The sequence below is a fragment of the Lysobacter sp. 2RAF19 genome (assembly GCF_052115395.1).
Classification (GTDB): Bacteria; Pseudomonadota; Gammaproteobacteria; order Xanthomonadales; family Xanthomonadaceae; genus Noviluteimonas.
This window is the reverse complement of record NZ_JBFRGO010000001.1, coordinates 902072-959180: the sequence shown is the minus strand read 5'-3', so window position 1 is coordinate 959180 and position 57109 is coordinate 902072. Positions and strand designations below refer to the sequence as shown.

Genomic DNA, 57109 nt, shown 5'->3' with positions numbered 1-57109 from the left:
GTTCACCGCGCGCGGCCGCAACGGTGGCCCGAGCTATCCGGTGCTGCTGAAGAAGCGCGTCATCGTTTCGGGCGAACAGCTCGTCGGCGCGCAAGCTACGCGTTCGCCCGACGACGGCTCCCCGGCGGTGTCGATCACGCTCAACGGCCCGGGTGGCCAGCGCATGTTCGACTACTCCAGCGAGAACGTCGGCAAGGGCCTGGCGGTCGTCTACATCGAACGCATCCCGGAAGTGAAGCTCGTCGACGGCAAGGAAGTGCGCAGCACCAAGGTCAAGGAAGAGGTGATCTCGGTCGCCAACATCCGCGAACCGCTGGGCAAGAACTTCCAGACCTCCGGCCTGGACAGCCCGAAGGACGCCTCGGACCTGGCGCTGCTGCTGCGCGCCGGCGCGCTCGCCGCGCCCATGGAATTCGTCGACGAACGCACCGTGGGCCCGAGCCTGGGCGCGGAGAACGTCGAGCGCGGCATGACTGCGGTGCTGTACTCGTTCGGCTTCGCGCTGGCCTTCTTCCTCGTCTACTACCGCATGTTCGGCATCATCACGTCGGTGGCGCTGCTCATCAACCTGCTGATGGTGATCGCGGTGATGTCGATCCTCGGCGCCACGCTGACCCTGCCGGGCCTGGCGGGCATCGCGCTGACGGTGGGCATGTCGGTGGACGCCAACGTGCTGATCAACGAACGCATCCGCGAAGAACTACGACTCGGCATGCCACCACTGGGTGCGATCAAGGAAGGCTACGAGCGCGCGGCGGGCACCATCGCCGACGCCAACATCACGGCCATCCTCGCGGGCGTGGCGCTGTTCGCCTTCGGCACCGGCGCGGTGAAGGGCTTCGCCGTCTCGCTGATCGTCGGCATCCTGACGTCCATGTACACCGCCGTGTCGGTCTCGCGCGGCGTCGCCACGCTGATCTACGGCCACCGCCGCAAGCTCAAGTCCATCGCGGTCTGATCGGGAAGCCAAGCAAATGAAACCGTTCAACGTCTTCCCGTACGACAGCAACATCAACTTCATGCGCATGCGCTGGGTGTCGCTGACGATCGCGGCGCTCATCATGTTCGTCGGCATCTTCGCGATGTTCGACAAGGGCTTCAATTTCGCCCTGGACTTCACCGGCGGCGTGGGCGTGGAATTGCGCTTCCAGAAGCCCGCGGACGTCGACGGCATCCGCTCGCGCCTGGAAAAGGCCGGCTACGCCAATGCGGTGGTGCAGACCTTCGGCACCGGCAGCGACGTGCTGGTGCGCCTGCAGGATCGTCCGCACGCCGCCTCGCAGGCCGGCGGCACCTCGTCCAGCATCGCGCAGGAAGTCCGCACGCTGGCGTCCTCGCCCGACAACCAGGCCGAGGTGCGCAGCAGCGCGCAGATCTCGCCGCAGGTGGGCAAGGAGCTGGCGCAGAACGGCCTGTACGCGCTGTTGTTCGTGTTGTTCGGCTTCGGCGTCTACATCTCGGCCCGCTTCGAATGGAAGTTCGCCGCCGCGGCGATCGTGACCACGCTGCACGACGTCATCGTCGTGGCCGGCTGGTTCGCGATCAGCGGACACGAGTTCGACCTGACGGTGCTCGCCGGCGTGCTGTCGGTGATGGGCTATTCGATCAACGACACGATCGTGGTGTTCGACCGCGTGCGCGAAAACTTCCGCGGCATGCGCGCGCCGCCGTACGAGGTGTTGAACAAGTCGGTCAACCAGACGCTCTCGCGTACGGTGATCACCTCGTTCGTGGCCTTCCTGACGGTGTTGGCGCTGTACGTGTACGGCGGCGGTTCGCTGCGCGGCATGGCCGAGTCGCAGATGATCGGCATCGTGATCGGTACCCTGTCGTCGATCTTCGTGGCCTGCCCGCTGCTGATGTGGTTCGGCGCGAGCAAGCAGGACCTGATGCCCAAGGCGCGCGACGAAGCGGCGCTGGCGCGTCGTCCCTGACCAAACGCGACGCCTGTTGGCGTCCGGCTAGAAACAGAAAAGGCCGCGCTTGGTGCGCGGCCTTTTTCTTTGGTGCGGGGTGGCGGCTTGAAGAGCGCCTCTTCGGTTGGACGGCGCGCCACGTGACGTGGTGTGGTTCCCCTGCCGCTCCCGACACGCCATCCATGGCCATCGAGTCGCGGGCGCAAGGCCATCCTTGGCCTTGCTCTGGTGAACCACGCCACGCCACGCGTCACGCCTAACCGCAACTCAAATTGCTGCCGCTTCGGCTGCAGCTTGGGGCACCGAAGAGGTAGAGAACGCAGTTGAGGTGAGACTCGACGTGCGGAGCGATGTGCTGCCCCAGAGCAAGGCCATGGATGGCCTTGCGCTCGCGACTTGGTGGCCATGGATGGCGTTCCAGGAGCGACAGGGGCAGCACATCGATTCGCGCGGCGAGTCGTCAGCCCGAAGGGTCGCTCTTCAAAAACTCAAAACGCCGCAGCGTACCCGGACCCCACGATCGCCTTCTGCAACTGCTCGCTGAGCTTGAGATTGCCCGCGACCAACTGGCGGCCAAGGATCCCGCGCTGGTCCATCGGCCCCGTCGCGGCGCCGCGGAAATCGGTGACGCGGCCGCCGGCTTCGCGCACGAGCAGCACGCCCGCGGCGATGTCCCACGGCTTCACGCCCGCTTCGAAATAACCGTCGACGCGCCCGCAGGCCACGTACGCAAGATCGAGCGCGGCCGAACCGGTGCGACGGATGTCTTCGGCATCGCGCAGCAACTCGCCGACGCAGGCCAGGTGCGGCCCGAGGCGTTCGCGCTCGCGCGGCGGGAAACCGGTGATGAGCATCGCGCCGGTCAGGTCCTTGCGCTCGGTCACGCGCAGCTTGCGGTCGTTGAGCACCGCGCCGCCGCCCTTGCTGGCGGTGAACAACTCGTTGCGCAGCGGATCGAAGATCACCGCGTGCTGCGGCTCGCCGCCTTCGACCAGCGCGATCGACACGCACCAGTGCGGGATGCCGTGCAGGTAATTGCTGGTGCCGTCGAGCGGATCGATGACGAAGGTCGAACGCCCGCGGCCGCTGGCGCCGGTTTCCTCGCCGAGGATCGAGCAGTCCGGCATCGCGCGCTTGAGTTCCTTCACGATCTCGGCTTCGGCCAGGCCGTCGACTTCGCTCGCATAGTCCATGCGCTCTTTTTCGACGACGTTGAGCGCGTCGAGGCGGTTCATGTGGCGCAAGAGCACGTTGCCCGCGGCGCGGGCGGCCTTGACCATGACGGTGACGGCGGGTTTCTGCATGGACGGGGCCGATCGCGAGGGGCGCGGAGTTTAACATTCGCGCCATGAGCGAACCGATTCCTTCCGCTGCCTCTACAGGCAAGCCCCCCCTCGAGACCCTCGCGCGCGATCAGGTCCGCATCGTGCTTGTCGGCACCCAGCACCCCGGCAACATCGGGGCCGCGGCCCGCGCGATGAAGACGATGGGCCTGGCCCGTCTGGTGCTGGTCGCGCCCGAGAAGGCGCCCGACCGCGATACCGTCGCGATGGCCGCCGGCGCCGAGGACCTCGTGGACCAGGCGCCGGTCTTCGCGTCGCTGGCCGATGCCGTCGCCGATTGCGCCCTCGTGCTCGGCTGCACCGCGCGCAGCCGGCGCGTGCAGCTGGAACAGCTCGCTCCCGACGAAGGTGCGGCCCGCGCGCTGTCCTTCGCCGCGCAGGGCCCGGTGGCGCTGGTCTTCGGCCGCGAACGCACGGGCCTGGACAACAACGAGCTCCAGCTCTGCCATGCGGCGATCCACATCCCGTCCGATCCGGCCTTCAGTTCGCTCAACCTCGCCGCGGCGGTCCAGGTGCTGAGCTACGAGGTCCGTCGCGCGGCGCTGGGCGGGCAGGGCGCCGCGCGGCCCGTCGCAGCACCCGCGGTCCTCGCATCGGAAGAAGGCCCCGCGCCCCATGCCGAACTCGAGGGCCTGTTCGCCCAGTTGGCCGAAACGCTGGACGCCATCGACTTCCACAAGGGCCGGACACCGGATTCGGCGATGCGCAAACTGCGCCGCCTGTACCTGCGCGCGGGCCTGGGGAGCGCCGAGGTCCGCCTGCTGCGCGGGGTGCTGGCCGATACCCAGCGGATGGCGATGCTCGCAGGGCGCACGAATCCGCCGGCCGACGACTGATGAAACTGCTTTGTAACGGCGAACAATCGCTGTCTCGGGCCAGATAAATGGGCTAGGCTTCACGCACTTGGGGGAGTCAGCAGGGCTTTCGCTTTGGTTGCGTTCCGTCGCATTGCCGCGGGGCTGTTGTGCATCGCCGCGGCGCTCACATCCCCCCTGATCCATCGTGATGCCCGTGCAGCGGACGCAACGGGCGTCGACGACGCGCACGTGCTCGTCCTGGGCCGCATCAGCGACGACCCCAAGGAACACTACGAACAACTCAAGCCGCTGCTCGACTATGTCGTGCCGCGCATGGCCGACGTCGGCATCCGCGAAGGCCGCATCCTGATGGCCCACGACGTGCAGCAGATGAACAGCTATCTGCGCCGCGGGCGGGTCGACTGGGTCACCGAAACCGCCGGCACCGGCATGCTGCTGAAGCAGGGCTCGGGCGCGCAGCCGCTGCTGCTCACCGAGCGCGACGGCGTCAGCGAATACACGACCGTGTTTTTCGTGCGCAAGGACAGCGGCATCCGCAGCCTGGCCGACATGCGCGGGCGCCGCGTCGCCTTCCAGAACCCGAATTCGACCAGCGCCTACTACGCGCCGGCCTCCGAGCTGCTCGACCAGGGCCTCAAGCTCGAGATCCTGCTCTCGCCGATGGACCGCGCCGAACCCGACAGCGTCGGTTACCTGTTCGCGCGCACCGAGTTGAACATCTCCACGTGGGTGCACAAGCGCATGGTCGATGTCGGCGTGATGAGCAACCTGGACTGGCAGAACCCGCAACGCGTGCCCGCGGCCTTCCGCGCCGATCTGACGATCGTGCACGAAACCCCGCCGTACCCGCGCGCGCTGGAAATGGTGCGCGGCACGATGGATCCGAAGGTCGCCGCGCGCCTGCGCGAAGTGCTGATCGAAGCCTCCCGCGATCCCGACGCGCGCGAAGCGCTGCTGCGCTTCTTCAAGACCACGCGCTTCATGCCCATCGACCCGGGCGCGCAGCAGGCGCTGCAGCGCATCGGCGGCGGCGTGCAGCGCATCCGCGCGGAGGTCGAATGACCTTGCGCTTCGGGTTGCAGGCGAAGTTCCTCGCCGGCATGGCCCTGGTCCTGCTCGGCGTGCTCGCGCTGATGGTGGTGATGTGGCAGCGCCAGGAAGCGATGCAGGCGCAGGTGTTCGACGTCGGCCGCCAGACCATGCGCGAGCTGGTGGGCGAGCGCCTCAAGCGCCGCGGCGAGGCCGGCGTGCAGCAACTCGCCGAATCGCTCACCAACCCGATGTACTACTCCGACCTGGACGCCATCGGCACGCTCGCGCGCGCGGCGATGCGCCAGCCCGATGTCGCCTACGTACTCGTCTTCGATCCGCAGGGCCGCATCGTGCACGACGGCTCGGGCGACATCCCGGCCTTCGGCCAGCCGATGAACGATCCCTTCGCCTTCGAGGTCGTCACCGCGCGCACGACGCACGTGCAAAGTTCCGACCGCATCGTCGACATCTCCGCGCCGATCATGATCGGCGACCAGCGGCTGGGCGGCGTGCGCCTGGGTTACTCGCTTTCGGCGATCAAGCGCGACGAGGACAGCGCGAGCAGCGCGATGCGCGCGCGCCTGGAAGCCATCGGCCGCAAGCACGTGGCGTGGATCGCGATGATCGGCGTAGGCCTGCTCGCGCTTGGTGCGCTCGTGGTCGCGCTCGTGCAGAAGACGCTCGTCCGCCCGATCCGGCAACTGGCCGATGTCGCGCAGGAAATCGAAGCCGGCAATTTCGAAACCGACGCGCCGGTGACCAGCCGCGGCGACGAAGTCGGCGACCTGGTGCGCGCGTTCGGCCGCATGAGCAGTTCGGTGGCGCGCCACGATCGCGACATCCGCCGCATGGCCTACAGCGATGCGCTGACGGGCCTGGCCAATCGCCTGGCCTTCCGTGAATCGCTCGACCGCCGCCTGCTGCAATTGCGCGGCGCGGGCCGACAGCTGGCCTTGCTGTTCGCCGACATCGACGACTTCAAGCGCGTCAACGACACGCTCGGCCACGATGCCGGCGACGAAGTGCTCGTCCAGTTCGCCAACCGCATCCGCGAGACCGTCGAACGCATGGGCGGCGAGGGCGCGATGCTCGCGCGCTTCGGCGGCGACGAGTTCGTCATCCTCATCGAAAGCGTGCTTTCGCCCACGGGCAACCACGGCGACGTACGCACTGCCGCGAGCCGGCTGGCCGAAGCGCTGGTCGCCGAACTCAGTCGTCCGATCGTCGTGCAGGAACGCCAGGTGTTCCTCGGCACGTCCATCGGCATCACGCTGTTCCCGGAAGACGCATCGGGTTCGACGATGCTGATGAAGAACGGCGACATCGCGATGTACCAGGCGAAGGTCGCCGGCAAGAATTGCCATCGGTTCTATTCGCGCGCGATGGACCAGGCGGTCGAACGTCGCGTGCGCATGGAACAGGATCTGCGCGGTGCATGGGATCGCGGCGAACTGAGCCTGGCCTACCAGCCCGTCTACAGCCTGTCGGACAATGTCTTGCGCGGCGCGGAAGCCTTGCTGCGCTGGCAACATCCGGAACACGGTGCGATCGCCCCGTCGGTGTTCATCGATGTCGCCGAGCAGAGCGGCCTGATCGAAACCATCGGCCCGCAGGTGTTGCGCGCGGCGTGCGAAGACACGGTGCGCTGGCAGCAGGCGCATCCGAAGGCCGACAAGTTGTTCGTCTCGGTCAACGTGTCCCCGCGCCAGTTGCGCAGCGGCGATCTGCCGCGCGTGGTCGCGGCCACGTTGAAGGACACGGGCCTGGAAGCCGAACGCCTGCACCTGGAACTCACCGAGACCGCGGTCATCGGCGACGAAATCCACGCCAGCGGTTTGCTGTCGCGCCTGCGCGCGTCGGGCGTGAAAATCTGGCTCGACGATTTCGGCACGGGCTTCTCCGGCCTGAGCCACCTGCGCCGCGTGCCGGTCGACGGCGTGAAGATCGACCGCAGCTTCATCGCCGACGTGTTGCGCGATCCCGACGACCTCGCACTCACCACCGCGATCATCGCGATGGCGCATTCGCTGGGCATCACGGTGGTCGCCGAAGGCGTGGAGAAGGAAGGCCAGTTCGACATCCTGCGCGAACGCGGCTGCGACCTCGCGCAAGGCTACTGGCTCGGTTATCCGATGAATGCCCACGACTTCGGGCAGTTGCTGGCCTGAGCGAGCGATCGGCTCGGGCTCAGATCAGAAGATCGATCCCGTGCGCAGCCTGCAGCGTCAGGTTCCAGCTCAGCGCGGTCGCGATTAGTCCCACGGCCCACGCGACGAGCATCAACACGCCATCGCGTTCCAGCAGGGCCAGCGCGAAGGCGAGCAGGGTGCCGCCGAACAGATAGTTGGTCAGCGGAATCGGCAGCGATAGCAGGAAGCCGAGCAACAACAGCAGCAACCCCGTCACGATGCCCGCCAGCCGGCTGTCGAGCATCCACGGCAAGCGCGGGCGCACGAGTTTTTCCAGGCGCGAAAGCACGGGCGACAGGCGTCGGTCGAAGGTTGCGATCGCATTGCGATGCACGCCGCGCTTGCCGATGAAATCGGGCAGCCACGGTTTGCGCAGGCCGATGCACAGTTGCACGCCGATGAACATCAGCAGCGGCCCGCTGATCGCGCCGCCGATCGGGATCGGGATGAAGGCCGGCAGCACGGACACGAAGGCGAGCATGCCGAATGCGCGGCGACCCAGGCCCGAGAGCAGGTCGCGCAAGGTCAACAGATCGTCGGGATTGCCTTCGGCGAGCGCGTCGAGGATGGCGCGCGTCCCATGCTCGGCGTGCGGCGCTGCGTCCTCGCCCTCATGCATCGCTGGTTTCCCGATCCAGGCGCTGCAGCAGCAACTTGTCCACGCGCGGGCCATCGAGGTCGACCACTTCGATGCGCCAGCCCTCCCAATCGAAATATTCGCCGACGTTGGGAATGCGCCCGAAGTGCGCGATCGCCATGCCCGCGGCGGTGTGATAGTCGAACTCTTCGATGTCCGGCAGCGCGATGCCGCCGAGCAATTCGCGCACGTCCTCGATCGGCAGCGCGCCATCGACGAGCAGCGAGCCATCCTCGCGGCGCGCGACCATCGCATCGGTTTCGTCGGTCTGCATCGACTGCAGGCGGCCGAGGATCGCGCCCATCACGTCGGTGACGGTGACCATGCCCTGGATCTCGCCGTATTCGTCGACGACCAGCGCGATGGATTGCTGTTCCTCGCGGAAGATTTCCAGCAGCTTCAGCGCGTGCGTGGATTCGGAGACGAACACGGCGGGGCGGATGTCGCGGAACAACTCCGGCTCGGTCTTGGCCAGTTCGTCGAGCAGCGTCTTCACTTCGAGCACGCCGATCACGTCGGCGTCGGTGCCGCGATACACCGGATAGCGCGAATAGGGCGTCTCGCGCATGGTTTCCAGGTTGTCTTCGCGATCGGCCGCCGCATCGAGCCACGCGATGCGCATGCGCGGGGTCATCAGGCTTTCGGCCGTGCGATCGCCCAGGCGCAGCACGCGCGTCATCATGTTGCGTTCGTCGGCGTCGATCACGCCCTGCTCGTGGCCTTCGCTCACCAGCAGCTGGATTTCTTCTTCGGTGATCGCACCGCGCGCGTCGTCCTTGATGCCCAGGATGCGCAGCACGAGGCGGTTGATCGCGGCCAGCGTGGCCACCAGCGGGCGTGCGCCGCGCTGCACCCAGTCGATCGGGATGGCGACCGCGCTGGCGATGCGTTCGGGATTGGTCAGCGCCAGGCGCTTGGGGATCAACTCGCCGAAGATCACCGAGGCGGCTGTGATGACGACCACCGCGACGACCGTTGCGATCTTCCCCGCGTAGGCATCGAGCCAGGGCAGGGGCGGCATGTTCGCGGTGATGACGGCGCCGAGCGATTCGCCGCCGTAGAAGCCGGTGAGCACCGTGATGGCGGTGATGCCCACCTGCACGGTCGAGAGCAGGTTGTCCGGATGCTCGGCCAGGGCCAGGGCCGTGCGCGCGCCGCGGCTGTCCTCGCCCATCTGCTTGAGCTTGAACTTGCGCGAAGTCATCAGCGCCATCTCCGACATCGCGAAGAAGGCGTTGAGGACGATCAGGAAGGCGACGATCAGCAGCTCGAGCACGCGGGCGGGTCCATCCAGGGGAAGGCCTTGGGGTGTTCGGCGGGGGCGGTCGGGGCGTCGTCCATGGGCGTGCGCGGGGGCGCGGCGGCATCATAGCAGCCGTCCCGGAAGGGCACTGTCATACGCTTGTCATATGACGGCCTGTCATAATTGCGCCTTCATCCCGTCAACACCGTGAAACGGAGCCGCCCCGCATGTTCTCCCTGCAGACGATCTTCGGACAGGGCAAGCAGTTCTACAGCCTGCTCAACGACGCCGCGGTCGCCGCCCACGACAGCACGGTGGCCCTCCACGAAATGCTGAAGTCGCCCGAGCGCACCCCCGCGCTGGAAGCCTTCAAGCTCGCCCGCCAGCGCGAGCGCGTGGCCTCCGACAAGATCAGCCAGGCGCTGGTCGACAGCTTCATCACGCCGATCGAACGCGAAGACATCGAGTCGCTCGCCTCGGCGCTGTACAAGATCCCCAAGCAGGTCGAACGCTTCGCCGACCGTTACGCGCTCGCGCGCCATCGCCTGGACGGCATCGATTTCGCGCCGCGCGCGGCGATGCTCGAGCAGGCCGCGCAGGTCGTGGTGAAGATGGTCGCCGAGCTGCACGAGCTGCGCCTGGAGCCGATGAAGCAGCTCAACGATCGCCTGCGCGTGATCGAGGCCGAGGCCGACCGCCTGATCCTGGAGTTGCACCGCGACATCTATTCCGGTCGCCTGGACGCCGCGGAGATGTTCCTGCTCAAGGAATTCTTCGAGATCCTGGAGAAGGCGATCGACCGCTGCCGCGAGGCAGGCGTCGTCGCCTATTCGATCGCGCTCAAGAACAGCTGACGCAAGGGCGCCTGCATGCTCACCCTCGTGCTGCTCGTGGTGGCCTTCGCGCTGATCTTCGAGTTCATCAACGGTTTCCACGACACCGCCAATTCGATCGCGACGGTCGTCGCGACGAAGGTGTTGTCGCCCGGCCAGGCGGTGATCCTCGCCGCCGGCATGAACCTGATCGGTGCCTTCTACGGCACCGCGGTGGCCAAGACCATCGCCTCGGGCATCGTCGACACCGACGTCGTCGCCGTCTCCTCGCAGGTGCTGATCTGCGCGCTGCTCGGCGCGATCGCCTGGAACCTCATCACCTGGTGGCGCGGCCTGCCGTCCTCGTCTTCGCACGCGCTGATCGGCGGGCTGTGCGGCGCTGCGTTGTCGGCCGCGCACAACAACTGGCATGCGCTGATCTGGTCCAAGCTCGGCGACGCCGGCTGGGCGACCAACAAGGGCCTGCTCTGGAAAGTGTTCCTGCCGATGATCAGCTCGCCGTTCTTCGGCTTCCTGCTCGGCGTGCTGATCCTGGGTTTGCTGTACGCGATCATCGCCGGGCTGTATCGCCTGGGCGGGCCGTTCCGCCGCGCATCGCGCCCGCGCTGGGTGAATGCATTTTTCGGCAAGGCGCAGTTGGGATCGGCGGCCTACATGGGCTTCGCGCACGGCAGCAACGACGCGCAGAAGACGATGGGCATCATCGCGCTGGCGATCTTCGCCGCGCAGACCGAAGGCGCGTTGAACGGGTTGCCGGACTGGCTGTCGTTCCTGCATCCGGATGGCGGCAAGGACGCGATCGACAGCTGGATCGTCGCGACCTGCGCGCTGGTCATGGCGGCGGGCACCGCGGCCGGCGGCTGGCGCATCATCAAGACGCTCGGCCACAAGATGGTGAAGCTGCATCCGATCGATGGTTTCGCCGCGGAAACCGCGAGCGCGACGATCCTGGTCACCGCCGCGCATTTCGGCATGCCGGTGTCGACGACGCATTCGATTTCCACCGCGATCATGGGCGTGGGCTTCGCGAAGAACCCGCGCGCGCTGAAGATCACCGTGATCGAGCGCATCGTGTGGGCGTGGATCCTGACGATCCCCGCGGCCGGCGGTATTTCCTACGCGTTGTTCCGCGTGGTCGAGGCGATGGGCTGGAACTGACGCCCTAGAGCAGGTCGCCGCCGGCGGAGAGCGCGCGTTCCATGCGGTCGCCCATGCCGCCGATCTCCAGGATCAGGCGGTCGACTTCCGACGGCGAAACGCAATCGTAGGGACGGTTTTCGCACAGCGTGAGGTAAGGCACGCCGTCGAGCTCGCCGATGGCGAGATAGCCCACGCGGCTTTCCCAATTGAACGCGAGCGCGCGGCGCGCGTCCAGGCCCGTCGTCGGCGCGACCGCCGTGCTCACGCGCAGGTAATTGCGGCCGTCGTCGTCGACCATTTCCGACAGGAAGATGGCCTGGTGCCGCGTCCCCTGTTCGAGCGAGAGTTCGACGCACATGACGTAAGGCTCCTGCATCGTGATGCGGAAGCCGCCCTGGCCAAGGTGCGTACGGATCTGCTCGAAGTTCTGCATTGCGGGGTCCGGGGGGAACGGAATCGCTATGCTAGTCCCTCATGGCCGACCTGTCTCCCGCCGAGCGGATCCTTGCCGCCATCCGTGCCATTCCCCCGGGCCAGGTCGCCGGTTACGGCCACGTGGCGCGCCGCGCGGGGCTGCCGGGGCGCGCACGCATGGTGGCGCGCGTGCTGCGCGAACACAGCGCGCCGGACCTGCCCTGGCATCGCGTGCTGCGCAGCGACGGCAAGATCGCTTTCCCGCCCAACTCCAGGGGCTATCGCGAACAGACGCAACGCTTGCGTGCCGAAGGCGTCGACGTGCGCGCCGGCCGCGTGCGCATCGCAGAGTCGGTGAAAGACCTCGACGGCAACCTCGACGCCGCACTCTGGCGCCCGCGCTGACTCAACGTGGACGGCGGCGCATCCACGCCGCGATGCTGCAGCGCTCGCGCGCGGCGGGCAGCACTTCGTGTTCGAGTTCGCTGAGGAAGCACAGGCTGCCGGTGCGCGGCACGATGTCGTTGTCGCCATCGGGCAGCGACAGCCGCAACGCGCCGCCGTCTTCGTCGCGCCAATCCGGATTGAGATAGGTCACAAAGGAAATCACGCGCGCATCGTCGTCCCGGAATCGATCGCGATGCCGCGCATAACGCGCGCCGGCCGGGTAGGCGGCGTAATGCGCTTCGACCTGGTCGGCGCCGAGGAACAGGCGGCGGTTGAGTTCGACGCGCAATGCGTCGAGCGACGCGAGGAACGCAGCGGCCGCCGGGCCTGCGCGCGCGTCGTCGAGCCAGAGCGTCGCATCGCCGCGAATCTGCGCGTGCTGGCCGAGCGAGGCGCCATGGCCGACGGCCGCCGCGGACAGGGCGCCGGCGGCCTGCAGGCGGCGCAGGTCTTCACGCAAGGCCAGGGAGGTGGCCGCGTCGGGAAAGTCGGGGAGCCGGCACGCGCCATGGGTGCGCAGGGCGTCGGCGATGTCCGCGACGTCGTGCACGGCGGCAAGCGCGATCATGCCGTTATGATAGCCGCGCTCCCCCCGAATCCCCCGTCGAAGAGAGCCTTTCCCGCATGTTCCCCCGCCTGCCGCCCGTCACCAAGGCGTTGCTGATCGCCAACGGTGTCGTCTTCCTGTTGCAGTTGCTCGTCCTGCGCACGCCGCAGCCGGTTGCGCTCGACATTTTCCAGCTTTGGCCGGTCGGGCTGGATCAGCTGGACGTGACAGCGGCGCCGTTCATGCCGTGGCAGTTGGTCACCTACGGGTTCATGCACGATCCGGACAATCTGTTCCATCTGCTCTTCAACATGCTGGCGCTGGCGATGTTCGGCGCGCCGCTGGAATACACCTGGCGCGGCAAGCGTTTCGCGACGTATTACTTCACCTGCCTGGTCGGCGCTGCGTTGTGCCAGTTGGTGGTTGCGTGGTGGTCGATGCAGTCGGGCCATGCGGTGGGGCCGACGCTCGGTGCATCGGGCGGTGTCTTTGGTTTGTTGCTCGCCTATGGGATGTTGTTCCCGAACCAGCGCGTGATGTTGCTGTTCCCGCCGATTCCGATGAAGGCGCGGACGCTCGTCATCGGTTACGGCGTCATCGAGTTGCTGCTCGGGATTTCCGGTGCGCAGCCTGGGGTTGCGCATTTTGCGCATCTGGGCGGGATGTTGTTTGGCTGGTTGTTGATTCGTTACTGGCGCGGGCAGCCGCCGTTTGGGCGGAAGCCACCGCCGAGGCCGCGGATCGTTCGCTGACGCGCTGGGTTCTGCGACTCCAGATTTGCGCGGCGTGTCGCCGCATTGGAGGGCCTCATTGCTCCGCAAGAGCTCACGCTCCGCAATGAGGCCCTCCAACGCGACGACCACCGCGCACCACGCTTGTGGATGCGCGACACAACGCGTTGAGTGTGTTCGTCGCTGCTGACGGAGACGCGCCTACAGCCAGCACACCAGATGGGCGGCGCCTTGCCCGTCGAGGACATCGCGGCATACGTGTATGCACGCGACTAGCGCGATGTCCTCTCTCGGGCATCGGCACCTTCGCGGCGACCTGATTAGGGGTTTTTCGCGTTCTTGCGCGCGCTCACGAACATGCTCTGCAATCAGATCGCCGCGAGGAACGGCGCCTGCCACACGGCGACGCAGCACGCCGATGCGCGCGCCGGGGTGGGTGACGTTCCGTCCGTCTGGTGTGCTGGCAGTCGGCGCGCATCCCCCAACCGCCCACGCACCCATTCACCGCATTGTGTCGCGCAAGAATCAGATGGAGTGCGAAGTGGTCGTCGCGTTGGAGGCCACATTGCGGAGCGTGAGCTCTTGCGGAGCAATGTGGCCTCCAATGCGGCGCACCGCTGCGCCGCACTGGTGGGGTCGAACCGTGCCGCCGAGCGTTGTTCCCTGCGAAACCGCTCTTACGGCCAAACGCGAATCGGATCCTTCGACACCATCGCGCTCCCAGCCTTGCACGTGTAAGCCTCGCCGAACGCAGGCAGGTTCATCAGCGGCCCGTTGACGCGCCACTTGCCCGGCGCGTGCACGCTGGTCGCTGCACGCGCGGTCGCTTCCTGTGCGCTCGTCTGCTGCGCCCACAGATTCGCCCAGCCCTGGAAGAAGGCCTTCTGCGCCGTTGCATCGGCCGTTGCGTTGCCGTTGCGCCACGCATCCCACGCCAACTCGACGCCCGACTGATCGGCGACATTCGCATTGAGCGACTGCGCTGCGTTGAGCTTGATGCCCGGCAATGCCGGATCCTCGAACTGCCCGTACTGCGCGGTCACCTTCTGGCCGATCGCGTTCCACGCATCGTTTTCCGCCGGCGTCCACCAATCGCGCACGGTGTCCTTGGCGTCGACGAAGCGGCCCTTGTTGTCGACCGCGTGCCCGAGCTCCAGGCCCACCAGCCCGCCGAAGGCGCCGTACTGCGCGGCCGGATCGGCGCTCATGTCGAGCACCGGCGCCTGCAGCATCGCGGCGGTGACGATCAGGCGGTTCTGCGCGATGTCGTATGCGAGCGTCGGCTGCTGCGGCAGCACGTCCCAACGGCGATCGGCGTTGCCGCGGCCGATGCGCTTCATCTCTTCGCGATGGCGCCAGGTGGACGCGATCAGCATGTTGCCGCCGAAGCTGCCGCGGCCCATCGGCTGCACGCTGTAATCCAGGTCGCGGCGCGGCGTGCCGATTTCGATCTTGAGGGCGTCGAGCTTCGCCTTGGCTTCGGTCTTCGCCGTGGCACCCATCCACGGGGAACGATCCACTGCGCGGCCCAGTGCGGCGCGCACGTCGGTCGCGATTTGTTCTGCGCGCGCCTTCGTCGCCGCCGGCACGTAACGTGCGGCGTATTCGTGGCCGAGCATCGGGCCGGCCGCGGTGTTGATCGCGTCGAGCACCACGCGCCAGCGTTCCGGCGGCGTCGACTGGCTGCGCAGCACGCGGCCGCGGAATTCGAATTCGGCGTCGCGCCAGGCCTTGGCGAGGTAGGGCGCCATCGCGTTGCCGACCTGGAAGCGCAGGTAGGCCTGCCACTGCGACGGCGGCAAGCCGCCGACCAGGGTGTCGAGTTGCGCGAACAACTGCGGATTGGCGATCGACACCGTGTCGTCGGTGACGCCCTGCGCCTTGAGGAATTCGGCGAGTTGCAGGCGCTTGTAGGTCTTGGCGATGTCCTTCACCGCCACCGGCGCGTAGTTGCCCTGCACGTCGCGGAGCGAAACGATCGGCTTGCTCGCCTGCGCGATGCGCGTTTCCAGGTCGATCACGGCCTTCGCATCGGCGGCGAGGCGATCGGCGGGCGTGCCCGACAAGGTCAGGATCTTCTTGACGTAATCCTCGTAGCGCGACATCACCGCCTTGGTGTCGGCATCCCCGCGCGTGTAGAACGCCGGGTCCGGCAAGCCCAGGCCGCCCTGGCTGAAGTAACCGATGTGGCGCGAGAGATCGTGCAGGTCGATGTCGGCGCCGAAGTTGAAGACCACCGGGATGCCGACCTGGTGCAGCGCGGCGATGGCCGGCGCGACGTCCTTGGCCTTGCGGATGCCGTCGATGCGCGAGAGCAGCGGCGCGACGGGATTGGCGCCGTCGCGTTCGACCGCGGCTTCGTCCAGGCCGCTCGCCCAGAAATCGCCCAGCAGTTTCTGCACGTTGCCTTGCGGGCTTTGCATCGCCGCATCGAGCAGGTCGCGCTGCTGTTGCAGCGAACGCTCGGCGAGTTCGCCCATGGCCGACACGCTGCCCGTCGCCGGCACCGGATGGGCCTTGGCCCAGTCGGCTGATGCGACGCTGTAGAAGTCCGTGCATGCCGTCGGTGCAGCCGGTTCCTTGGGCTTGGCCGATTTCTTTTTCTTGGCCGCGATCGCGTCGGAGGATGCCATGCCTGCGATCAGCACGAAGCTGAGGGCAAGGGCGAGGGGGGCGCGGCTGTGAAAAAGCACGTTCGGCGTCATTGCGTGCAACCCGATGAAAGACCGGTCGAGTGTAGCAAGCACCTCGCCGCCCGCAGGATGAACGGAAGCGGCAGCGGATCACAAAAGGAAAAGGCCCGGTTTCCCGGGCCTTTCCCTGCGTGCCTGGAAGCTTGACGCCGTTACCAGATCAGGATGCGCTTGCCTTCGCCGCGCACCATCGGGTCGGTGGCCTTGCACGAGAACGCGGTGGCGAACTCGGGCATGTTCGACGGCGCACCGATCGCGCGGAAGCTGGCGAGCGCGTGCTCGTCGGTCGCGATGCGGCGGTCGATTTCCTTCTCGGTCATGCTGCGGCGCCACACGGTGCCGAAGTTGAGGAAGAAGCGCTGGTCGTTGGTGAAGCCGTCGGTCTTGGGATCCGGCGCGCCGTTGGTGGCCTTCTTCATCGCCTGGTAGGCGACGTTGAGGCCGCCGAGGTCGGCGATGTTCTCGCCCAGCGTCAGGTTGCCGTTGAGCTTCTTGCCCGGTGCGGCTTCGTAGCCGTCGAACTGGTTGACCAGCATCGTGGTGAGGCTCTTGAAGCCCTTGGCGTCGGCCGGCGTCCACCAGTTTTCGAAGTTGCCGGTCGGCCCGAAGCGGCTGCCCTGGTCGTCGTAGCCGTGGATCATTTCATGGCCGATGACCGCACCGATGCCGCCGTAGTTGGTCGCATCGTCGGCCTTCGGGTCGAAGAACGGCGGCTGCAGGATCGCGGCGGGGAAGGTGATCTCGTTGGCGAGCGGGTTGTAGGAGGCGTTGATCGTCTGCGGCGTCATGCCCCATTCGGTCTTGTCCACCGGCTTGCCGATCTTCGACATCTCGTACTTGTAGTTGAACGCGTTGGCCGCGAGCACGTTGCCGATGTAGCTGTCGCGCGAGGTTTCCAGGCCATCCCACGGACGCCACTTGTCGGGGTAACCGATCTTGGGCTTGAACGCGGCCCACTTCTCCATCGCCTTCTTCTTGGTCTCCGGGCTCATCCACGCCAGGTTTTCCAGGCGCACCTTGAGCGCGTCGCGCAGGTTCTGCACGAGCATTTCCATGCGCGCCTTCGACTCGGCGGGGAAGGCCACCTGCACGTACATCTGGCCCAGCGCTTCGCCGGCCTGGTTGTTGGTGGTGGACAGCACGCGCTTCCAGCGCGGCTTGATTTCCTTCTGCCCGCGCATCGCCGCGCCGTAGAAGTTGAAGTTTTCCTGCACGAAGGCGTTGCCCAGGTACGGCGAGGCCTCGTCGATCACGTGGAAGCGGAAGTAGTGCTTCCACTGGTCGACCGGCGTGTCGCTGCGCATCTTGTTCCACTCTGCGTGGAAGGCCGGCATCGCGAAGGAAAACAGCTTCGGCGTTTCGACACCCTGCGACTTGAAGAATTCTTCCCACGAGAAGCCGGGCGTCAGCTTGTCGGCGTCGGCGGGCGAGATGGGGTTGTAGTACAGCGAGATGTCGCGCTGCATTTCTTCGCTCGACTTCGACGCCTTGGCCAAGCGCGTTTCGAACGCGAGGATGTCCTTGGCCTGCGTCGCCGCATCGGCGGCCGGCGTGCCGCCCAGTTCGAGCACCTTGGCGATGTGCTTGACGTAGTCGTCGCGGTTGGACTGCTTGTCGGCGTCGAAGTAGTAGTTGCGATCCGGCAGGCCCAGGCCGCTCTGCGTGGCGTAGGCGGTGTTCATCGACGAGTTCTTGAAGTCGGCTTCCGGGCCGAAGCCGAAGATCGCCGCTTCGCCCGTCGCCGCGGTGTCGCGCATGTAGGCGGAGATCGAATCGGCGTCGGTCAGCTTGTCGATCGCGGCCAGGCGCGATTCGAGCGGCTTGATGCCCTGCGCTTCGATCTTCGCCTCGTCCATGCCGGTGGCCCACAGGTCGCCGACGATCTTTTCCACGCCCTTGGCGTTCGCATCGGCGGCCGCCTGTTCGGCGAGCTGGCGCTGCACGGCGGTGGAGCGTTCGTCGAGCATTTCGAACGCGCCCCACGAGGTGCGGTCGCCCGGGATCGGATTGGCGGCGAGCCACTTGCTGTTGACGTAACCGTTGAAGTCGGTGCACGCGTTCTTCGAGGTGTCCAGGTCGGTCGCCATGAAGCGGTTCACGCCCGGCAGCTTGCTCTCGTCGAGGGTCAGCTTCGGCGCGGCGCCTTCGCCGGGGGCGGCGACGTTGCCGGCGGGCTTCTCGGCGGGCTTGCACGCCGCCAGGGCGGCGACGATGGACAGGGACAACAGCAATACCTGCGGTTTACGGCTCACGGGACACTCCGGGATGGTCAAGGCGGGGCGCCCACGCGAGGGGCGACAGGCGACTCTACCGGGTGCCGGGGGGCGGGCAGGGGTGTCGAAGGTCACGGGCCGGGTCAGGCCGCGGCGGCTTCCCGCAATTCATGTGCCCGCGATTCACCCAGGTAGGACGTGATGGCCTGCCGGAGCACGTAGATCAAGGGAATCAACACGATGGCCGCCAGCATCTTGTAGGCGTAGTTGACGGTGCTCACCGCCAGGAACAGCGACATCGACCAGTGCTGCGGCCCGATCACGAAGGCGATGTAGAGCACCACGAAACTGTCGACGAGCTGGGACACGGCGGTCGATGCGGTGGCGCGGAACCAGATGTGCTTTTCGCCCGTGCGCAGGCGGATGCGATGGAAGATCGAGACGTCGATCAACTGGCCGATCAGGAAGGCGATCACCGAACCGCCGATCGTCCACAGGCCTTGCCCGAACACCGCGGCGAAGGCCTTCTGGTAATCCGGCACGCCTTGCGACTGCGCCGCGGACACCCACCAACTCGCCGGCGCGAGCGAGATCGCGGCGAAGGCGAAGGCGAAGCCATAGATGATCAACACCACCGCGATCCACGAAATCATGCGCACGCCGCGCTTGCCGAAGAACTCGTTGATCACATCGGTGAAGATGAAGACCATCGGCCACAGCAACGTGCCCGCGGTGAAACTCAATGAGCCGGTCTGCCCGAACAGGTTCCACTGGAACGGCGTGATGCCCAGCGTGTCTTCGAGCGCGAAGATCTTGACGCCGATGAATTCGGCGAGCACCGCGTTGACGCAGAAGAACGCGGACAGCGCGATGAAAAGGCGCGTGGCCCGGTCGGCAAGGGGATTGGGATGCATCAGGCGTCGGCAGGGGCGCGCGGCGGTGGCGCGAAGGGAATCGAATCCGGCGACACCGCACCACCGGAGATGATGAAACTCATGGCCTGGTCGACGGTCCAGTCGGTCGGCGTCATCTTTTCCACCGGCACGATTTCAAGATAGCCGCCCGTGGGGTTGGGCGTGGTGGGCACGTACACCGCCGCCAGTTCGCGCCCGGTGCCTTCCTCGCGCATCACGCGCGTGACGAAGCCGATGCTCTTCATCTCGTTGTGCGGGAAGTCGATCAGCACCACGCGCTGCGTGCCGTCGGGTTTGGTCTGCAGGATGTTGAGCAACTGCCGCGCGCTGCCGTAGATCGTGTTCGCCAGCGGAATGCGTTGCACCAGGCGTTCGAACCAACGCAGCAGCGTCTGCCCGACGACCACGCGCGCCATCACGCCGGACATCAGGATCACCGCGAGCGTGGCCAGCAGCGCGAATGCCGTCTGCACCCAGGACGCGGCCAGCCAACCCAGCGACGGATTCCCGCTGGCCATGCCGGCCAGCAGCGGGCCGATGAGGGGCCGGCTGATGTCGGACAACATCACGAAGACGAACTTCACGACGACCCACGTCAGCCAGATCGGCAACAGGGTGAGGACACCGGTGATGAACAACCGGCGGAGGCTGGGACGGGTGGAGGGTTTGCGCATGGCGCCCATTATGGGGCGCGGCGCCGTCAGTCGTGTACCAACTTCACGGCGACATCGTCGTAACCGCGCTCGCGTTCGATCGCACGCGGCTTCGGCCCGCGCCAACCCGTGCCCGCGACCGACCCGTCGCGCAGCCACGTGGCGTAGTTGCGTGCGCCGGTCTGCGAGGGCGAGGCGCCGACTTCGCTGCTGGTCGGCAGGCGCACCTTGGTCCCGTTGCGGCTGGCCCAATGCGCATACGCCTGCGCATCTTCGTAGGAGATGCAGACCACCGGTTGCGTGTCGGACTGCTCGAAGCCCGGTTCGCGCCAAGTGCGCGGCTTGACGATGCGGAACAGCGACATGCGTTCGCGGCACAGCGCCGATTCGCGGCCGGTGGCGGCGACGAAGCGCGCGTATTCGGCGCGCGTCAGCGTGCGCAGCGTCGGTGGCGCGGACGCGCCGCCGGTGCCGGCGATGATCTCCGCTTCCGGCGTGGCGGCGCTGGCGACCGTGATCTTTTCGGCGCGCGCACGCAGCGTATCGCCGAGCGCCTGGTCGCCGGCGAACTCGTTGGCGAGCGCGGCGGTGGCGAGTGCGTCCTTGCGGTTGCGGTCCTTCTCGTCGGCCTCCATGCGCTTGCGCAGCGCGTCGGCGGCTTTCTCGTGGATGCCGTGCAAGGCTTCGGCGCCGAGCGGCGCGGTGCGATCGGCGAATTGCGTCGCGCGCTGCAGGTAGTCGCGCGCACGATCGGCATCGCCGCGGCGCAGGCGCATCGCCATCTCGTCGCCGAGCGAGCCGAGCACACCCACCACCAGCGGCGGCAGACCCGCGTGCGCCGGATCGGCATCCCACGCGGCGAGCACGCTGTCGTAGGCGTTGTCGCCCTGCGGCGCGGTGAGCTTGCGCGCGGCGAGTTGTTGTTCGGCCGAGGTGACCCATTGCTGCGCCGGCGATTCCGGCGGCGGCTGCAGCATGCGTTCGACCACTTCGGGCACGACGGGCTTGCGGATTTCGGGCAGGGTTTCGACGCGGAAGAAGTCGTCGCCGCCGGCATCGTGCTGCGAGGCCACGCCGATCATCGCCGCGCACAGCAGGCCGCCACCGATCAGCAAGGGTTTCGGCATCAGGCGCGTGCGGCGCCACAGTTGCGCGAAGTTGGCGAACACCGCCGCGAAGGAGAAGCCGCCGCGTTCGATGCGATCGAGCGCTTCGAGCATTTGCTGCGCGCTGCGGAATCGGGTCGCCGGCGACTTCGAGAGCGATTTGTCGATGAAGCGCTGCCAATGCATCAATTCGGCGGGCAGGCGCGGGATCGGATCCTTGGCGTGCATCACCGCCATCGACAGCGCGTCGGCGGCGTTGTACGGCAGCATGCCGGTGAGCATTTCCCAGGCGAGCACGCCGATGCTGTACAGGTCGGCGCGGCTGTCGACTTCTTCGCCGCGCGCCTGTTCCGGCGGCATGTAGGCGGTGCTGCCGACGGCCAGGCCGGTCATCGTCAGGCGCGGGTTGATGCCCTTGCGCAGCGCGATGCCGAAGTCGGCGAGCAGCGGGCGCTCGGCGTCGTCGAACAACACGTTCTCGGCCTTGACGTCGCGATGCACCACGCCGCGCACGTGCGCGTAGTCGAGGGCTTCGAGCAGGGAGCGCAGCGTGGCGATGACGCGCGATTGATCCTTCGTGCGGCCGTCCTGCCGCGCGATGCGCTGGCCGAGGTGCCCGCGCGCCAGGTAAGGCATCGCGTAGAAGGGCAGGTCGTCGGCGGTGCGGCCGACTTCGTAGATGCCGACGATGTTGGGATGGTCGAGGCGGGCGATGGTGCGCGCTTCGTTCTCGAAGCGGCGGCGGCTGACTTCATCGGTCAGCGCCTCGGGCAGCATCACTTTGAGCGCGACCTTGCGGCCCAGCGAAATCTGCTCGGCGAGGTACACCGTCGACATGCCGCCCTGGCCGATCTCGCGCAACAGGCGAAAGCCTGCGATGCGCGGCAGCGCACTGGCGGCGTCGGATGGCGACGACGTATCCACGCTCATTGTTGACGGTCCCCTGTTCCGTGGCGGAAGAATACGCTGGCGCAACACGACCAGCCAGCGGCGGGGAGACCGTTGGCGGCCGCATTCCTGATGGGTTCATGCACCGGGGCGCGTGAAGGGGGTCTTCACGCGACGTTGTGCGTCGCAGCGTGACGCGCAGGGTCGTTGGGTGATGCGCGTCACCCGTGCATACGTCACACCAGCAGCAGGGAGGCCATGCGGCGGCGCATGCGGCCGACGAGTTCGGCATCGTCGACGACCTGGAACGCATCGATCAACGCCTTGCGCGGCAGGCCATCGTCGAAGCTGCGATCCAGCCGCAGCATTTCGAGGAATTGTTCGAGCCCGGCTTCGGCATCGCCGGCGACGATGCGATGCACGCCGAGCAGATGGCGCGCGCGCAGGTCCTTCGGATCGCTGGAGATCGCCGCTTCCAGGACTTGCGGCGCGGGCGCGTCCTTCAACAACGCGGCGAAGCCCAGACGCGCGCGTGCACGCACGGCACGATCGTCCTGCGCGAGGTTGGCGGGCAGGCCGTCGAGCAGTTGTTCGGCTTCGTGCGCATTGCCGGTTTGCAGCAGGGCGAGCGCGAGGTCGAGGCGATGTTCGGGCTTGTCGGTTTCGGTTTCGGCCAGCTTGCGCAGGCGCATCACTTCGGCGTGCGGATCGGCCGGCGGCTCGGGCGCGACGTCTTGCGTGACTTCATCCTGCGGCGCGCCGGGCGCGATGCCGTGGTGGGTGAGGAATTCGCGCAACTGGCCTTCGGGCAGGGCGCCCGGGAAACCGTCGACGAGCTGGCCGTCCTTCACCAGATACACGGTAGGGATCGAACGCACCTGGAAAGCGGCGGCGAGCTGCTGTTCCTTGTCGACATCCACCTTCGCCAGGCGGAAGGCGCCGTTGTATTCGGCCGCGAGCTTTTCGAGGATCGGGCCGAGCGATTTGCACGGGCCGCACCACTCGGCCCAGAAATCGACGAGGACGGGCGTTTGCAGCGACGCCTGGAGAACGTCGGTTTCGAAAGTTTCGGCGGTGGCGTCGAAAACGTGCGGGGAAGCGGTGGTGGCCATGGCGATCGTCGAAGAGTGGATGCGCCACAGATGGGGACGCCCCCGCGGCGCGGCAAGCCCGCACGCTAGCATGTGCGGATGCACACCCCATCCACTCCGCCTGCACGCCTGCCCTCCGTCCGCCTGCTCACGGCCCTGTCGCTGCTGGGCTTCATCGCTGCATTGCTGGGGTTCGGCGCGGCGCTGCACGGGTTTTCCCACGCGATCCATCCCGTCGCGCTGCTCGGCGCGCGCGGCGTGCCGCGCTGGTGGGCGTTCGATCTGTTCGGCTTCCTGCTGCCGGGGTTGCTCGCGTGGGCGGCGACGGTGCGCCTGTCGATCGCCGATCGCGCGCGCGATGCGGACAGCCGCGTGCTGGGCGTGGGCTGGACGCTGTGCGCGTTCGCGGCACTCGCCTTCGCCGCGCAGGGCGTGCTGCCAGTCGATGCGACCCGGGGCCTGGAATATGGCGTGGGCAAGCTCAACACGGCCGCGTGGACCGTGTGGTGGATCGCGTTCGTCGCGGGAAGCGTGCTCCTGGCGGTGGCGTGGCGCGGGCAGGTGGCCTTGCGATTCGCGACCGCGTTTGTCGCTGCGCTGGTGTTGGCGTTCGCGATGTTCGTCGCGGTGCCGGGTGCGCCGGCGATGGGGCAGCGCATCGGGATCGTTGCGTGGTTGGGGTGGCTTGCGTGCGTGGCGTGGGGTGTGTTCGACGCAAGGCGCGCATCAGCCCGGTGAGGCCGGACAGGTGGCGACGGGGATGCCGTCGGACGATGCCGGCCCGACGGTGCAGGGCTGTGGGTGGCCCTCGATGAACCAGGCCGATGCCTGCATCGGAACGCGCGCGAGCCCATCGCGGCCCACGAGCGCGTGCGTCGTCCCCGACGCATCGACCACGCGCGCGCCCAGCGGCGGCGCGCGGCCCTCGCCGATGTCGATGCGCACGAAGTGCATCGGGCGAAAGCTGCTGGCGAGCGGGACATCGATGATCGCGCCCGCGCGCGGCACGACGATGCGCTCGGTCCAATCGAACGCCACGTCGGTCGAAATGCCGCCCACTTCGATGCCCACGCGATTGCGCCGATAGGGCGACAACTGCGGCACGAGCGCACGTCCGCGCCGGTCCAGGCGCACGTTGGGCGCCTGCAGCACGTGCGCGCCGGCGCCGTGATCGGCGCGCACGAGGGCGATGGTGTCGCCGAGCGTCGGACCGAAGGTGACGCCGTGCGCATGCGCGAGCACGCCGCCTTCGGCCGTCAGCGTTGCCTGGCGCACCGCGGGCGACAGGCTCAGTCCCGCGTCGATGCGACCCGCGCGCCCGGCGTGCCCGATCGAAGCGCTCGTCGTCGTCGCACCGCCGCGCGCATCCCCGGCCCGCGAGACACCGAGGTTCCAGGCATTGCGATCGCGCAGCACGCCGCCGACCCCCGATTGCACGTCGAGCCGCTCCGGCCCTGCGCGCACGTGCGCATGGGCGAACGCGATGTTCCCCGCATCGCCGAAGCGCAGGGGCAGGGTGAGCGACAACACCGCGTCGTTGGTCGCGCGATGGGCGATCCGTCGTGTGTGCTCGATGGAGGCATTCAGCACCGCGCCGCTGCGCGCAGTGGGAATCGACCAGCCGAAACGCGCGCTGCGTTGCGGGCCGCCGATGGCGTGGAAGCGACGATCCACGATGGATAGGTGCAGCCCATGCCGCCGGTCGCGAAATGATTTCTGGAGCGTGGCGTCGAAGCGCTGGCGTTCGCGGCGTGCGTCGGGCGCGTGGCGCGCTTCGCGCAGCGAGTGGTAGGCGGTCGGGGTCGAGGTCGCGCTGATCTGCAAGGTCGTGCGCGCGGCCGCCATGTCGGTCGTGAAGGCCGCGCGCGTCGCGGCGCCGCGGGCCAGCCCCGTGTCGCGCGCGGTGCGCGCGTGCAGGCGGTCGATCGACAAGGCGCCCGCGAGCGACGCGAACGCGACGCCCGCCAACGCTTGCGCGTGACCCGTCGTGGCCAGCGCCGCCGCACGCAACGTGACGCGATCCTGCACGCCCGATTCGAGCGCCCCCGCCACGACGGGTGCATCCCATCGGTCGATGTCCGACAGCCAACCCGCGGCCAGGCCGAATCGCTTCCGCCCGGCGCGCAGCACTCCCGGCATCGCCGCGTAAGGAACCGCGAAGGTCCGCACGCGACCATCGGCTTCAACGATGCGCACGTCGAGATCGCCGCCGCGCCCGAGTGGTTGGACGTCGGCGAGCGCGAAAGGCCCCGGCGGCACCGCCGTATCGAACAACAAGCGCCCTGACTGTCGCACTTGCACGCGCGCATTGGTATCTGCGACGCCGCGGATGACGGGGGCGGTGCGCAGTTGCGATGCCGGCAACATGCGGTCGTCGGATTGGAAGCGGACGCCGCGCAGCGCGACCGGATCGAACAGCAATCCGTTGGCATGGAAGTCGCCGAGCGTAAGGCGTGCGTCGAAGCGCGGGACATCGCGTTCCAGGTGCGCGGAGAGCGTGTCGCTCTCGCGACCCTGCGCGGGACGCCACAGGTGCGCGCTGCGGTGGCGCAAGCGCCATGGCCCCGCGTTCATGCCGGCGTCGAGGCGCAGGCTCGCGCGGTCGAAGGCTTGCGTGCCTTCCATCTCGGATCGCAGCAGGGTTGCGCCATATCCGAGGCGGAAGGCGGTGATTCCGGCATCGGGCGGGGCGGCGTCGATCGTCGCGTTTCTCTCGGCCAGCAAGGCCTGCGGGATCGACACGTGCAGCGCGAAATCGCCGGGCACGTAGCGTGCGTTCGCAGCGGGATGCAGCGCATCGATCGTCGGGCACGCCGCCTGCGCAGATCTGCCGCGATTGGCGAAGTCGGCAAGGCGCGCGATGTCCACGCCCACCCATTCGACGAAGCCCGCGTCGAAGCAGGGCGCTGCCTCTGCGCCGTCGAAGCGCACGCGGCGCCGCCCCAGCGGTACGCCATTGCGCCAAACTTCGACGTCATGCACGCCCGCTCGCACGGGTTGGCCCGCTTCGAACACAGAGACGTCCACGTCGCGCGCATGGCGCAACATCGTGGCGTCGAACCGCACGTGCGGCGAGGCCGGTTCGCCTGCGTGCACGGCCGCGCAAGCGAACGCGAGCGCGAAGGCCGGCGTGCCGCGCATCACCGGGCCTGCGCTTCCGACAACGCACTCTCGAACCGATCGCGCCCGCCCAGGTCGTTGATCGCTTCGAAGATGATGCGACCGCTGCGACGCGCCGTCTTCGGCCGCACGATGGTGCTGGCGAATGGTGGAACCATTTCGCCGAGCACATCCCAGGACTCACCGTCGGCGATGCGCGCGATGGTGACGTGATAGGGCGTGGGGTTGTCGATCTCCAGGCGCGCATCGTCGAGCACGCGCCACTGCAATGCGGCCGGCGCCCGACCGGGGGAGCCGGGCAGATCGCTCGGCCGATGCAGCAGCTTCACGCGCGTGCGCAGGGCGATCTTCATCGTCGACGCATCGGCTTCCGCCGGCGGATCCGGTGGTACGTCGAGTACGTTGAGCCAGAACAAGGTCTCGCGATCCGGCGCCAGCGCGCCGGGCAAACGATGCAGGCGCAGGGTTTGCCCCTTGCCCGGATCGATGCGGAACAGCGGCGGGTCGGGCGCGAAGGGGATTTGCGCCGCGCTGATCGGCGATTCCACCCATGCTTCGACCAGGACCGGATGCGCATGGCGGTTGCTCAGGCGCACCGTGACATCACGCGCGTCGCCGGGAAAGACGACGCGCGTGTTGTCGAGCACGACGCCCGCGTGCGCGCAGGGCGCGAACGCGAACGCCAGCAGCGCGATCCCGCAGGATGCGATGCGAACCACGATGCTCACGGATAGTGCAGCGAGTACACGACGCTCGTCGTCACCACGCCGGCCATGGCACCGGCCGCGCCGACGTTCTGGTAGGCGACCTGGTAATCCATGGTGTCGAAGGTCTGGTAGAGCGTGTTGTCGTCGCGCTGTGTTTCGCTGCCGACCGCGATCTGCGTGCCGTCGCCGTTGAACAGCGCGAGGTTGACGTCGGGCAGGCTGGTGGTGAGCGTGCCCGAGGCGGGGTCGACCGTCGGGCCGCCTTCGAAGAACACGCGCACGCCGTTGGCGACGAACTGGCAATTGGACAGGGCCATGCGGAAGTTGGTGCGGCCGGCGACGTCGCCGGGCCCCAGCTGGTTGGTGCTGATGATGGGCAACCGGACGGCGAACGACGGCGTGCCCGTGGTGCCGCCGCTGACGTCGCAGGTGGCGTCGGTGATCTGGCCGTCGAAGGAGATCGTGCCGGAGGTGGCGGCGGCCGTGGGCGAAGTCAGGCAACCGGCGACGAGCAGGGCCGGGACGAAAGCGAAGCTGCGGGAATCGGTGTGGCGCATGGAACACTCCTTGTTGGGTGTGTCCACATCCTCCGGTTCGGCCGCTTCCATCGCAGTCGGTGAACTACGCACTGCAGTGTCAGAAAACCCTGAAACCTCATCCCCAGCGCAACTTCATCCCCAAAATCGCCGCCGACAGCCCCAGCGTGATGGTGTTCGACACGATCATCGGCCACGAATGCAGCGCGATCCCGTAGGCCAGCCAGAACCCCACGCCGATGGTGAACACTACGTACATGTGCAGCGAAATGCTGCGGGTATCGCGGGTGCGGAGGATTTTCACCGCCTGCGGCACGAAGCACAGGGTGGTGAGCGTGGCGGCCACATAGCCGGTCCAGGTGAGGTCGAGGTCCATGCCGGCAGTATCGCCGGTCTGATAGGCTCTCCGGCCCACTATTGTCCGTGCAAACGACCGATGTCCGCCGCCCCCGACGCGCCTGCCTACGACCCCCGCACCCTCGAAGCCGCCGCCCAGCGCTTCTGGTCCGACCGCCGCGCGTTCGAAGTGACGGAAAACGACCCCCGGCCGAAGTTCTTCTGCCTGTCGATGCTGCCGTACCCCTCGGGCGCCCTGCACATGGGCCACGTGCGCAATTACACGATCGGCGACGTCATCAGCCGCTTCCAGCGCATGAACGGCCGCAACGTGCTGCAACCGATGGGTTGGGACGCCTTCGGCCTGCCCGCCGAGAACGCGGCGATCAAGAACCGCACCGCGCCGGCGAAGTGGACCTACGCCAACATCGACCACATGCGCGACCAGCTGCGCACGATGGGCTACGCGATCGACTGGTCGCGCGAATTCGCCACCTGCCGCCCCGATTACTACGTGCACGAGCAGCGCATGTTCGTGCGTTTGATGAAGAAGGGGATGGCGTATCGCAAGAATTCGATCGTCAACTGGGATCCGGTGGACCAGACGGTGCTTGCCAACGAGCAGGTGATCGACGGCCGCGGCTGGCGTTCGGGTGCGCTCGTGGAGAAGCGCGAGATCCCGCAGTGGTTCCTGCGCATCACCGATTACGCGCAGCAATTGCTCGACGGTCTCGACGCGCTGCCGGGCTGGCCCGACGCGGTGCGCACGATGCAGCGCAACTGGATCGGCCGCAGCGAAGGCCTGGAATTCGCGTTCAAGGTCGACGGCAGCGACGAACAGCTGCACGTGTTCACCACGCGCCCCGACACGCTGATGGGCGTGACCTTCATCAGCATCGCCGCCGAGCACCCGCTCGCCAAGCAGGCGGCCGCGAGCGATCCTTCGCTGGCCGAGTTCATCGAAGACATCCGCCACGGCGGTGTGTCGGAAGCCGAACTGGAAACGCAAGCCAAGCGCGGCCGCGACATCGGCCTGCGCGCGCTGCATCCGGTCACCGGCGAGCCGCTGCCGATCTACGTCGCCAACTTCGTGCTCATGAATTACGGCACGGGCGCGGTGATGGCCGTGCCGGGCCACGACCAGCGCGACTGGGAAATGGCGCGCCATTACGGCCTGCCGATCCGCATGGTGATCGTGCCGCCGCAGGTGCGCGATGCCGTCGTGGAAATCGCGTCGGGTGCGCCGATGCAGCACGATCCGATGGACGCCGCCTTGCACGGCGGCAGCGCCGACCTGTACGAAACGCGCGCCGCGGTCGAAGTCATCCAGGAATTCGAGCGCAAGATCCAGGAAGAGGGCGCGTACACCGAGCGCGGCCTGCTGGTGAATTCCGGCGAATTCGACGGCATGGATTACGACGAGGCCTTCGAGGCGATCGCCGCGCGTTTCGAGGCCGAAGGCCACGGCACGCGCCGGGTGAACTTCCGCCTCCGCGACTGGGGCGTGAGCCGCCAGCGTTACTGGGGTTGCCCGATTCCGGTGATCTATTGCGCCAAGTGCGGCGCGGTGCCGGTGCCGGAAGACCAGTTGCCGGTCGTGCTGCCGGAAGACGTCGCGTTCTCCGGGGTGCAATCGCCGATCAAGGCCGATCCGGAATGGCGCAAGACCTCGTGCCCGCAGTGCGGCGGCGCGGCCGAACGCGAGACCGACACCTTCGACACCTTCATGGAGTCGAGCTGGTACTACGCGCGCTACACCTCGCCGGGCGCGGCCGACATGGTCGATGCGCGCGCCAACTACTGGACGCCGGTCGACCAGTACATCGGCGGCATCGAACACGCGATCCTGCACCTGCTGTATTTCCGCTTCTATCACAAGCTTTTGCGCGACGCGGGCATGGTGCACAGCGACGAACCGGCGACGAACCTGCTCTGCCAGGGCATGGTGATCGCCGAGACGTATTACCGCGACAACGCCGATGGCTCGAAGGAGTGGATCAATCCGGCCGACGTCGACGCCGAGCGCGACGAACGCGGCCGCATCACCGGCGCGCACTTCAAGGCCGACGGCAAGCCGGTGCACATCGGCGGCGTCGAGAAGATGTCGAAGTCCAAGAACAACGGCGTCGACCCGCAGGCGATGGTCGACCGCTTCGGCGCCGACACCGTGCGCCTGTTCTCGATGTTCGCCGCACCGCCCGAGCAATCGCTGGAATGGAACGAAGCGGGCGTCGAAGGCATGGCGCGTTTCCTGCGCCGCTTCTGGCGCGAAGTGACGACGCATGTCGCGCAACCGGATCATCCGGAAGTCGCACCCGCGTCGCTCGACGCCGCGCAGAAAACCCTGCGTCGCCAGTTGCACGAAACGATCCAGAAAGTCGGCGACGACTACGGCCGCCGCCACAGTTTCAACACCGCGATCGCCGCGTTGATGGAACTGCTCAACCACGTGTCGAAATTCACCGACATGAGCGACCAGGGCCGCGCCGTGCGCCACGAAGCGCTGCAGGCGATGGTGCTGCTGCTCAACCCGGTGACGCCGCACGTGAGCCACGCGCTCTGGCAGGCCCTGGGCCATCCGGAAACCTTGCTGGAAGACATCCCCTTCCCGAAGGCCGACCCCGATGCGCTCAAGCGCGATGCCCTGACGCTCGCCATCCAGGTCAACGGCAAGCTGCGCGGGACCATCGACGTCGCACCCGATGCATCGAAGGACTTCGTCGAGGCCGCGGCACTCGCCGAGCCCGCGGTCGCGCGCTTCCTCGAAGGCCAGACGGTGCGCAAGGTGATCGTGGTGCCCGGGAAGATCGTCAACATCGTGGCTTCGGCCTGACGTTCCCTGCGGTGGCCTTGCCCACCGCAGCCTCCCTCGTCCAGACTGGCCTCCATGCGAATGCCCCCCACGCTTGTCCGAACCACGATGCTGCTGGCGCTCGTCGCCCTGTGCAGCGCCTGCGGATTCCACCTGCGCAATGCACTCACGCTGCCGGTCGAACTCAACCCCGTGCGCGTGGTGTCGCCCGACCCCTACAGCCCCCTGGCCGAATCGCTGGCCGACCAGATGACCCGCGCCGGCGCGATCCCCGCGACCGACCCCGCGCAACCCTCGACCACCCTGCAGATCATCTCCGAGCGCTGGGGCGATACCCCGATCAGCATCGACGAACGCGGCCGCGCCCAGGAATTCAGCCTGCGCTACGCCGTGATCTTCGCGCTGCTGGACCAGGCCGGGAACGTCGTGGTGCCGCAACAGGCCGTCGAACTCTCGCGCGACTACGTCGCACCGCCGGCCGATGCCGTCGGCGCGACCTCCGAGCGCGAACTGCTCGCCAAGGAACTGCGCCGCGAAATGTCGACGGCCATCCTGCGTCGCGTCGGCGCCGCGTTGAACGTCACGCGCCCCGAAATCCACAACGGCGTGCGCACGACCCCGCCGCCTTCGTCGTCCACGACGCCCACGGCCCCGGCTTCGGCGTCCACGACGTCCACGCCGCAATCCTGACGCGATGGCCGAGCTGAGGCCCGATCGGCTCGCGGCGCAACTCGCCTCCGAGCCCATGCGGCCTGCGTACCTGATCGCGGGGCCCGAAACGCTGGTCGTGCTGGAAGCCGCCGATGCCGTGCGCGCCGCCGCGCGCGAGCAGGGCATCGGCGACCGCGAGGTCTACGACATCGAAGGCCGCGACCCGGATTGGGACAGCGTGGCCGCCGCCTTCCAGGCGCCGGGCCTGTTCGCCGCGCGGCGCGTGGTCGAAATCCGCATGCCCGGCGGCAAGCCGGGCAAGGACGGCGCGGAGATCCTCACCCGATTCGCCAACGATCCACCGCCCGACGTGGTGTTGCTCGTCACCGCCGGCGACTGGAGCAAACAACACGGCGGCAAGTGGAGCGAAGCGCTTGCGCGCATCGGCCATCAACTGATCGCGTGGCAAGTCAAACCGCACGAGCTCAACGGATGGATCGACGCGCGCATGCGTGCGCGCGGTTTGCGCGCCGACCGCGACGCGGTGCAGGCACTGGCCGACCGCGTCGAAGGCAACCTGCTCGCGGCTGCGCAGGAAATCGACAAGCTGTCGCTGCTCGCCGAAGGGCGCACGCTCGATGTGGCGACGATGGAATCGCTGGTGTCCGATTCCTCGCGCTACGACGTGTTCCGTCTGGTCGATGCGGCGATGAACGGCCAGCCCGCACAGGTCTCGCGCATGCTGCACGGCTTGCGCGGCGAAGGCGAAGCGGTGCCTGCATTGCTCGGCATGGTCGCGATGGAATTGGCGCGTGCGGCGGCGCTGGCGCGCGTGGCGGCCCGCGGCGGAAACCTGCAGGCCGAATTCAAGGCGCAGCGCATCTGGGATTCGAAGCAGGCCGCATACACGCGTGCATTGAAGCGCCACGACGCCGCGCGCTGGGAGCGTTTCGCCGCCGAAGCCGGGCGCGTGGACCGCATCGCGAAGGGCCGCCCGCAATGGGGGCGCGATCCGCACGATGCGTGGCTCGCGCTCGAACGCGTGCTGCTCGCCGTCGCCGATCCTCGCGCACTGCGCCTGCTGGGCTGACGCGTGACGCCGCTCGTCCTCTGTTACGGCGGCACCTTCGATCCCGTCCATACCGGTCATCTGTTCATTGCACGCGCGGTGCGCGATGCGTTGCATGCCGACGTGCACCTGCTGCCCGCCGCCGATCCCCCGCACAAGGGACCGACGCACGCCGATGCGGCGCAACGCGCGCACATGCTCGACCTGGGGATCGAGGGCGAATCAGGCCTGGTCGTGGATCGTCGCGAATTGCGTCGCGCGGGGCCGTCTTACACCGTCGACACGCTGCGCGAGTTGCGCGCCGAATACGGGCCGCATGCACCGCTGGTGTGGATGGTGGGTGGGGACTCGGTGTTCGAATTGGACACCTGGCACCGCTGGCGCGAATTGTTCGAACTGGGCCATCTGCTTGCGATCGACCGACCGGGGGCGCCCATCGACCAGGAGGCCCTGGCCGCGCGCGCGCCGGCCGTCCACGCCGAGCTCGCACCGCGCTGGTGCGTGCCTGCGCAACTGCATGCACTGCCGGCCGGTGGCTTCGCGCAATTCCGCCTCGGCGCGGAACGGCCGGAGTCGTCCACCGAACTGCGTCGCCGAATCGCCACCGGCGATCCGCGCTGGGAAGACTGGGTGCCGGCGCCGGTGGCCGCATTCATCCGCCAGTCGGGGCTTTACGGACGCTTGCGCTCGTGATGCCGACAGTTTCACGCCTGCCGGCCGCGAGCGCCTCGTATAATCCCTCCGTCTCCAACGAGCCCAGCTGCCCTTGACCACTGCCGCGCAAGTCATCAAGACCCGCCTTCCCAATCCGCCGCCGCCGGCAGACGTCCTCCTCCAACACGTGCGCAACGCCGTCGAGGAGCTCAAGGCAAAGGACGTCGTCGAGATCGATGTCCGCGGCAAGACCAGCGTCACCGACCACCTGGTCATCGCCTCCGGTACCTCCACCCGCCACGTCAAGTCGATCGCCGACGAAGTCGTGCGTCACGCCAAGAAACTCGACTGCATGCCGCTCGGCGTGGAAGGCGAGCGCGAGGCCGAATGGGTGCTGGTCGACCTGGGCGATGTCGTGGTCCACGTGATGCTGCCGCGCGTGCGCGAGTTCTATGCGCTCGAGCGCCTGTGGACCGTCGGCGACCAGCCGCCGGAAGAGGAAGACGCGCTGGCCACCGGCCGCGCCGAGTAAGCAAGGCGTGCGTTTGCGCACGTCGCGGCGATGAAGGCAAAACTCATCGCCGTCGGCGAACGCGCCCCCGCGTGGGTCGCCGACGGATTCGCCGAATATCGAAAACGGCTGTCGCACTGGCTGCCGCTGGACCTGGTCGAAATCGAACCCGGCGTGCGCGGCAAGGGCCGCGACGCCGCGCGCGCGACCTTCGAGGAGGGCCAACGCGTTCTGGCCGCCATCCCCAAAGGCGCTTTCGTCGTCGCGCTGGATGGACGCGGGCGCACGTGGAGTTCGGAGCAACTCGCGCAGCGCATGGAAACCTGGCGCGGCGCAGGGCGCGATCTGTGTTTCCTGATCGGCGGGCCCGAAGGCCACGCCAGTGAAGTGATCGCGCGGGCCGACGACACGTGGTCCCTCGGCCCGCTGACCTTGCCGCACATGTTGGTTCGCCTGGTGTTGGCCGAGCAGTTGTATCGGGCGAATGCGATGCTCGCGAATCACCCGTACCACCGCGCGTAAATCACCGCAGCACGAACTTCACCGGCACCAGGCCCACCGCCTGCACCGCGTGCCCATCCTGCGTCGCCGGCTTGAACTTCCACTTCTTCAGGATGTGCTTGCGCGCTGCTTCATCGAGCGAGCGGTTGCCGCTGCTCGTCTGCACGCGCACGTCGAGCGGCACGCCATCGACGCCGACCAACACTTCGAGGATCACCGTGCCTTCGACGCGGCGCATCATCGCCTCGCGCGGATAGGCCGGCGGCGGGGCGCTGGCGTATTCGAGGCTGTCGGCGTGGATCGGGCCGACGACGGGCGGCGTTGTTTCGATCGGGATCGCGGTGTCGGGGTTCGGATCGTAGGGCGGTGCGACGTCTTCGCCGACAGGATCGACCACCGGCGGCTGCGCGACGGGGACCGGCGTCGGCGCGACGGTCGGATGCGTCAGGAGGTGACGGATCGGCGGCGGGGGCGGCTGAGGCGGCGGGTGATCGATGTGCCTGGGAAATTGGAAGATCGGAATGACCACGTCTTCTTCCGGCAACGCCTGCGGCGGCGCCATCGGCATCATCAGCAACATCAACGCCGCACCATGCAGCGCGATCACACCGGCGATCGCGGTGATGCGTGCAGGACTCGGGCGTTCGAGCAGATGCCCGGCTTGCGCGGGGCGGCGGGACATCGACGGCGCGATCGTGTGCGACATGGCATGGCCTCCGTGGTGGCATCAGGTCCAACGCACGGGCTTGCACAACGGGGTTGCGGTATCGCGAAACGCGTCGCCTCAGTGGTTCGACGCGTTCTTCGCCGGATCGCCCTGTTCGTCCGTATCGCGATCGATGCCCGGTTCGTCGGGCTGGTTGCCGGGTTTGGGTCCCTTCGCCTGCGCATCGCCTTTGTCGCGCGGCTGGTTCTCGGCATACCCCGGGTTACGACCCGCCCGCGGGTCTGCCGCGGGCGGGGTATCGCGTTGCTTGTCGGCCATGGCGCTGGACTCGCGAATGCGCGCAGGGCGCGATGGCCGCAGTGTCACCGACCGAGTTCGAAAACCACGTCAAGGCTCACCGACAGCGTGGTTTCGCCCGGCGCGACCGAGGTCTCCTTGGCCATCGCCATATCGCTGGCCTGCGCACGCATCATGTAGGGCATCGGCGGGCGCGAGGCGCCGCCCTCGGCGATGCTCACCACGCGGCGCACGCGCAGCCCCATCGCCTTGGCGTAGGTCTCGGCGCGCGCCTTGGCCTTGTCCAGCGCGGCCAGGCGCGCTTCGTCGTAGGCCGGTTCGGGCTTGTCGATTTCGAAGGACGGGCCGTTGACCTGGTTGGCGCCGCTGGCCACCAGTGCATCGAGCACCTTGCCGAGCTTGCCGATGTCGCGCGCCTTGATGTTCACCGTGTTGCTGGCCTGGTAGCCGGTGATCGTCGGCGGCGTGTTCTCGGCGTACTTGTATTGCGGCTGCACCGAGATGCCGGCGGTCTGGATGTCGCGCTCGGCGATGCCCGCCGCGCGCACGGCTTTCATCACCGCGTCCATCTGCGTGGCGTTGTCGCGCATCGCGGCGTTGGCATCGGCGGCCTGCGTGACGACGCCGGCGGAGATCGTCGCTACGTCGGGCACGCGCCGGGACTCGGCCTGGGCCGACACCGAGAGCAGCGTGCCGTCGGCGGGGATGGGGGCGGTCTGGGTGCTCTGGGCGTGGGCGGGCATGGCGGTTCCGAAGGCGAGGGCAAGGCCGAGCGCAGCAGACAGGGTGAGGGGGCGAAGGGTCATTCGTGGCTCCATTGGTGAGGGTGTGCTTTCCGTATCGCGGCACTTCTGGTGCAGCGGAGTGAACGAACTGTGAGCCTTGGCGGGGTCGAGCCGAAGCCATGCGAATGTCTCCGTACAGCCGCGGGTTAGACTCCCGGCGATGCTGCATCTCGCCTCGCGTTCCCCTCGACGCTCCGAACTGCTGTCCCGTTTGGGATACACGTTCGGCACCCTCGAGCTCGACATCCCCGAACACCGCGGGCCTTCGGAAGGCGCGGGCGATTATGTACGCCGCGTCGCCCGCGAGAAGGCCGGTGCCGGCCTGTTGCAGGTGATGGCCACGCCCGGCGCGGTCGTGCTCGGCGCCGACACCGAAGTGGTGCTCGGCGATGAAGTCTTCGGCAAGCCGCGCGATGCCGACGCCGCCGCCGCGATGCTCCGCCGCCTCTCCGGCCGCACCCACCAGGTGATCTCCGCCGTGAGCGTGGTCAGCGCCGGGCGCGAAGCGCAGGTGGTCTCCGAATCGCAGGTGACCTTTGCCACGTTGTCCGACGAGGACATCGCGGCCTACCTTGCCAGCCATGAGTGGGACGGCAAGGCCGGCGCTTACGGTATCCAGGGGCGCGCGCAGGTATTGATCGCGCACCTGGCCGGGAGCTTCTCCGGCGTGATGGGCCTGCCCATGTACGAAACCGCGCGCCTGTTGCGCGAATTCGGGATCGCGCCGTCGACCGGGGGGACACGCGCATGAGCGAGGAAATCCTGGTCAACGTCACCCCGCGCGAAACGCGCGTGGCGGTGGTCGAGAACGGCATGCTGCAGGAGCTGCACATCGAACGCGGCTGGCGGCGCGGCGTGGTCGGCAACATCTACAAGGGCCGCGTGCAGCGCGTGATGCCCGGGATGCAGGCCGCCTTCGTCGACATCGGCCTGGACCGCGCCGCCTTCCTGCACGCCAACGACATCGTGCGTGCATCGACCTTGCCCGCCGGCGAGGAAGCCCCGCTGCCGCCCGCGCAGACACGCCCGATCCTGGAGCTGTTGCGCGAAGGCCAGGACGTCGTCGTGCAGGTGGTCAAGGACCCGATCGGCAGCAAGGGTGCGCGCCTGACGACGCAGCTTTCGATTCCCTCGCGTTATCTCGTGCTGCTGCCGCAGTCGCGCGTGGTCGGCGTGTCCTCGCGCATCGAAGACGAAACCGAACGCGCGCGGCTGAAAAGCCTCGTCGCCGAATTCGCCGGCGGCAGCGAGCAGGGCTACATCGTGCGCACCAACGCCGAAGGCCAGCCGGCCGAAGCGCTCGCCGAAGACATCGCCTACCTCAGCCGCGTGTGGGCGCTGGTGGAAGACCAGCAGGGCACGACCAAGGTCGGCGCCTGCATCTACGAAGACCTCAACCTGCCGCTGCGCGCGGTGCGCGACCTGATCCGCCGCGACGTGGAAAAGGTGAAGGTCGATTCGCGCGAAACCTGCGAACGCCTGCAGACCTTCGCCGCGCAATACATGCCGGGCCTGGCCGAGAAGATCGAACCCTACAGCGGCGCGCGCCCCATCTTCGACCTGTACGGCGTCGAAGACGAAATCCAGCGCGCGCTCGAAAAAGAAGTGCCGCTGAAGTCCGGCGGCTACCTGGTCATCGACCAGACCGAAGCGATGACCACCGTGGACGTGAACACCGGTTCCTTCCTCGGTCAACGCAATCTCGAGGAAACCGTTTACCGCACCAACCTCGAAGCGGCGCAGGCGGTGGCCCGCCAACTGCGCCTGCGCAACCTCGGCGGCATCATCATCATCGACTTCATCGACATGACCGACGCCGAGCATCGCCGCCAGGTGCTGCGCACGCTCGAGAAATCGCTGACCAAGGACCACGCCAAGACCACGGTGTACGACTTCTCGCCGCTGGGCCTGGTGGAGATGACGCGCAAGCGCACCGTCGAATCGCTCGAGCGCCAGCTGTGCGAGCCCTGCCACGAATGCGGCGGCCGCGGCACGCTCAAGACTTCCGAAACGGTGACCTACGAAATCTTCCGCGAGATCACGCGCGCGGTGCGCCAGTTCGAAGCCGCGCGCCTTTTGGTGATCGCCTCGCCGAAAGTCGTCGCGCGCATCACCGACGAAGAAAGCGCGGCAGTGGCGGAGTTGGAGGAGTTCCTCGGCAAGTCGATCCGGTTCCAGGCGGACGAGCAGTATCTGCAGGAGCAGTTCGATGTCGTGCTGCTCTGAAGCCGGGGCCCGGGACGCGGGGCTCGGGACCCGGTAGATGCCCACGCCTTTTCGACGCAGGATGCGGCACGCGCGGCGCTTCGTCGGCTATGGCGCGCTCGTGGCCGTCATCTTCGTCGCCTTGCTGGTCGGCCTTGCGAAGCAGTTGTTGCCGCTCGCAGAAACACATCCCGACCGCATCGCCGCGTGGCTGAGCCAACGCGCCGGACGTCCTGTGCATTTCGCGAAAGTCGAAACGCAATGGACGCGGCGCGGCCCGTTGTTGCGGCTCGACGATCTGCGCCTGGGCGACGGCGCGCAATCGATCCTCATCGGCGACACCGAAATGCTGGTCTCGCTCTACGGCGGGTTGTTGCCGGGCGGGACATTCTCCGAGTTGCGCCTGCGCGGCCTGGATCTCACGGTCGAACGCGCGGCCGACGGCTTCTGGTCCGTGCGCGGTTTGCCGGGGCAGCAGACCGAAGGCGGCGATCCCTTCGCCGCGCTCGAACGCCTGGGCGAATTGCAGATCATCGGTGGGCGTTTGCATGTGGTCGCACCGACGCTCGGCATCGACGCCACCGTCCCGCGCATCGACCTGCGCCTGCGCGTGGAAGGCGACCGCATCCGCAGCGGCATGCGCGCATGGATGCGGCCGAATGTTTCGCCGCTCGACGCGGCGCTCGACTTCGACCGCAAGCTCGGCGACGGCCAGGCCTACGCCGGCGCGGTGAAGGCCGACCTCGGCGCGTGGGCGCCGCTGCTGCACGTGCTCGGCGTGGAAGCGCAGTCGGGCCACGGGCGTGCGCAGGCCTGGGCGCAATTGCGCGGGCATCGCGTCGCTTCGATCATCGCCGACGCCAAGCTCGACGATGTCGCGTTGCGCGGCGCGCCTTTGCGCGATGCGAGCGGCGTGCGCGTGCCGCAGGCGCGCTTCGGCCACGTGGAATTGCGTGCGCGCCTGAAACACAACGGCGGCGAGTGGCGTTTCGATGCACCCAAGCTGCTCATTCACACCGACAAGAGCCAACAGAAACTCGACGGCCTGTTGCTGATCGGCGGCACGCGCTTCGGCATGCGCGCCGAACGCGTCGACGCCGGTCCTTTGCTCGCCGCCGCCGCGCTCAGCGATCGCATGGATGCGGGTTTGCGCCGCTGGATCCTGCTCGCGAAGCCGCAAGCCCTGCTGCAACAGGTGGAAGTCGTCGGCATGCACGCCGGCGCGTTGCAGGCGCACGGCACGCTTTCGGGCGTGGGCTTCGCGCCCGTCGGCAATTCACCGGGCCTGCGCCAACTCGCGGGTGAAGTGATCGGCGATGGCGATGGCCTGGTGTTCACCGCCGATCCGAAATCCACCGTCGATTTCGACTGGCCGGCCGGTTTCGGCGTCGTGCATCCGGTGACGCTCGCCGGGCGCATCGCGCTGTGGCGCGAAGGCGCAGGCTGGCGCGTGGGCACCGATGGCTTCCGCGTGCGTGGCCGCGATTTCGGCCTGCACGCGCGCGGCGGAATGTGGTTCCAGAACGACGGCACGCGGCCGTGGATCGACTTCGCCGTCGACCTGGATCCGACGCTGCTGCCGACGGCCAAGGGCTTCCTCGTGCGTCACCTGATGCCCGATGCGACGGAGCATTGGCTCGACGCGGCGCTGGTCGGCGGTTCGCTGAAGAACGGCCGTGCGATCGTTTCCGGCGATCTCGACGACTGGCCCTTCCTGCACCAGAACGGCTTGTTCCGCGCCGATGCCGAGCTCGACGACGCGACCGTGAAGTTCTCGCCCGACTGGCCGGCGACCGAACACATGTACGGTCCCATCAGCTTCGTCGGCAACGGGTTTTCGGTCGAAGGCAAAGCGACGATCGCCGGCGTGGACATCCCGCACATCCGCGCGGGCATCCCGGATTTCAGCAAGTCCGAGTTGTACGTGCAGGCGCAAGGTTCCAGCGATGCATCGAAACTCGTGAGCCTGTTGCAGCACAGCCCGCTCAACAAGGAAAACGGCGAAACGCTCGCCAACATCGAAGCCAGCGGTCCGGCGGACGTCACCTTCGACATGCTCCTGCCGCTGCATTCGCCGCACGCGGTGGGTCGCACGAAGGGCACGGTCGAACTCAAGGGCGCGCGCCTGCGCGAAAAGCGCTGGGACCTCGCATTCGAAGACGTGCGCGGCAAGGCCGATTACGGCGATGGTGGTTTCGCGGCGAATGCGTTGACGGTGCTCCACGAAGGCCAGCCGGGCACGCTCGGCCTGCGCGCGGGCACGGCGTTCGTGCGCGACAAGGCGCAGGCCTTCGAAGCCGACATGCAGGTGACGATGGAGGCCAAGGCACTCATCGATCGCGCGGGCAACCTGGGCTGGTTGCGCTCCTACCTGGAGGGGCGCTCGCCGTGGACGGTCTCGCTCGCATTGCCCAAGGCGAGCGGCGGGACGGCATCGCCCACGAAACTCACGCTGCGCTCCACGCTGGTCGGCACCACGCTCGACCTGCCGGCGCCGCTGCACAAGGCGACGAATGCTGCGTTGCCCGCGACGATCGAAGCCGATCTTCCGCTCGGCGAAGGCGAGGTACGCGTCGCCTTCGCGAACCTCCTGGCGCTGCGCGCACGCACGCGCGGCGATCAGACCGGATTGCGCGTGGTGGTCGGCAGCGATCGCGTCGACGAAGCGCCGCCGGCCTCGGGCCTGGTCGCGACGGGCCATGCGCCCTCGCTGGACCTCATCGACTGGATCGGCCTGGCCGAAAGCGGCAAGAGCGGCGGCGACGCGAAGGGCGGCGGCGGATTGCCGCTGCGACGCATCGACGTGCGCACCGACAAGCTGCTGCTGCTTGGTGGTGTGTTTCCCGATGCGCGCGTGCAGGTGTCGCCCGCCAACAACAACGCGAGCAGCGTGGTGGTCAGCGGCCCCGCGCTCGCCGGCACCGCGACCGTGCCCGATGCGCAGGGCGCGGCGATCACCGGCCGCATGGACCGCGCGTATTGGCATTCGCCGGTCAAACCCGCCAACGCACCCGCCACACCGCCGGTGCCCGATGCGCATCCGATCGATCCGGCCACCATTCCCGCATTGAGCTTCGACGTCGCCGATTTGCGCATCAACGCGCTGTCGCTCGGCGCGGCGGTCATCCGCACGCGGCCGACCGCAACCGGCATGCGTTTCGACACGCTGCAAGCGCAGTCCGACCAGCACAAGATCGCGGTGACCGGCGACTGGAACGGCATGGGCGCGGCGGCGCGCACGCGCGTGGGCCTGCAGATCCAGAGCGAAGATTTCGGCAAGTTGATGGATGGCTTCGGCCTGGCGGGCCAGTTGGCCAGCGGGCAGGGCACGGCGAAGTTCGATGCGACCTGGCCCGGTGCGCCGCGCGAATTCGGTGCGCGCGGCGTGGATGGCACGCTGGCGCTGGACGTGAAGGAAGGCACGCTGCTGGAAATCGAGCCCGGCGCCGGCCGCGTGCTCGGCCTGCTGAGCCTGGCCCAACTTCCGCGGCGCCTGCTGCTGGACTTCCGCGATTTCTATTCCAAGGGCCTGGCGTTCAATCGCATCGACGGCCACGTGCGCCTGTCGCAGGGCAAGGCGCGCACCGACGACCTCACCATCGACAGCCCCGCGGCGCAGATCCAGATCCGCGGCGCCGCCGACCTGCAGGCGCAGACCTTCGACCAGACCGTCGAAGTCGTCCCGCGCGCGGGCAACCTGTTGACCGTTGCCGGTGCCGTCGTTGGCGGCCCCGTGGGCGCGGCCATCGGCGCGGCGGCCAATGCGGTGCTGAAGAAGCCCATCGGCCAACTGACCGCCAAGACCTACCACGTGACCGGCCCCTGGAAAGACCCGAAGGTCGAAGTCACCAAGAAATCCGAACCGCAGGGGCGGTCGAGCGCATCGGCCGACGATTCCCCGAACGGATGAGCCGCCGCAGGCGGTTGCGTCACGCGTGTTGCATCACCATCTCAGTCTGCGTCACCGACGCAACAATCCTGGATCGCCCATGACCCTGCCGCTGAAGATCGCCGAAAACCGCCTGCTCGTCCCCGCCGGCCTTGCCACCGGGGCACTCGATACGGCCTTCGGCGCGTTGCTCGGGCCCGGCATCGATTTCGGCGACCTGTATTTCCAGCACGCGCGCCGCGAGAGCTGGACGATGGAAGACGGCATCGTCAAGGACGGCGCGCATGCCATCGAACAAGGCGTCGGCGTGCGCGCGATCTCCGGCGAGAAAACCGGCTTTGCGTATTCCGACGAGATCGACACGCCTGCGCTGATCGAAGCGGCGAAGTCCGCGCGTGCGATCGCGCGCGACGGCTCGTCGGCCTTGCCGCGCGCGCTGGTGCCCGGCACCGGTCGCAGCCTGTATTCGTCGGACGATCCGATCGACGGCATGGCCAACGAAGAAAAAGTCGAAGCCCTGCGCGAGATCGATCGCTTCCTGCGCGCCGCCGACCCGCGCGTGAAGCAGGTGATGGTGTCGCTGGCCGGTGGCGTCGACACGGTGCTGGTCGCGCGCAGCGACGGCGTGCTCGCCGCCGACGTGCGCCCGCTCGTGCGCCTGAACGTGCAAGTGATCGTCGAACACAACGGCCGCCGCGAAAGTGGTTACGCGGGCGGTGGCGGGCGGTATTCGTACGCCGAGTTGCTGGCGGACGGGAAGCCGCAACATTTCGCGCGCGAAGCCCTGCGCCAGGCGCTGGTCAATCTCGAAGCCATCGATGCGCCCGCGGGCCTGATGCCCGTCGTGCTCGGCAACGGTTGGCCCGGCGTGCTGTTGCACGAAGCCGTGGGCCATGGGCTGGAAGGCGACTTCAATCGCAAGGGCACGTCCACTTACGCCGGCCGCATGGGCCAGCGCGTCGCTTCGCCGGGCGTCACCATCGTCGACGACGGCACGCTGCCGAACCGTCGTGGTTCGCTCAACGTCGACGACGAAGGCACGCCGACGGCCTGCACGACGCTGATCGAAGACGGCGTGCTCGTCGGTTACATGCAGGACACGCACAACGCGCGCCTGATGGGCATGCAGCCCACCGGCAACGGCCGCCGCGAATCCTTCGCGCACCTGCCGATGCCGCGCATGACCAACACCTACATGCTCGCCGGCGACCACGACCCCGAGGAAATGATCCGCTCGGTCAAGAAGGGCCTGTACGCGGTGAACTTCGGCGGCGGCCAGGTCGACATCACCAGCGGCAAGTACGTCTTCTCCGCCACCGAGGCCTACCTGATCGAAGACGGCAAGATCACCGCGCCGGTGAAGGGCGCCACGCTGATCGGCAACGGCCCGGAAACGATGCAGCGCGTGAAGATGATCGGCAACGACCTCGCGCTCGACGAAGGCGTGGGCGTGTGCGGCAAGGATGGGCAGAGCGTGCCAGTGGGCGTGGGGCAGCCGTCGTTGCTGATCGATCAGCTGACTGTGGGTGGGACGCAGGCGTGAAGCCGTTTGCGCAAGAGCGGGAATGGGGAATGGGGAATAGTCGTGGCGCGGCGGCTGCAGCCCCTGCGAAATTACTATTCCCCATTCCCCTATTCCCCATTCCCTTCTTCTCGCTCGGCCTGCATCGCTTCGCGTACGACCTGGAAGATCTCGCGGAACGCACGCGGCGGCTTGTTGCGATTGCGTTCCTCGATCGCATTGCGCACCAGCGTGCGCAGGCGCTGGCGGTCGGATTGCGGGAACGCGTCGAGGAATTCGGCCAGCGCTTCGTCGCCGCCGTCGATCAGGCGTTCGCGCCAGGCTTCGACGCGATGCATTTCGGCCACTTCACGCCGCGACGCCTCGCCCTTTTCGTCGAGCGCATCGCGCAGCGCATCCAGCGTTTCTTCGTCTTCCCGGCGCATCTGCTTGGCCAGGAATTGCAGCTGCCGCTTGTGCGCGATGTGCGAGGTGATGCGGCGCGTCTCGAGGATGTGCGGCATCAGGCTGTCGGGAATCGGCAGCTTCGCCAGCTGGGCGTCGCTCAGCACCGCCAGCTTGCCGCCCAGTTCCAGCACGTCCAGCGCCGCGCGGCGCTGTTCGCTGCGGCTGGGGCTGTAGAACTCACCGGTTTGATCGTCCTTCCCGCGCATCGCCCGATCCCTGCCATTGTTCGCTTTCAAGGATAGACCATTGGACAACGCCCCCCTGTCGACGGCCGGTCAGGCCTCCTCCCGCGACGAGAGCGTCGCCCGCATGGGCGTGCTGTCGGACATCGCGCGCCAGCTGCTCGACCGTTGCCGCGCCGCCGGCGCCTCCCAGGCCGAGGTCTCCTGCTCGCAGGAGCACGGCCTCAACGTCAACGTCCGCATGGGCGCGGTGGAAACCGTCGAATCCACGCGCGACCGCGGGATCGCGGTCACCGTGTATTTCGGCAAGCGCAAGGGCAGCGCCAGCACCGCCGACCTGCGCGAGGAGAGCCTGGCCTCCACGGTCGAACAGGCCTGCGCGATCGCGCGGCACACCGAGGACGATGAAGCCTCTGGCCTGGCCGATCCGGAGCTGATGGCGAAGGACCTGCGCGAGTTCGACGCCTGGCATCCCTGGGAGATCGACGCCGACCGCGCGCTCGACATCGCACTGGCGTGCGAGCAAGCCGGCCGCGACCAGGATGCGCGCATCGAGAACAGCGACGGTGCCTCGGTGGGCAGCAGCGAATCGCTGGGTGTGTACGCCAATTCGCACGGCTTCCTCGGTGCCGAACGCAGTACGCAGCACACGATCGGTTGCGCGTTGATCGCCGGCCGCGGCGACCAGATGCAGCGCGACGGTTGGTATACGACGGCGATTTCCGCGGACGACCTGGATTCGGCGGCATCCGTCGGGCGCCGTGCGGCCGAACGCGCGGCCTCGCGCTTGGCGCCGCGTTCCTTGCCGACGGGCGAGGTGCCGGTGTTGTTCGCGGCGGAAATCGCACGTTCGCTGGTCGGGCACTTGTTGGGCGCGGTCTCTGGCGGCGCGTTGTATCGGCGCGCGAGTTTCCTGGTCGATTCGGTGGGCACGCAGTTGTTCCCCGATTGGTTTTCCATCGAAGAAGATCCGTTCCTGATGCGCGGCTTCCGTTCGGCGTCCTTCGATTCGGAAGGCGTGGCGACGCGTGCGTCGTCGCTGGTCGACGGCGGTGTGTTGCAGCGGTACGTGCTCGGGAGTTATTCGGCGCGCAAGCTCGGTTTGCAGACGACGGCGAATGCCGGCGGGGTGCACAACCTGCAGGTGCGTGCGAACGCGGGCGATTTCGACGCGTTGGTCGGCGGGATGAAGCGCGGGCTGTTGGTCACCGAGTTGATGGGGCAGGGCGTGAACGCGGTGACGGGCGATTATTCGCGCGGTGCGGCGGGGTTCTGGGTCGAGGACGGCGAGGTGAAGTTCGCGGTCGACGGGATCACGATCGCGGGGAACCTGAAGAAGATGTTCTCGGCGATTGAAGCCGTCGGATCGGATGTGGATCCGCGTTCGCATATTCGATGTGGGTCGATTTTGGTTGGGCGGATGACTGTTGCTGGCGAATAAGCGAAGAGCCGGCTCCAGCATTAGCGCGCCGCCGGGAACGTGGAGAGTTCCAAATTTTTTTGGGAAAAAAATTTGAAACTCTCCACGCTGCGGCATCACCTTTCGGGTCGCTTCGATCAAGGGGCTTTCGCCCGAGCCGTCATTGGGGGCTGCAAAGCAAGCTTTGCAGGAAGCCGATCGTTTTCGTGAAGGGCGCGCGACCCCGCTTCACCCCTCAAATCGCCGCGAAGGTGCCGATGCCCGAGAGAGGACATCGCGCTTGCGAGGACCAGCACCCACGCGAGTCGTGATGTCCTCGACGGGCGAGGCGCCGGCCCGTCTGGTGTGCTGGCTGTACGCGCGCAAGCTTAAATTCGCAACGTCCCCATTCCCCACAGTGCTGTCGAGCAACCCGACGCCTGGTGCGCGGTCGTCGTCGCGTTGGAGGGCCTCATTGCGGAGCGTGAGCTCTTGCGGAGCAATGAGGCCCTTCAATGCGGCGGCGCGCCGCGCCACTCTGGTGGAGCCGAACACACCCCAACCAGCGAAACCCTCTGCGCCCCAGCTCCAACATCATCCCCGCACCGGCCAGTAATCAATCGCCACAGCCGCAAACGACGCGATCAGCAACGCACTGAACTCCCATCCGCCTTCACCCGGCCCGACGATGAAGAACCCGGCCTGCCAGTGGAAAAGCACGATCCCGGTGATGAAGATCAGGATCAACACAGCGCACATGCTTCGCACGAACAACCCCAGCGCGATCAGCAACGTGCCGCCGGTTTCGGCGAGATTGATCAGCTGCGCCTGGACCTGCGCGAACGGAAATCCCATCTGCGCAAGCACATTCCCGAGCGGCACGATCTCACCGTAAAGATACCGGTGAACCCCGTGCGTAAAAATGATCGCGCACACGGCCAACTTGAGCACATCGATCGCCACGCGCCCCCTGCGAACCACCTGGACACTCGCCAGCATCGCTTCCCCCTTTCGCAACGTTGCCAGACAATTATTTGACCGCCGGCGCAGGCTCATCCGACGGATGATCGACGATGTACTGCCAACGCCCGTCGATCTTCTTCTGCACATCGACATACCGCCCGTGCTCCACCGACTCCGCCCCGGACTTCTTGTCGACGAGCGTGATCGCATACGTCCCCCACGCCACCCGCGTATCGCCCATCGCTTCCTCGCCCATCTGCGCCAGCGAAGCATCCTTGACCGTCATCGCCGCCATGTACCCCGCGAACCCATCCCGGATCGCCGCCCGCCCCTTGGCCATCGGCCCACCCGGGAACCAGATGATCGCGTCATCGGCATAACAGGACGCAACCTTGTCCGCGTCATTGGCCTTCATCCCCGCCAGGAAACAGTCGCCCGCCGGCATCGCCTCCGCGGCAATCACCGCCCCCGACGCCAGCCCAAGCCCACACGAAAACAACACAGCAGCGCCCAACCGGCTTCGTGCACGCATCGCAGCATCTCCGATCAAATGCGGGCCCACCGCCCGTAACAGGCAGATACGCCACCCCCATCCGACAACGGCCATAAAAACAGCGCAGCCGCCCCCAAAAACGATCAGCTACCTGCAAAGCTAGCTTTGCAGCCCCCAAAGACGGCTCGGGCGAAAGCCCCCTGATCGAAGCGACCCGCAAGGTGATGCCCCAGCGTTGTGCGTTTCAAATTTTTTTCCCAAAAAAATTTGGAATGCACAACGTTCGGGCGACGCGCCGATCGGTTTTCCGAGCGCGCTTTACTACGGACAAAAGGACACAAAAAAGGGCGACGCTCTCGCGCCGCCCTTTCGGATCGCCTGAAGCGAATATCAGTTGATCAGACGCAACGTAAACGGATATCGATAAGCCGTCCCCTCGTTCGCCTTGATCGCCGCGATGATCGTCAACACCAACGCCGCCAACCCGATCAGGAACATCAACACGAACCCGATCACCACGAGGATCAGGATCGCCGACACCACCATCGCGATCGTCACCGTGATCTGGAAATTGAGCGCCTCCTTGGCCTGATTGTCGACGAAGGGCATCGTCTCCTTCTTGATCAACCAGATCACCAGCGGCCCGATGATGTTGCCGAACGGAATGACCAGGCCCACGAGCGCGGACAGATGCGCGAACATCGCCCACTGGCGCTCTTCGGGCGGAATACCAGTCGAACCGGTGTTGCTCGGATCAATATCGTTCATTGCGTGTCCCCGTTGAAGTGGATCGCGCCCGCACTGCGGCCCGGTAACCGAACTGTCGGCTGCCCGCCAGCCCGCGTCAAGCGCGTGGAAGAACCGGATTAAGAGAAGCCCGTCACCGTCCCGCGACCTGGTCGCGGTCCAGCCGATCCAGGCGCTCGTCGAGCGGCGGATGCGTCTTGTACAACTGCGCCAGGCTCCCGGAGCTGGTGCCCGCCGCCATCATCTTCTGCAACACCGCATACAACGCCAGCGGATCGTAGCCGGCACGCGCCAGGTACACCTGCGCCGCGTGGTCGGCGTTGTACTCGGCGCCACGATCCAGGCTCGTGGCCATGATCGTCGCACCGTGTTTGGCCACGTACTCCTTGGCCATGCTGCCCGCGATGCCGCCGCCGACGGCGACGTTCGACGAGGCCGCGTCGGTCAACGCACCCTGCGTTTCCTGCTTCTTGATCACGTTGTAGTGATCGCGCTGCACGATGTGCGCGAGCTCGTGCCCGATCACCGCGGCGACCTCTTCGTCGTCGCCGAGCAACTCGTACATTCCGCGCGTGATCAGGATGTAGCCGCCGGGCGCGGCGAACGCGTTGATTTCCGGCGTATCGATGACGCCGAAACTCCAGGGCAGGTCGGGGCGCGAAGTCTGCGATGCCATCCAGCGGCCGATACGATTCACGCGCGCCTGCGCTTCGGGATCGTCGACGAGTTTCGCGGCACCCAGCACGCGACCCGCGATTTCCGGGCCGAGCGCGGCTTCTTCGGCGGCCTGTTCGGTTTCCGACTTGCCCTGCGCGGCCTCGGCGACATTGGCCGCCGAATCCACCGGCGCCGGCGCTCCGAGGCCCACGGCCGACATGATGCCGCGCGCGAGCGAGAACCCGCTGCGCTTCTCCTGCTGCGTCGCCTTCGGTCCGGCGTCGGCGACGGGCTTGAACTCGTTGGGCAGCGCAACCTGCTTCGCGTGCAGTCCCTTCGCGCTCGCATCCGAGGCAGCCGCCTGCGGCGTGACGCGGTTGCTTTCCAGTTGCGCCATCTGCGTGGCGTCGTAGCCCGCGGATTTCAGGTCGCTTTCGTCGATGCCGCGCACGCCCGCGGTTTCGGACACGCGGCCCTTGCCGGCCTTGCCGGTGAACAGCGCGTTGCCGGACGCGCCGGCCTTCGCATACTGCATGCGCACATCGTTCACGCGCAGGAACCCGCTACCGCCAGCGGGCAGGGTGACCTGGAACCACAGGCCCTGCTGGCCGGCGATGGCGACTTGTTCGTTCTGCTTCAGCGTCGCGACGGTCGGCGACTTCAGGTCCGGCGCGCCGTGCACGTCGACCGAGGGCTTGTGGACCGTCGCGGTTTGCCCCGCGGCGAATGCGGCCGCGCTGCACAACGCGAGCGCGCAGCCCAGGATCAGTCGGCGGATGGATCGGTGTCGCATGCAGCAGCTCCGGAACGCGTCTGGTCTGCTTGCATGAACGGAATTTCCCGCGAAAGCGGCCACTCTTCCTGCCGGTCCAGCGCGTGGCCGAGCGCCTCGCGCAAGCGCAGGCGCTCGCCGCGATGGCTGTCGTCGGCGTTGTCGTCCAGCTCGGAGGTGACGACGCAGACCTTCACCGTGCCGTCGTCGTCGAGGCGATCGTTGTGCGCATTCAGATGGTCGTACAGCGCGCCCAGGTCGTGGCGCGCGCGTTGCACCGCTTCGGCGCGCGTTTCGCCTTTCCAGACCAGCACCATCAGATCGTCGAGCGTCTCGTGCAGCCAGCTCTTGCGTTCCACGACGCCCTCGAGCATGACCGCGTGGCTGCCCGCATACAGGTAACGGCGCAGGCGGCGGCGGTATTCGCGGCGACGGCGCGTGGCCGCATGTTCGTCGAGCGAGGGATAGACCGCGAAACGCACGCGCGCGAACACCATCCACCGGTCCCGGTCGGGGTCGAACTCGGGCAGGAAATCCGAATTGCCCACCGCGCGTCCGCGTTGCACGCCCGCATACGTGCGGCACAGGCCGAAGCAGAGGCTGACGAAACCCACGCTCGCGAAGATGTCGAAGAACACGCCGAAGAACGTCAGGCCCGCGTACGCGAGGATGAGCAACAGCAGGTTGGTGGCGACGAAGATCGAGTCGATGTCGGTAGCCGGTTCGCCACGCCAGAAGGCGAAGGCGGTGAGTACGACCAGGAGCGCGGCGAGGAAATACTTCAGCGATGCGGGCGGCAACCAGATCGCGCTGTGGTCGACGAGGGCGGCGACCGCCTCGGCGTGGACCTCCACGCCCGGCATTTGCATGTCCACCGGCGTGGGCTTGGCGTCGTTGAGCCCGGAGGCGGTGTAGCCGACCACGACGACGGCATTCTTGAAGCTGGGCAGCGCCTCTTTGGCATCGCGGCAAACCGGCTTGCCTTCGATCAGGTCGGCTGCGCTGACGTAGGGCAGGCGCGAATTCGAGCGCCAATTGATGCGCACCGATTCGGGAAACGCCGCGAACGGGCGCCCGGTGTCCTGCGACGCCAACCGGAGTGCCAGCGACGGAAGGCCCCAATCACCTGCGGTCTGGCGGAGCGGCACGTCGCGCAAGATCCCATCTTCGGAACGCGTGATGTCGACCAGGCCGCTGTACCTGCGCATCGCATCGCCGTAGGGCAACAACATCGCGACCGGTGGGCCGGGCTTGCTTGCATCTGCCGACAACGCAAACGCACCCGGCACTTTCGACGCGGGAATCGCATTGCCGGCATCGTCGAACGCCGAGTGCTTGCGCGAGGATGCGAACACGAACCGCCCTTCGCCGCCGAACGCCATCGCATCGAGCGTCCCATCGCCATCCGGATCGTTGGTCGAACGATCGGGAAACTGGATGTCGTAACCGACCGACTTCGCGGCGGCGCGGTCGAGTGCGTCCAGCAAGTCGGCGTGGCGTTGCCGACGCCACGGCCAGCCGCCTTCGCCGTGATGGTCGAAGTAATCGATCGAACAATCGTCGATCTCCACCACGATCACCCGCTTCGACGGTTGCGGTTCGATGGGCCGACTCTTGATGACCTTGTCGAACACCGCGTTTTCCGCGGCGCCGAGCGAGCGATCACCGTTCCAGTCGTACGCGAGCCAACCGACGGCCACGAGTGCGAGCAAGGGATAGAACGCGAATCGCACGTGCAGCGCCAGGCGCGCAAGCGGACGCTTGTACGCACGCTCCAGCCGCCCCCATCCATCGATGAAGCCCTGCGCCACGGTGGCCATCACGGCGTCGATGACGCCGAGGAACGTGCGCGAGCGTCGCTTGCGCCGGGCCATGGCTCAGTGTGTCCGGTCGACCGCCGCGCGGCCCAGCGCCGCGAGGGCGTCGGCTTGCGCACCGAAGGGCGCGAGGGCATCGCGCATCGCAACCGACAGCGTCGACAGGCGCGCGCGCGTGGCGTCCAGGCCGAGCAGGGCGGGGAAGGTGGCTTTCTGCTGCGCGGCATCCTTGCCCGCGGTCTTGCCGAGCGACGCGCTGTCGCCTTCGACGTCGAGCAAATCGTCGCGGACCTGGAACGCGAGGCCCAGCGCATCGGCGAAGGTATCGAGCCGCGCGCGCGTGGCGGCATCCACACCTGCCGCGAGCGCACCCAGGCGCACCGACGCACGCAACAGCGCGCCGGTCTTCATCGCATGCAGGCGTTCGAGTTGCGCGAGCGTGATCTTCGCGCCGCCGGTCGCATCGATGTCGAGCGCCTGGCCGCCGCACATGCCGGCGACACCGGAGGCGCGTGCGAGTTCGGCGAGCATTCCGACGCGTCGCTGCGCATCGACCGGCGCATGCGCGAGCACTTCGAACGCGAGCGATTGCAAGGCATCGCCGGCGAGGATCGCGGTGGCTTCGTCGAAGGCGACGTGCACGGTGGGTTTGCCGCGACGCAGTGCGTCGTCGTCCATCGCGGGCAGATCGTCGTGCACGAGGGAGTAGGCGTGGATGAGTTCGACGGCGACGGCGGGTGCGTCGAGTGCGTCGAGCGGCGCGCCGAAGGCCGTGCCCGTCGCGTAGACCAGTAGCGGGCGCATGCGCTTGCCGCCATCGGTGGCGGCGTAACGCATGGCGGCGTGGAGGCGTTGCGGCGCGGTGTTCGCGTCGGGAAGCGCGGCGGCGAGCGCTGCGTCGATGCGCGCGCGCCAGGCCGCGAAATCGGCGTCAGGCATCCGCGGTCGGCGCGCCGAAGGGTTCGGCGTTGTCGGGCTGTTCCGGATCGGTGAGCAGGCGCACGCGCAGTTCGGCCTGTTCCAGCGCGGTCTGGCATTTGCGGTAGAGGCCCACGCCGCGCTCGTAGGCGGCGAGCGATTCTTCCAGGCTCATTTCGCCGTGTTCCATCTTCTCCACCAACTGTTCGAGCTGGTCGAGGGAAGCCTCGAAATCGGCGACCGGGGAGGGCGGGGTGTCGGGCGAGTGGGCCATGCGCGCAAGTGTGCGGCGGCACCGGGGGCAGGGTCAATGCAGGGCCCCGGGGCGTGCCGTCGTGCCGGGCTACCCCGTCGTCCACGCGATGCGCGCCTCGTGCTTGCGCAGCCAGGCATCGAAGGTCGCCGACAACACGCGGTCGCCGGCGGCGAGCACTGCATCGTCGGCATCGACCAGCAACGGCAGTCGCGCGCGGTCCCATGCGGGGATGTCGGCCTCCTGCAAACAGTGCTTGAGGCTGTGCGAATGCGTGCGACCTGGCAGGGCGATGCGTTCGCCGCCGCGGCGCAGGCGGACGCGCAAGGGCGCGTGGAAGGCCGGCGCACCCAGCAACGCGAGCGTGCCGCCGTCGGGGAGGATCAGCGGCAGGCGGCCGTCCCAGACGTCGGACCAATCGGCCGAAACTTTCGGGGGAATGGGCGCCGCGCGCCAGAGATCGCACCAACGGCGCAGCTCGGCGCCGGCCCATTCGAAGCGGAAGTCGGTGTCGGGTGCGTTGGTCGCCAGGTCGCGCTCGATTTGCGCGATCCCTTCGGCGGGCAGTGGCGGCAGGCCGCGTTCGGCGATCCAGCGTCGCAGGGCGCGTGCGCGGCGCGCGGCGGGCAACGCGCGCAAGGGGTCGATGGCGAGTACGCGCGGGTCGTCGGTGCGTGCCTGCGCGAGGACTTGCGCGTCGTCGTCGGCGAGCAGCGCCGCTGCTTCGGCACTCAGTGCGGCGGAGCGGGCGAGGGCGGCGTCGGCGTGCGGCCAGCGTTCGCGCAGCAAGGGCAGGATCTTGTGGCGCAGGAAATTGCGGTCGTGCGCGAGCGTGTCGTTCGCGGGATCTTCGATGAAGGCCAGGCCATGCGCACTCGCATACGCACGCAGGGCATCGCGTGGCACGTCGAGCAAGGGGCGCCACAGCCAACCGTTCGCGAACGGCCGCAGCGGCCGCATCGCCGCCAATCCATCGGGGCCCGATGCGCGCAATGCACGCAGCAGGAAGGTTTCGGCCTGGTCGTCGCGGTGATGCGCGAGCGCGAGCAGCGACCCGTCGTCCATCTCCGCCGCGAGCGCCGCCTGTCGCGCTTCGCGCGCCGCGGCTTCGAGCCCGAGTTTCGAACGTCGATCGACGACCACGCGCGCCACGTGCAAGGGCACGCCGAGCGCCGCGCACGCGCGTTCGCACTGCGCGGTCCAGGCATCGGCCTGGTCGCTCAGGCCGTGGTGGATGTGGATCGCGCGCAGCCCGCGTTCGCGGACCTCGCGCATCGCCGCGAGCGCATGCAGCAGGACCGTGGAATCCAGCCCGCCGCTGTAGGCGACGAAGACCGGTGCGCCACGCCCGGTATCGGGCAGCACGATGGGCAGCGAAAGGGCGGCCGACATCGTGCGACCGTCGCCGTCAGACGACTTCGTAGGCCCCGTAGGACCGCAGGCGCTGGTAACGGCGTTCGACCAGTTCGTCGACCGGCACCCCGGCCAGCGCGTCGAGTTCGTTCACCAGCACCGCCTTCAGGCGCGTGGCCATCTGGCGCGGATTGCGATGCGCGCCGCCGATGGGCTCGCGCACGATCTTGTCGATCAGGCCGAGTTCCTTCAGGCGCTTGGCGGTCATGCCGAGTTGTTCGGCCGCGTCCTTCGCCTTCTCCGCGGTCTTCCACAGGATCGAGGCGCAGCCTTCGGGCGTGATGACCGAGTAGGTGCCGTATTCGAGCATCAGCGTGCGATCGCCCACGCCGATGGCGAGCGCGCCGCCGGAGCCGCCTTCGCCGATCACCGTGCAGATGATCGGCACCTTGAGCTCCGACATCTCCAGCAGGTTGCGCGCGATGGCTTCGGACTGGCCGCGTTCCTCGGCATCGATACCCGGCCAGGCGCCGGCGGTGTCGATGAAGGTCAGGATCGGCAGGCCGAAACGCTCGGCGAGCTTCATCAGGCGCAGCGCCTTGCGATAACCCTCGGGCTTGGGCATGCCGAAGTTGCGGCGGATCTTGGCCTTGGTGTCGCGGCCTTTTTCATGGCCGATGATCACGACCGGCCGGCCGTCGATGCGCGCAAGGCCGCCGACGATGGCGTTGTCGTTGGCGAAGGCGCGGTCGCCGGCGAGTTCTTCGAACTCGTCGCACATCACGCGCACGTAATCGAGCGTGTAAGGCCGCGCGGGGTGGCGCGCGAGCTGCGAGATCTGCCACGACGACAGGTCGCGGAAGATCTGCGCCGTGCGCATGCGCAGCTTGTCCTGCAGTGCGTGGACTTCGGCGTCGATGTTGACCGCCGGGCCGTGGCTGGCGTGGCGGAGTTCCTGGATCTTCGCTTCCAGGTCGGCGATGGGCTGCTCGAAATCGAGGTAATTCGGGTTCATTGGCGACGCGGGGCGGCCAGGTGAAGGCAAGGTGGGGGAGTGTAGCCCACGGCCCCGGACCGTACGCAGGGGTGCGGATGGGTATGCTTCACGGATTCGGGAATGGGGGCGGGCATGGCAGGGGATTGGCGCGGGTGGTTGGTGTTGGGCTTGTTGGCCTTCGCCGGTTCGGCGCAGGCCTGTCGTCAGTCGCCCCCGGTGAAGGAAGTGGCGTCGGGCATCCTGCGGATTCCGCCCGCCTCGCGCACTGCGGCCACCACCTGGGCGGTGCAGGACGTGGACGAGGCCTTGCGGGGGTCCGACCTGCGCCGCGGCGGCGTCGATACCGATTGCACGATGACCTTCGTCGCCGGCCGCGACACGACGCAGCACTCTTTGACGGCGAAAACCGGCCCGCATCGCCTGCTTCTTTCGCTGCAACCGGGCGACCACGTGTACGGCCTGGGCGACAAGGCCGGCCCGATGGATCGTCGCGGGCGCGTGTTCACGCTCTGGAACACCGACGCCTATGCGTGGGATGCCGCGCGCGACCCCTTGTACAAATCCATTCCCTTCGTGCTGATCGAACATGCGGGCCACGCGTTCGGCGTTTTCGTCGACAACACACAACGCATGACGGTCGACGTCGGCAAGACCGAACCGGATGTCCTGTCCTTCAGCGTCGCCGAAGGCGCGATCGATTGGTATCTCATCGATGGCCCGACGCCGCGCGAGGTGCTGCAACGCTATACCGCACTCACCGGTCGCACGCCCTTGCCGCCGAAGTGGGCGCTCGGCTTCCAGCAATCGCGTTACACCTACCTGCCCGAAGCGCGCGTGCGCGAAGTCGCCAAGACCCTGCGCGACAAACGCATCCCCGCCGATGCGATCTGGCTCGACATCGGTTTCCAGGACGCGAACAAGCCCTTCACCGTCGATCGCAAGGCCTTCCCGGATTTCGAAGGGATGCTGGGCGATCTGCGCAAGGACGGGTTCCACACCGTGCTGATCACCGACCTGCACATCGCGAAACAGGCGCACTACGCGCCCTACGAAAGCGGCAAGGCCATCGATGCGTTCGTCAAACGCGACGGCGAGGATTTCGTCGGCAAGGTGTGGCCCGGCGACAGCGTGTTTCCCGATTTCACGCGCGCGCAGGTGCGCGATTGGTGGGGCAGCTTGTACACCGACTTCGTGCGCATGGGCGCGGCCGGCTTCTGGAACGACATGAACGAGCCGTCGGTGTTCGACGGCCCCGGCGGCACCCTGCCGGACGATGTGGTGCATCGCCTCGACGACGGCACGACACGCACGCATGCGCAACTCCACAACGCCTACGGCATGCTCAATGCGCGCGCGACGTACGAAGGCTTGTTGAAGCTCCAGCCCGACCAGCGCCCCTTCGTCCTCACGCGCGCCGCATATGCAGGCACGCAGCGTTACGCCGCGACCTGGACCGGCGACAACACCGCCGACTGGCAGCACCTCGCGCAGGGCGTGCCGAACATCCTGAGCCTGGGCTTGTCGGGCATGGCGCTGGCGGGCGACGACGTCGGTGGGTTCATCGGTTCACCGCCCGCGGATCTGCTGACGCGGTGGTACCAACTGGGCGCGTGGCAACCGGTCTTCCGCAACCACGCGGCGACCGACACGCGCGATCACGAAGCCTGGGTCGATGGACCCGAGCAGGAAGCGCTCCGACGTGCGGCGATCGAACAGCGCTATCGCTTGCTGCCCTATCTGTACACGGCGGCGGAGGAAAACGCGCGCACGGGGGCGCCGATCACGCGACCGGTGTGGTTCGAGTATCCGGGCGCTGCAGGAAGCGATCGCGACTTCCTCTTCGGTCGCGATCTGTTGATCGCACCTGTGGTCACCGAGCGCCTGGATCCGCATGTCGTGCAATTGCCGGCGGGCGCATGGTACGGATTGCGCGATGGCAAGCGTTACACCGGCATGGTGACCTTTGATCCCGCACCGCGCGACGTGCCGGTGCTCGTGCACGCCGGTGCGATCGTGCCGATGCAGCCGGTGGTGCAGCACACGGCGCAGAAGCCGGAGGGCCCGCTGGAAGTGCATGTGTGGTGGCCGGAGGCCGGCACGCCGTGCGATGGCACGTTGTACGACGACGATGGCGCCTCGCTGGCGTATCGGCGCGGCACGTATTTGCGGATCGAAATGCATTGCCACGTCGAGGGCGAGGCGCTCATCGTCGAGGCATGGCCGTCGAACAAGGCGTTCCGGCCCTGGTGGTCGGCGATCGATGTCATCGCGCACCGCCCCGACGGAACGTTGCGCACGCAGCGCGTGGCAGGCGCGCGCGTCGATTGGCGAGTCACGCTGCGCTAGTTCGGATAGACCAGTGGCGCGCCCGGCCCGACGGGCCAACCCAGTGCGATCCACACCGCGAACAGCACCGACCACGCGATCCCCAGCGCGATCGAATAGGGCAGCATCGTCGACACCAGCGTTCCCAGCCCCGCCTTGGGTTCGTAACGTTGGAAGAAGGCAATGATCAGCGCGAAGTAGCTCATCATCGGCGAGATGATGTTGGTCACCGAATCGCCGATGCGGTAGCCGGCCTGCACCATCTCCGGCGCGTAGCCGAGCAGCATGAACATCGGCACGAAGATCGGCGCCATCAGCGCCCACTTCGCGGAGGCCGAACCTAGGAAGAGATTGGCGACCGCGGTGATCGCGATCAGGCCCAGGAACAGGGGAATCGCCGGCAATTGCAAGGTCTGCAACACGCCCGCGAGTTTGACCGCGAGGATCAACCCCAGGTTCGTCCACTGGAAACACGCGACGAACTGCGCCATGAAGAACACCAGCGCGATATAGGGCCCGAGCGCCGCCATGCTCGCGCCCATGCCGCGGATCACGTCGGCATCGCTGCGCAGCGTGCGCGCGCCCAGGCCATAGGCGATGCCGGAGACCACGCCGTAGGCGAAGATGATCCCGACGATGCCGCGCAGGAAAGGGGAATCGAGCACGCCGCCGGTTT

Annotated in this window: 51 protein-coding genes (2 of these 51 cut by a window edge); 22 read left to right on the top strand and 29 right to left on the bottom strand. The window is 67.5% G+C overall.

Going from position 1 to position 57109, the window contains the following annotated elements:
• On the top strand, positions 1-958 hold the 3' portion of the coding sequence (secD, locus tag AB4059_RS04650) for a protein translocase subunit SecD (protein WP_498977029.1). It extends 911 nt beyond the left edge of the window; the window shows 958 of its 1869 coding nt (coding positions 912-1869); its start codon lies beyond the left edge, outside the window; it ends in the stop codon at positions 956-958.
• A 16-nt stretch (positions 959-974) separates the two neighbouring features.
• The gene (gene secF / locus AB4059_RS04645) at positions 975-1934 is read left to right on the top strand and encodes a protein translocase subunit SecF (RefSeq protein WP_498977027.1); all 960 of its coding nucleotides are present in this window, start codon (positions 975-977) and stop codon (positions 1932-1934) included.
• Positions 1935-2404: 470 nt separating this feature from the next.
• Here the strand turns inward: secF and AB4059_RS04640 are convergent, their stop codons facing one another.
• The gene (locus tag AB4059_RS04640; protein ID WP_498977025.1) at positions 2405-3220 is read right to left on the bottom strand and encodes an inositol monophosphatase family protein; all 816 of its coding nucleotides are present in this window, start codon (positions 3218-3220) and stop codon (positions 2405-2407) included.
• 44 nt (positions 3221-3264) lie between these two features.
• Between AB4059_RS04640 and AB4059_RS04635 the strand changes: the two genes are divergently transcribed.
• The 3 genes from AB4059_RS04635 (at position 3265) to AB4059_RS04625 (ending at position 7277) form a co-directional block, all read left to right on the top strand.
• Positions 3265-4095 (top strand): RNA methyltransferase, encoded by an 831-nt coding sequence (locus AB4059_RS04635; RefSeq protein ID WP_498977023.1) that lies wholly within the window; start codon positions 3265-3267, stop codon positions 4093-4095.
• A 156-nt stretch (positions 4096-4251) separates the two neighbouring features.
• The gene (locus AB4059_RS04630; protein WP_498977838.1) at positions 4252-5139 is read left to right on the top strand and encodes a phosphate/phosphite/phosphonate ABC transporter substrate-binding protein; all 888 of its coding nucleotides are present in this window, start codon (positions 4252-4254) and stop codon (positions 5137-5139) included.
• On the top strand, positions 5136-7277 hold the full coding sequence (locus AB4059_RS04625) for a putative bifunctional diguanylate cyclase/phosphodiesterase (RefSeq protein ID WP_498977021.1): 2142 nt from the start codon (positions 5136-5138) through the stop codon (positions 7275-7277). Before AB4059_RS04630 ends, AB4059_RS04625 begins: the two co-directional genes overlap by 4 nt.
• 19 nt (positions 7278-7296) lie before the next feature.
• On the opposite strand, the gene AB4059_RS04620 is transcribed toward AB4059_RS04625, so the two are convergent.
• Both AB4059_RS04620 and AB4059_RS04615 read right to left on the bottom strand, forming a co-directional pair.
• Positions 7297-7917, bottom strand: coding sequence for an exopolysaccharide biosynthesis protein (locus AB4059_RS04620; protein ID WP_498977019.1), 621 nt, complete (start codon positions 7915-7917; stop codon positions 7297-7299).
• Entirely contained in the window at positions 7910-9211 is a 1302-nt protein-coding gene (locus AB4059_RS04615) for a hemolysin family protein (protein ID WP_498977017.1), read from the bottom strand. The genes AB4059_RS04620 and AB4059_RS04615 overlap by 8 nt, the downstream gene beginning before the upstream one ends.
• 194 nt (positions 9212-9405) lie before the next feature.
• Between AB4059_RS04615 and AB4059_RS04610 the strand changes: the two genes are divergently transcribed.
• Together AB4059_RS04610 and AB4059_RS04605 are read left to right on the top strand one after the other, a co-directional pair.
• Positions 9406-10032 (top strand): DUF47 domain-containing protein, encoded by a 627-nt coding sequence (locus tag AB4059_RS04610; protein ID WP_498960298.1) that lies wholly within the window; start codon positions 9406-9408, stop codon positions 10030-10032.
• Positions 10033-10047: 15 nt separating this feature from the next.
• Positions 10048-11169, top strand: coding sequence for an inorganic phosphate transporter (locus tag AB4059_RS04605; protein WP_498977015.1), 1122 nt, complete (start codon positions 10048-10050; stop codon positions 11167-11169).
• A 4-nt stretch (positions 11170-11173) separates the two neighbouring features.
• On the opposite strand, the gene AB4059_RS04600 is transcribed toward AB4059_RS04605, so the two are convergent.
• Entirely contained in the window at positions 11174-11584 is a 411-nt protein-coding gene (locus AB4059_RS04600) for a hypothetical protein (protein WP_498960294.1), read from the bottom strand.
• A 41-nt stretch (positions 11585-11625) separates the two neighbouring features.
• Here AB4059_RS04600 and AB4059_RS04595 point away from each other — a divergent pair, with 41 nt between their 5' ends.
• Complete coding sequence (locus tag AB4059_RS04595; protein WP_498977013.1) at positions 11626-11970, top strand: MGMT family protein; 345 nt, start codon at positions 11626-11628, stop codon at positions 11968-11970.
• Position 11971: 1 nt separating this feature from the next.
• Here the strand turns inward: AB4059_RS04595 and AB4059_RS04590 are convergent, their stop codons facing one another.
• Positions 11972-12580: a 2OG-Fe(II) oxygenase gene (locus AB4059_RS04590; RefSeq protein ID WP_498977011.1), complete on the bottom strand. Its 609-nt coding sequence runs from the start codon at positions 12578-12580 to the stop codon at positions 11972-11974.
• A 56-nt stretch (positions 12581-12636) separates the two neighbouring features.
• Here AB4059_RS04590 and AB4059_RS04585 point away from each other — a divergent pair, with 56 nt between their 5' ends.
• Entirely contained in the window at positions 12637-13311 is a 675-nt protein-coding gene (locus tag AB4059_RS04585) for a rhomboid family intramembrane serine protease (RefSeq protein ID WP_498977009.1), read from the top strand.
• Between the two features lie 656 nt (positions 13312-13967).
• Here AB4059_RS04585 and AB4059_RS04580 read toward each other — a convergent pair.
• The 6 genes from AB4059_RS04580 to trxA all read right to left on the bottom strand — a co-directional run bounded on the left by AB4059_RS04580 (position 13968) and on the right by trxA (position 22869).
• Complete coding sequence (locus AB4059_RS04580) at positions 13968-15995, bottom strand: M13 family metallopeptidase (protein WP_498977007.1); 2028 nt, start codon at positions 15993-15995, stop codon at positions 13968-13970.
• Positions 15996-16135: 140 nt separating this feature from the next.
• Positions 16136-18214, bottom strand: coding sequence for a M13 family metallopeptidase (locus AB4059_RS04575; protein WP_498977836.1), 2079 nt, complete (start codon positions 18212-18214; stop codon positions 16136-16138).
• A 125-nt stretch (positions 18215-18339) separates the two neighbouring features.
• On the bottom strand, positions 18340-19110 hold the full coding sequence (locus tag AB4059_RS04570) for a queuosine precursor transporter (protein ID WP_498977005.1): 771 nt from the start codon (positions 19108-19110) through the stop codon (positions 18340-18342).
• Positions 19110-19784, bottom strand: coding sequence for a DUF502 domain-containing protein (locus AB4059_RS04565; RefSeq protein WP_498977003.1), 675 nt, complete (start codon positions 19782-19784; stop codon positions 19110-19112). Before AB4059_RS04565 ends, AB4059_RS04570 begins: the two co-directional genes overlap by 1 nt.
• Before the next feature lie 26 nt (positions 19785-19810).
• Entirely contained in the window at positions 19811-21799 is a 1989-nt protein-coding gene (locus AB4059_RS04560) for a bifunctional serine/threonine-protein kinase/formylglycine-generating enzyme family protein (protein ID WP_498977001.1), read from the bottom strand.
• 194 nt (positions 21800-21993) lie between these two features.
• Positions 21994-22869 (bottom strand): thioredoxin, encoded by an 876-nt coding sequence (gene trxA / locus AB4059_RS04555; protein ID WP_498976999.1) that lies wholly within the window; start codon positions 22867-22869, stop codon positions 21994-21996.
• 78 nt (positions 22870-22947) lie between these two features.
• On the opposite strand from trxA, the gene AB4059_RS04550 reads away from it, so the two are divergent.
• On the top strand, positions 22948-23586 hold the full coding sequence (locus AB4059_RS04550) for a DUF998 domain-containing protein (protein WP_498976997.1): 639 nt from the start codon (positions 22948-22950) through the stop codon (positions 23584-23586).
• Here the strand turns inward: AB4059_RS04550 and AB4059_RS04545 are convergent.
• From AB4059_RS04545 to AB4059_RS04530, 4 genes are all read right to left on the bottom strand, one after another.
• Positions 23575-25989 carry a fimbria/pilus outer membrane usher protein gene (locus tag AB4059_RS04545; RefSeq protein ID WP_498976995.1) on the bottom strand — a complete coding sequence of 805 codons (2415 nt, stop codon included), beginning with the start codon at positions 25987-25989 and terminating at the stop codon, positions 23575-23577. The two genes, AB4059_RS04550 and AB4059_RS04545, sit on opposite strands and share 12 nt — an antisense overlap.
• Positions 25989-26696: a fimbrial biogenesis chaperone gene (locus tag AB4059_RS04540; RefSeq protein WP_498976993.1), complete on the bottom strand. Its 708-nt coding sequence runs from the start codon at positions 26694-26696 to the stop codon at positions 25989-25991. Before AB4059_RS04540 ends, AB4059_RS04545 begins: the two co-directional genes overlap by 1 nt.
• Positions 26693-27232 (bottom strand): fimbrial protein, encoded by a 540-nt coding sequence (locus tag AB4059_RS04535; protein ID WP_498976991.1) that lies wholly within the window; start codon positions 27230-27232, stop codon positions 26693-26695. Before AB4059_RS04535 ends, AB4059_RS04540 begins: the two co-directional genes overlap by 4 nt.
• A gap of 97 nt (positions 27233-27329) precedes the next feature.
• Positions 27330-27587 carry a SemiSWEET transporter gene (locus AB4059_RS04530; RefSeq protein WP_498960267.1) on the bottom strand — a complete coding sequence of 86 codons (258 nt, stop codon included), beginning with the start codon at positions 27585-27587 and terminating at the stop codon, positions 27330-27332.
• A 60-nt stretch (positions 27588-27647) separates the two neighbouring features.
• Between AB4059_RS04530 and leuS the strand changes: the two genes are divergently transcribed.
• From leuS to rlmH, 6 genes are all read left to right on the top strand, one after another.
• Positions 27648-30380 (top strand): leucine--tRNA ligase, encoded by a 2733-nt coding sequence (gene leuS, locus AB4059_RS04525; protein ID WP_498976989.1) that lies wholly within the window; start codon positions 27648-27650, stop codon positions 30378-30380.
• Between the two features lie 54 nt (positions 30381-30434).
• Positions 30435-31049, top strand: coding sequence for an LPS-assembly lipoprotein LptE (locus tag AB4059_RS04520; protein ID WP_498976987.1), 615 nt, complete (start codon positions 30435-30437; stop codon positions 31047-31049).
• Positions 31050-31053: 4 nt separating this feature from the next.
• Entirely contained in the window at positions 31054-32100 is a 1047-nt protein-coding gene (gene holA, locus AB4059_RS04515; RefSeq protein ID WP_498976985.1) for a DNA polymerase III subunit delta, read from the top strand.
• Positions 32101-32103: 3 nt separating this feature from the next.
• Positions 32104-32772 carry a nicotinate-nucleotide adenylyltransferase gene (nadD, locus tag AB4059_RS04510; RefSeq protein WP_498976983.1) on the top strand — a complete coding sequence of 223 codons (669 nt, stop codon included), beginning with the start codon at positions 32104-32106 and terminating at the stop codon, positions 32770-32772.
• 73 nt (positions 32773-32845) lie between these two features.
• Complete coding sequence (rsfS, locus tag AB4059_RS04505; RefSeq protein WP_498976980.1) at positions 32846-33265, top strand: ribosome silencing factor; 420 nt, start codon at positions 32846-32848, stop codon at positions 33263-33265.
• A 30-nt stretch (positions 33266-33295) separates the two neighbouring features.
• A complete protein-coding gene (gene rlmH / locus AB4059_RS04500) occupies positions 33296-33766 on the top strand; it encodes a 23S rRNA (pseudouridine(1915)-N(3))-methyltransferase RlmH (RefSeq protein ID WP_498976978.1) in 471 nt (156 codons plus the stop codon).
• 1 nt (position 33767) lies between these two features.
• On the opposite strand, the gene AB4059_RS04495 is transcribed toward rlmH, so the two are convergent.
• From AB4059_RS04495 to AB4059_RS04485, 3 genes are all read right to left on the bottom strand, one after another.
• Positions 33768-34451, bottom strand: coding sequence for an energy transducer TonB (locus AB4059_RS04495; protein ID WP_498976976.1), 684 nt, complete (start codon positions 34449-34451; stop codon positions 33768-33770).
• Between the two features lie 78 nt (positions 34452-34529).
• Positions 34530-34730: a hypothetical protein gene (locus AB4059_RS04490; RefSeq protein ID WP_498976974.1), complete on the bottom strand. Its 201-nt coding sequence runs from the start codon at positions 34728-34730 to the stop codon at positions 34530-34532.
• 44 nt (positions 34731-34774) lie between these two features.
• A complete protein-coding gene (locus tag AB4059_RS04485; RefSeq protein WP_498976972.1) occupies positions 34775-35515 on the bottom strand; it encodes an SIMPL domain-containing protein in 741 nt (246 codons plus the stop codon).
• Between the two features lie 139 nt (positions 35516-35654).
• Here AB4059_RS04485 and AB4059_RS04480 point away from each other — a divergent pair, with 139 nt between their 5' ends.
• The 4 genes from AB4059_RS04480 (at position 35655) to tldD (ending at position 43131) form a co-directional block, all read left to right on the top strand.
• Entirely contained in the window at positions 35655-36245 is a 591-nt protein-coding gene (locus AB4059_RS04480; protein WP_498976970.1) for a Maf family protein, read from the top strand.
• Positions 36242-37720, top strand: a complete 1479-nt coding sequence (gene rng / locus AB4059_RS04475) for a ribonuclease G (RefSeq protein WP_498976968.1) — start codon at positions 36242-36244, stop codon at positions 37718-37720. Before AB4059_RS04480 ends, rng begins: the two co-directional genes overlap by 4 nt.
• A 37-nt stretch (positions 37721-37757) precedes the next feature.
• Positions 37758-41609, top strand: a complete 3852-nt coding sequence (locus tag AB4059_RS04470; protein WP_498976966.1) for a YhdP family protein — start codon at positions 37758-37760, stop codon at positions 41607-41609.
• Between the two features lie 79 nt (positions 41610-41688).
• Positions 41689-43131: a metalloprotease TldD gene (gene tldD, locus AB4059_RS04465; RefSeq protein WP_498976964.1), complete on the top strand. Its 1443-nt coding sequence runs from the start codon at positions 41689-41691 to the stop codon at positions 43129-43131.
• An 89-nt stretch (positions 43132-43220) separates the two neighbouring features.
• Here the strand turns inward: tldD and yjgA are convergent, their stop codons facing one another.
• Entirely contained in the window at positions 43221-43763 is a 543-nt protein-coding gene (yjgA, locus tag AB4059_RS04460) for a ribosome biogenesis factor YjgA (protein WP_498976962.1), read from the bottom strand.
• Positions 43764-43866: 103 nt separating this feature from the next.
• Between yjgA and pmbA the strand changes: the two genes are divergently transcribed.
• On the top strand, positions 43867-45180 hold the full coding sequence (gene pmbA, locus AB4059_RS04455) for a metalloprotease PmbA (RefSeq protein WP_498977834.1): 1314 nt from the start codon (positions 43867-43869) through the stop codon (positions 45178-45180).
• Between the two features lie 552 nt (positions 45181-45732).
• Here the strand turns inward: pmbA and AB4059_RS04450 are convergent.
• The 9 genes from AB4059_RS04450 to AB4059_RS04410 all read right to left on the bottom strand — a co-directional run bounded on the left by AB4059_RS04450 (position 45733) and on the right by AB4059_RS04410 (position 54126).
• Positions 45733-46137, bottom strand: coding sequence for a DoxX family protein (locus AB4059_RS04450; RefSeq protein WP_498976960.1), 405 nt, complete (start codon positions 46135-46137; stop codon positions 45733-45735).
• Positions 46138-46168: 31 nt separating this feature from the next.
• Positions 46169-46546: a YybH family protein gene (locus AB4059_RS04445; RefSeq protein WP_498976958.1), complete on the bottom strand. Its 378-nt coding sequence runs from the start codon at positions 46544-46546 to the stop codon at positions 46169-46171.
• 438 nt (positions 46547-46984) lie between these two features.
• On the bottom strand, positions 46985-47362 hold the full coding sequence (locus tag AB4059_RS04440; RefSeq protein WP_498976956.1) for a DUF4870 domain-containing protein: 378 nt from the start codon (positions 47360-47362) through the stop codon (positions 46985-46987).
• 112 nt (positions 47363-47474) lie between these two features.
• Positions 47475-48791, bottom strand: a complete 1317-nt coding sequence (locus AB4059_RS04435; RefSeq protein ID WP_498976954.1) for a M48 family metalloprotease — start codon at positions 48789-48791, stop codon at positions 47475-47477.
• On the bottom strand, positions 48764-50644 hold the full coding sequence (locus tag AB4059_RS04430; RefSeq protein WP_498976952.1) for a CHASE2 domain-containing protein: 1881 nt from the start codon (positions 50642-50644) through the stop codon (positions 48764-48766). The genes AB4059_RS04435 and AB4059_RS04430 overlap by 28 nt, the downstream gene beginning before the upstream one ends.
• A gap of 3 nt (positions 50645-50647) precedes the next feature.
• Positions 50648-51526 (bottom strand): polyprenyl synthetase family protein, encoded by an 879-nt coding sequence (locus AB4059_RS04425; protein ID WP_498976950.1) that lies wholly within the window; start codon positions 51524-51526, stop codon positions 50648-50650.
• Complete coding sequence (locus tag AB4059_RS04420) at positions 51519-51779, bottom strand: exodeoxyribonuclease VII small subunit (RefSeq protein ID WP_498976948.1); 261 nt, start codon at positions 51777-51779, stop codon at positions 51519-51521. The genes AB4059_RS04425 and AB4059_RS04420 overlap by 8 nt, the downstream gene beginning before the upstream one ends.
• Positions 51780-51848: 69 nt before the next feature.
• Positions 51849-53150 (bottom strand): tRNA lysidine(34) synthetase TilS, encoded by a 1302-nt coding sequence (gene tilS / locus AB4059_RS04415; protein WP_498976946.1) that lies wholly within the window; start codon positions 53148-53150, stop codon positions 51849-51851.
• 16 nt (positions 53151-53166) lie between these two features.
• Complete coding sequence (locus AB4059_RS04410; protein ID WP_498976944.1) at positions 53167-54126, bottom strand: acetyl-CoA carboxylase carboxyltransferase subunit alpha; 960 nt, start codon at positions 54124-54126, stop codon at positions 53167-53169.
• Positions 54127-54228: 102 nt separating this feature from the next.
• On the opposite strand from AB4059_RS04410, the gene AB4059_RS04405 reads away from it, so the two are divergent.
• Complete coding sequence (locus AB4059_RS04405) at positions 54229-56454, top strand: glycoside hydrolase family 31 protein (protein WP_498976942.1); 2226 nt, start codon at positions 54229-54231, stop codon at positions 56452-56454.
• Here AB4059_RS04405 and AB4059_RS04400 read toward each other — a convergent pair.
• Positions 56451-57109, bottom strand: the 3' portion of a protein-coding gene (locus AB4059_RS04400) for an AbgT family transporter (protein WP_498976940.1). The gene runs 886 nt beyond the window's last position; only the last 659 of its 1545 coding nucleotides appear in the window; its start codon lies beyond the right edge, outside the window; its stop codon occupies positions 56451-56453. The two genes, AB4059_RS04405 and AB4059_RS04400, sit on opposite strands and share 4 nt — an antisense overlap.

Excerpts from the sequence above, each read along its gene's own strand:
- AB4059_RS04405 (WP_498976942.1), top strand. The coding sequence starts at position 54,229 with ATGGGGGCGGGCATGGCAGGGGATTGGCGCGGGTGGTTGGTGTTGGGC.
- AB4059_RS04625 (WP_498977021.1), top strand. The coding sequence starts at position 5,136 with ATGACCTTGCGCTTCGGGTTGCAGGCGAAGTTCCTCGCCGGCATGGCC.
- AB4059_RS04470 (WP_498976966.1), top strand. The coding sequence starts at position 37,758 with ATGCCCACGCCTTTTCGACGCAGGATGCGGCACGCGCGGCGCTTCGTC.
- rlmH (WP_498976978.1), top strand. The coding sequence starts at position 33,296 with ATGAAGGCAAAACTCATCGCCGTCGGCGAACGCGCCCCCGCGTGGGTC.
- AB4059_RS04560 (WP_498977001.1), bottom strand. The coding sequence starts at position 21,799 with ATGAGCGTGGATACGTCGTCGCCATCCGACGCCGCCAGTGCGCTGCCG.
- AB4059_RS04635 (WP_498977023.1), top strand. The coding sequence starts at position 3,265 with ATGAGCGAACCGATTCCTTCCGCTGCCTCTACAGGCAAGCCCCCCCTC.
- AB4059_RS04420 (WP_498976948.1), bottom strand. The coding sequence starts at position 51,779 with ATGGCCCACTCGCCCGACACCCCGCCCTCCCCGGTCGCCGATTTCGAG.
- AB4059_RS04590 (WP_498977011.1), bottom strand. The coding sequence starts at position 12,580 with ATGATCGCGCTTGCCGCCGTGCACGACGTCGCGGACATCGCCGACGCC.
- rng (WP_498976968.1), top strand. The coding sequence starts at position 36,242 with ATGAGCGAGGAAATCCTGGTCAACGTCACCCCGCGCGAAACGCGCGTG.
- AB4059_RS04495 (WP_498976976.1), bottom strand. The coding sequence starts at position 34,451 with ATGTCGCACACGATCGCGCCGTCGATGTCCCGCCGCCCCGCGCAAGCC.
- AB4059_RS04530 (WP_498960267.1), bottom strand. The coding sequence starts at position 27,587 with ATGGACCTCGACCTCACCTGGACCGGCTATGTGGCCGCCACGCTCACC.
- AB4059_RS04480 (WP_498976970.1), top strand. The coding sequence starts at position 35,655 with ATGCTGCATCTCGCCTCGCGTTCCCCTCGACGCTCCGAACTGCTGTCC.
- AB4059_RS04425 (WP_498976950.1), bottom strand. The coding sequence starts at position 51,526 with ATGCCTGACGCCGATTTCGCGGCCTGGCGCGCGCGCATCGACGCAGCG.
- AB4059_RS04580 (WP_498977007.1), bottom strand. The coding sequence starts at position 15,995 with ATGACGCCGAACGTGCTTTTTCACAGCCGCGCCCCCCTCGCCCTTGCC.
- AB4059_RS04620 (WP_498977019.1), bottom strand. The coding sequence starts at position 7,917 with ATGCATGAGGGCGAGGACGCAGCGCCGCACGCCGAGCATGGGACGCGC.
- AB4059_RS04445 (WP_498976958.1), bottom strand. The coding sequence starts at position 46,546 with ATGCCGGCGGGCGACTGTTTCCTGGCGGGGATGAAGGCCAATGACGCG.
- AB4059_RS04435 (WP_498976954.1), bottom strand. The coding sequence starts at position 48,791 with ATGCGACACCGATCCATCCGCCGACTGATCCTGGGCTGCGCGCTCGCG.
- tilS (WP_498976946.1), bottom strand. The coding sequence starts at position 53,150 with ATGTCGGCCGCCCTTTCGCTGCCCATCGTGCTGCCCGATACCGGGCGT.
- AB4059_RS04430 (WP_498976952.1), bottom strand. The coding sequence starts at position 50,644 with ATGGCCCGGCGCAAGCGACGCTCGCGCACGTTCCTCGGCGTCATCGAC.
- AB4059_RS04565 (WP_498977003.1), bottom strand. The coding sequence starts at position 19,784 with ATGCGCAAACCCTCCACCCGTCCCAGCCTCCGCCGGTTGTTCATCACC.
- AB4059_RS04535 (WP_498976991.1), bottom strand. The coding sequence starts at position 27,232 with ATGCGCCACACCGATTCCCGCAGCTTCGCTTTCGTCCCGGCCCTGCTC.
- AB4059_RS04610 (WP_498960298.1), top strand. The coding sequence starts at position 9,406 with ATGTTCTCCCTGCAGACGATCTTCGGACAGGGCAAGCAGTTCTACAGC.
- AB4059_RS04600 (WP_498960294.1), bottom strand. The coding sequence starts at position 11,584 with ATGCAGAACTTCGAGCAGATCCGTACGCACCTTGGCCAGGGCGGCTTC.
- AB4059_RS04440 (WP_498976956.1), bottom strand. The coding sequence starts at position 47,362 with ATGAACGATATTGATCCGAGCAACACCGGTTCGACTGGTATTCCGCCC.
- AB4059_RS04595 (WP_498977013.1), top strand. The coding sequence starts at position 11,626 with ATGGCCGACCTGTCTCCCGCCGAGCGGATCCTTGCCGCCATCCGTGCC.
- AB4059_RS04520 (WP_498976987.1), top strand. The coding sequence starts at position 30,435 with ATGCGAATGCCCCCCACGCTTGTCCGAACCACGATGCTGCTGGCGCTC.
- AB4059_RS04550 (WP_498976997.1), top strand. The coding sequence starts at position 22,948 with ATGCACACCCCATCCACTCCGCCTGCACGCCTGCCCTCCGTCCGCCTG.
- AB4059_RS04585 (WP_498977009.1), top strand. The coding sequence starts at position 12,637 with ATGTTCCCCCGCCTGCCGCCCGTCACCAAGGCGTTGCTGATCGCCAAC.
- holA (WP_498976985.1), top strand. The coding sequence starts at position 31,054 with ATGGCCGAGCTGAGGCCCGATCGGCTCGCGGCGCAACTCGCCTCCGAG.
- AB4059_RS04545 (WP_498976995.1), bottom strand. The coding sequence starts at position 25,989 with ATGCGCGGCACGCCGGCCTTCGCGCTCGCGTTCGCTTGCGCGGCCGTG.
- secF (WP_498977027.1), top strand. The coding sequence starts at position 975 with ATGAAACCGTTCAACGTCTTCCCGTACGACAGCAACATCAACTTCATG.
- pmbA (WP_498977834.1), top strand. The coding sequence starts at position 43,867 with ATGGGCGTGCTGTCGGACATCGCGCGCCAGCTGCTCGACCGTTGCCGC.
- trxA (WP_498976999.1), bottom strand. The coding sequence starts at position 22,869 with ATGGCCACCACCGCTTCCCCGCACGTTTTCGACGCCACCGCCGAAACT.
- yjgA (WP_498976962.1), bottom strand. The coding sequence starts at position 43,763 with ATGCGCGGGAAGGACGATCAAACCGGTGAGTTCTACAGCCCCAGCCGC.
- AB4059_RS04410 (WP_498976944.1), bottom strand. The coding sequence starts at position 54,126 with ATGAACCCGAATTACCTCGATTTCGAGCAGCCCATCGCCGACCTGGAA.
- AB4059_RS04485 (WP_498976972.1), bottom strand. The coding sequence starts at position 35,515 with ATGACCCTTCGCCCCCTCACCCTGTCTGCTGCGCTCGGCCTTGCCCTC.
- AB4059_RS04570 (WP_498977005.1), bottom strand. The coding sequence starts at position 19,110 with ATGCATCCCAATCCCCTTGCCGACCGGGCCACGCGCCTTTTCATCGCG.
- AB4059_RS04450 (WP_498976960.1), bottom strand. The coding sequence starts at position 46,137 with ATGCTGGCGAGTGTCCAGGTGGTTCGCAGGGGGCGCGTGGCGATCGAT.
- AB4059_RS04640 (WP_498977025.1), bottom strand. The coding sequence starts at position 3,220 with ATGCAGAAACCCGCCGTCACCGTCATGGTCAAGGCCGCCCGCGCCGCG.
- leuS (WP_498976989.1), top strand. The coding sequence starts at position 27,648 with ATGTCCGCCGCCCCCGACGCGCCTGCCTACGACCCCCGCACCCTCGAA.
- AB4059_RS04490 (WP_498976974.1), bottom strand. The coding sequence starts at position 34,730 with ATGGCCGACAAGCAACGCGATACCCCGCCCGCGGCAGACCCGCGGGCG.
- tldD (WP_498976964.1), top strand. The coding sequence starts at position 41,689 with ATGACCCTGCCGCTGAAGATCGCCGAAAACCGCCTGCTCGTCCCCGCC.
- AB4059_RS04605 (WP_498977015.1), top strand. The coding sequence starts at position 10,048 with ATGCTCACCCTCGTGCTGCTCGTGGTGGCCTTCGCGCTGATCTTCGAG.